This is a genomic window from Pseudomonas sp. B15(2017) (genome assembly GCF_002113215.1).
Taxonomy (GTDB): Bacteria; Pseudomonadota; Gammaproteobacteria; order Pseudomonadales; family Pseudomonadaceae; genus Aquipseudomonas.
Map to the genome: position 1 here is coordinate 172,232 of NZ_NEJZ01000012.1, position 46,253 is coordinate 218,484.

Here is a 46,253-nt window from a genome sequence, read left to right on the forward strand (position 1 = left end):
GCTCAGCCGTCGCACCAGACCGGCGACTTCGCTGGAACGCGACCCATAGGCCACGAAATCCCTTGCGCCGGCACGCATAGCATTGAGCACCAACTGATTGTCCATGCCGTCGCCGAGAGCGACGATCGCCAGCATCGGTTTGGCTTCGAGCACGCCTTCGATCAACGCACTCTGGGCCACCAGATGTTCACGGTCGAGGCCGACGAACACCAGGCTGGCGAAGGTCACGTCGACCAGCGCCAGCAGTTCGTCGAGACTGCCGCCTCCGGCGCTGACCACCTGGCCCAAGGGCGCCAGCGCGCCTTGCAGCCACTCGAGATCAGTGGTGTTGCGGGTGATGGCGAGGAACGTCTGGCTCAGGCTCTGGCTCATTGCGATAACCCGCTGCGTTTATCGAAGTTGCCGTTTTCCAGGAAGTACAGGCGATACCAGTTCGGATCGTAGTTGCGCAGTTTCTCGCCGGGCAACGACGGCAATGGCGCGTTGACGGCCAGCGGTTGCACCAGGTGCGGGGTGACGATCATCAGCAGTTCGCGTTCCTCGCGGTTGATTGACGAGTTGCGGAAAAACGCGCCAAGCACCGGGATGTCGCCCAGCCCCGGAAACTTGTTCACCTCCGAGGCATTGCGGGTGCTGATCAAGCCGCTGATGACGAAGCTTTCGCCGTCGGCCAGGGAGATGCTGGTGTCGGTACGTCGAATGGTGAACGCCGGTACTTTGGTACCGCCGATGGTCACGCCGTTGTTGTAGTCCAGCTCGCTGACTTCCGGGGCGACCTTGATGGCGATCCGGTCGTTGCTGACCACGGTCGGGGTCAGGGTCAGGCGGATGCCGAACTCCTTGTACTCGATGGAATAGCTGTTGCTGTTGGCGCTGGGTACCGGGATCGGAACCTCGCCACCGGCCAGGAAACTTGCACTCTGACCGCTCAGCGCAACCAGACTCGGCCGCGCCAGAGTGTAGGCAAAACCGCTGCCTTCCAGTGCGTTGACGATGCCGAGGAACTTGCTGCTGCCACCGCCCCAGACGATGTTGAACATGTCGTTGGCCAACGGGATGCTTGGCGAGGCAATACGAGGATCAATGTTCAGCAGCGGCACCACACCCGGCGTGACCCCGGTGTTCGGCACGGTGCCCGGCGCACCGAACAGAAAGTTGTTGGAGCCCTTGCCGTAGATCGACGTACCGGCCTCCTTGAGTTTGGTGCGGCTGACTTCGACGAAACGGATGTCGGTCTGCACCTGCGAGGGCAGGTTCGGTTCGCTGCTGGACGGCAGCGCCGCCGCGCTCATCGCCGCGCTGGCCTTGCCCTGCACGAACACCATGCTCTGACGCGGTGTGCTGGCGCAGGCCGTCCAGATCATCAACGTGGTGGCGCCGGGGCCGACGCCGGTGAGCAGCACGCCCTGATCGCCGGTCACGCGCACGTCGGCGATCTTCGGATCGCCCACTGCCACCCGGGTGATCGCCACCGGTGATTGCACGGCCTGTTGCAGGCCTTCGCCGATTTCCAGCACGGCCGGCAGCGGCGCGAGCGCGGCGCAATTGCCGGTGGCGGCGGCCGCGCTGCCGATCGAAGCCACGCTCAGCAAGATAAACCGCAGCCAGTGGAACAGGGGCGTAAAGCGTTTGCGCATGAATGTGCGTCCTTGCTCGATTCAGGGGTTGGGTTCGGCGGATTCGGTGCCGCGAATCACTTCCACGGCCGGCTTTCTAGGGGCCGTCTGACTGGCGATCGCCAGGGGTTTGGGTGGTGGCGTCAATGACAGTTGGCTGAACTCGATCAATTCGCGCCGAGGGCTGTCGAGGCCGGCGGCAACGTTGTTGTCGCCGGCCCAATAGCGGGCCAGTTGCTGCTCGTCGGCACTGCGCACGGCCAGCCGCAAGACGCCGGCGCTGGAGGCCAGCATCAGGCGGTTGAGCAACGGTTCAGGCACCGCGAGCACCACGCTGCGGGCGGCGGCGCGCAGTTGTTCCTGTTTGAGTTTTTCTTCTTCGCTGTGAGCTGGACTCGCGGGCTGGCCGCTGTTGGTCAGGCCCATCTGATTACCCACGCCCAGCACCCGCACGGCAGGCACCACCAGTTGGGCGGTCGGCTGCGGGTTGTTTTCATCCTTGCGCAAGAACAGCAGCACATCGACGTAATCCCCCGGCGCCAGTTGGCCGCCGGCATTGATCACTTCATCCACGGCCACTGCGAGTGCACGTTCGCCGGGACGGATCATCCGCGCCAGCGGGCTGCCGGCCTCAAAGCTTTCCTGGGTCAGCCAGGTTCCGGCGGACAGGGCACGCCATGGCGTGCGGCCGACCACCTGATCGACGCTGGCCAGGCTGCCGGCGGGGGCGGTGCGCAGTTTTTCCACGGCGACATCGGCGGCGGTGATGGTTACGAACGGAGCGATGTCGCGCACTAGCACCACCACCGGTTGGCGAGTCGGATCTTCCACCGGTACCGGGGTGGCGGCGGGGGTATCAGGGGCGGCAACCACGGGTTCGGAGGCCGGGGTCTGACGACTCAATGTGAGCCCCCAGTAACCGGCGATGATGGCACCTAGCAGCAAGATGCTGGCCAAGCCCAGGGTGACGCGACTGTTCATGACGGCTCTCCCTTTCCCGCTGCGCTATGTCTCTTGCAACAACCCGTGACTTTCGACGAGATAAATTCGCAAACAGGCAGCTATGAACCAGTAACTATTTCGCTATTTGACGGTAGCGCAGCCAAAACAAAACGCCATTACGCGGGCCGAAATATCTACCGAAAGTAGGGGTCTAAAGCGCCAAAAATGGTTTTTTGCCGTTATTCGGGCCGTTACTACTTTGGTGTTAATTCGTTCTTACAGTTGTAGGTCCGGGCATTGCCGACAATGCTGATGCTGGCACGGGGGAATCATGTTGCGAACGCCGCAACACCCCATGCCTTCAAGGAGAATCAGTCATGTCCTTTGCAAAAAAAGCGGTGCAGACAATCAAATCCCAGGTCGCCTTCTACAAAGGCTTGGCCAGGGACACCGAAGGGGCATCCGGTATCGAATATGCGATCATCGCCGGGATGGTGGCGGTGGCGCTGGCGGCATTCGTGACTCCCATTTCCGGTGCTATTACCACGATGTTCAACACCATTCAGGCTGCACTCTGAGAGAAGGTTGAAGATCCGTGGACGGCAACTTGCGAATGCGCCCAAGGGGTTCTAACGTCAGCGCTCAGTCCATCGCAAGGTAATGCCTTATGTCTTCCTCCCCGACTCCCCGCCAACAATTGCTTCTGGTCGATGACGAGGAGGACGCGTTGTTGGAGCTGGCGGAGTTGCTGGAGGGAGAGGGCTTTGTCTGTCATACCGCGACGTCGGTGAAGCTGGCCCTGCATCATCTGACCCGGCATCCGGACATTGCGCTGGTGATTACCGATCTGCGCATGCCGGAGGAAAGTGGCATGTCGTTGATCAAGCGGCTACGGGAACATACTTCGCGTCAGCATTTGCCGGTGATTGTGACTTCCGGGCATGCGGACATGGAGGATGTGAGTGACATGTTGCGGTTGCAGGTGCTGGATTTGTTTCGCAAGCCGATTTATCACGTTCGGTTGCTTGAGACTTTGGATAATCTGTTTCCCAAACCTCGGGTGAATGTTTCCTGATTTTTTTGGTGGAGCGCCGCTGCACCTCCTCTCGATGTGTTTGGCTTCGCCAAACGGTCGCTGCGCTCCCACCCCCGGATGAATCCCTCTACTCAGCCTGCCGACGTCTCCCGAAGATCCAAAGCGTTACTCGAGCTAACGCTCATTATTTGATTTGAGGTGGTGGGAGTGCGTGTTTTTATTTGGCGTCAGTGGTTTGACTTTTGGGTGGTGTCGAAATGATGGCTCGTGTAAATTCCGCGCGCCCGGTCAGTTGCTGACGGGTCGGTAGGGAGGCCTGTTTCGAGTGTAGAGCCCTGCTGGAACAATTTTGTGTTTTGGAAGGGACTCTGGTTTGAACATTTCCTGCGTGCGCCGCTCGTTGCTGGCGCTGTCTGTTGCTGCCGCCTCTTTGCAGGCGTCTTCTGTCTTTGCTGCCAATCTGAATTACGACCTGAGTGGCGGGCCGTTGAGCAGTAATCTGCAAACCTGGAATCTGGTCGATTTGAGTGGCAACGGGACATTTGCGCCAGTTACGCCGTCGACGGTGACTTATGGCGTTCAGTTCATGGGGCTGACAGCGGATCAGTTGCGCAACAACGGCACGATCAGGATTGATGGAGCCAGTTCGGGCGTGGGCCTTATGCTCGGTTCCTCAGGTGTGACGCCCAGCAAGATTGCCTATAGCCTGATCAACAAGGGCTCGATCACAGTCAACGGTCTGGCCGGTTCGGGCAGTTCCAGCGGTATTGCCGATATCGGCAGCACGCTGGGCGGTTCGTTGATCAACGAAGGCCTTATTGAGGTCAGCGGGGCGCGGGCTGCCGGCGTGTCGCTGGTGCATACCACGCTGAACGGGGTATCCAACGATGGCACGATCAGTGTCAGTGGGACCGACGCGTTGGGGTTGTTTCTGGATGGTACGACGCTCAAGGGAGTACTGAACAACAACGGCACGATTCGCGTAACCGGGGCAAATGCCGAGGCTTTGACGCTGGAGGGTGTGAAATACAGTGCCTCGGCAGGAGCGGGTACTTTCGCGCTGTTCAACCAGGGTACGATTTCCGGTGAATCCATCGGCGTGCATGTCAGCGATCAGCCGGCCGGTGGCCTGCCGTTTGTGATCTATCAGCAGCAAGGTCTGATCGAGGGTGGTCAGGCGGCGATTCAGGTGGATGACGGAGTCAGCTACTTTCATTTCTATGGCGGCGAGGTCAAAGGTGATCTGCTCGGGTTGTCCGGCGTGATCATCGACGGTGACGCAATCTTCGACGGTTCGACCATCAAGTCCGGTTACGTGACCATCGAGGACGGGACGCTGACGCTGGTGAAACCGCACACCACGATCATCGGTGACTTCGACATGGAAGAGTCCGATTCGGTGCTGGAAATGTACCTGGGCAATGACACCAATCCGGCGTTGCCGGTGTTGAAAGTCACGGGCACTGCCGATATCGCGCCGGGTGCGACGTTGCGGCTGCTGGCGCGCTCCAGTGATTTCCGGGTTACGCCGGGTGGTACGAAATACACCCTGATCAGCTCGGGCAGTCTCGTCGGTGGCAATAACCTCAACGTGACGTCTTCGTCTGCGTTGCTGGATGTGAAGAGCTTCGGGGTCGTGGGCAACGACATTACGTCGGTGGTGACCAACAAATCCGATGAGGTGTTGGCGCAGAACACCCTTGTGGCGGGCGGCAGTCGCAATGCGGCAACGGCGGTGGGCCGTGTGTCGAGTCTGTTGTCGCGGCTCGATGAGCAGGATCCGGTGTTCCAGGCGTTCGCTAACGCCAGCACCGATGCACAACTGGCCAGGTTGTCCGAAACACTCAGTCCGGATGTTAGCCGTGGCGTGATTCACGCGGCCATCAACAGTCAGACGTTGGTGTCGGATGTCATCAATGAGCGCTCCAGTCGCGTCCGTACCGGAGGCGTTGGCGCGGGCAAAGGTGTCTGGCTGCAAGCCTTGAGCAGCGATGCCAGCCAGGATGAGCGTCACGGTGTCAGTGGTTATGACGCCGACAGTCACGGTATCGCGGTAGGTGCCGATGGTCAGTTTAATGCCGATACCGCAATCGGGCTGGCGTACAGCTACCTCGACACCAATGTGAAGTCTGATCGCGGCAGCAAGACTCAGGTCACCGTCCATGCGCTGACCTTTTACGGCAACTGGACCCATGAAAACTGGTTCGTCGATTCGTCGCTGATGTATGGCTGGAACGACAACGAGTCCCGCCGTTACATCGCCGGCACTCGGGCCAAGGGGGATTACGACAGCAACGTGTTCGGCGTCAGCGCGCTGGCTGGTTACACCGCGCACCTGATGACGGATGTGGTGCTTGAGCCGCAGGTCGGGGCGCGTTACGCCAACGTAGGCATGGACAGCTATCGCGAGAAGGGCAGTTCGGCCTCGTTGAATGTCGGCAGCCAACGCTACGAGGTCGGCGAAGTAGGTGTGGGGGCACGTCTGGCCGCCGCGTTCGATGTGGGCACCGGGAGCCTGGAACCTGAAGCGAAGTTGATGGCCTGGCATGACGCCATTGGCGATAAGACCGGTACCACGTCGTCGTTTGTGCTGGGGGGCGATTCGTTCACCAGCCGTGGTACCACACCCGTTCGCGACAGCTATGAGCTGCGCCTGGGTGCCAACTACCGGTTCGGCGCGTGGAGTGTTGGCGGGTCGTACAACTACGTGACCGCCAGCGGTTTTGACGCTGACGGGTTCACGGCAAAAGTCCGCTACGCCTTCTGATTCATCGGCCGGTCGAGCTACAACTGATAGCTGAAACTGATGCTGTAGCGCGGCCGGCGATTGAAGGTGTCCAGCGCTTCATCCGACATCGCCTTGGCCGCTTCCAGGGCAATGTTGTAGTACTTCGCATCGCCGAATCGCAGGCCGACCGCCGCCGATGACAGGTTGTTGGCCTGCACCGGCAATTCGTTGAACCAGCTGCGCGAGCGGTCGAGCACGAAGTACGGTTGCAGGATGCGCACCCAGTTGCCGTCGCGGTTGAAGCTGTAGTTGATCTCGTAAGCCACGCCCCAGCCCTTGTCGCCCGACGCCTGATCGTCGGGATAACCGCGGCCGAAATTCTGCCCGCCGAACACCGCACGTTCGCTGTCGGGCAGGGTGTCGCGGCTCCAGTACAACGCAGCCGACAGCACCCCTTGCCAATTGTCGAAGAACTTGTCGCTCTGCACCCCCGACAGACGCACCCGAAAGAAGTCGAGGTCGATGGCGTTGTTGTTGGTGTGTGCTCCCATGCTGTCGAAGCCCTGGTACACGCCACCACTGAGAATGCGCAGTTGTCGGGCATCGACCTTGCGCCAGTCGCTTTCGAAGGCGAGGGCGCGGATGTCGGTGCGTTCTTCGACGCTCAGGGGGTAGCCGATCACCTTGTAGCGGGTCTTGTCGTTGACGGCGTACAAGCGCGATCCGGCAGTCAGCAGTTCATCCGAAGCGGCAATCAGCGGCAGGGTGAAACCGAGCGAATAACGGTCGTTTTCACGGTGCGGCTTGAGCTCCAGTCCATTGCTCAACTGCACATTGGTGCCGGGATCGGCCCGGTAGCGCGAGGCCGAAAGGTTCAATTGCGCACCTTCGTCATTGATGAACTGGTTGTAGTCCAGCCGGTAGTAATGCTCGTGATCATCTCCCGGCGGAAACAACCCGCTGAGGCTCAGCTGTTCGCCCATCGACGTTTGTGAATTGCTGCTGACGCCGAGCAATGCCTGGGTGCCGTTGCGGTTGTCTTCGGTGGTGCTCAGGGTGCTGGTGAACGGTTTGCGGCTGGCCTGGGCCACCAGCGTCGTTGCACCGTCGGTGGTGCCGGGTGGTGGCACCTGGGCCTGGATCGTCACGCCGGGAATGCGGGTCATCAGCGTGGTGTAGCGCTCGAACGTCTTGCGCGTCAGCGGGCGTTCGGCCTGGAGCTTGGCGGCCAGTCGCTCGAGCAGGGCTTTGACCCGTCCGACGTCGCCCGCGATCTGCACGTCGCGGACGTAGCCTTCCACCAGCACCACGCGCGCCACACCGTCATCGAAAGTCTGCTGTGGCAGGAACGCGTAGGACAGCAGATAACCGTCCTGTTGATAACGACGGGTGATGTTGCGAGTGGCCTCGATCAGGTCGGCGAGACTGCTCTGGCGGCCGATCAGGGGTTTGTAGATTTCGGCCAGTTCGTTCAGCGGATAAAGCGTGCCGCCTTCGATCTGCACGGTCCTGAGGTTGATCCTGGTACTCATCAGCAACGGCTGGGCGGCCGTGGCGCCGGGCTCCGGCACTTGCAGCGGCGCGGCGTTCGGCCGGTAGGCGTCGGCGGGCAGGTTCGGCACCGGCAGATTGCGTATGGTTTCGTTGCTGTTGAGAAAGCTGGGCAGGGTATCGGCGAGGGCTGTGGAACTGAGACTGACAAACAGCAGGGATGCCATAACGCGCATAGGACACTCCATGTTCAACCCCCAGCACCGGGCGGGTTTCTCCTAAGAAAAAAGCGGAAGACTCGTGGGAATCTTCCGCCCTCAACCAAGCGTAGGCGCTGTAGGTTCGGCCGTCGAATCGGCCAGGTGCAAATCAGCGTTTGTTGCCGCCCAGGGCACCGGTCAGGCCGCCGAGGACGCCACCCAGTCCGCCGCCGGTTCCGGTGGTGGTGCCGCCGTTGACCAGCCCGCCCACCGCAGTGACGGTGTTGCCCACTGTGGTGACGGTGTTGCCGACCGCCGCCACTACCGGGTTGCTGTTGGTGCCGGCAATCGTGTTGCCGAGGTTGCCGACGGCACCGCCGACCTGGCCGGTGAGGCCGGCGACCGGGGTACCCAGCCCGGTGGCGGCGCCGACATTCTGGGTCAGGCTGGTGACCGCCGTGGTGACCGGAGCAAGTCCGGCACCCACGTTGTTGCCCAGAGTGGCCAGGGGAGTGGTCGGGCTGGTGATCGGCGTGCCCGAACCGCCGAGCACGGTGTTGAGCGAGGCCACGGTATTACCCGCCGCCGCCAGTACACCACCCGGTGCGGCGAGGCTGCCGTTGCCGCTGCTCAACCCGGCGCCGACATTCACGACCGCGCCACCAACGGTTTGCAGCAAGCCATTGTTGCCCAGACCGCCACCGACGCCGGTTCCCGAACCGGTTCCGTTGTCCACCAGTCCGCCGGCCTTGCCTACAGCGGTGCCGACGTTGCTCAAGGCCCCGCCGACCGTGTTGGTCAGTGCATTGCCGTTGCCGGCGCCAGTGACTTTGTCGCCCACGCCATCGACCGTGGTGCCGACTTTCTGCAGCAGGCCGTTCACGGGAGCACCCAGCCCCGTGGCACTGCCGAGTTTGTCCGTGGTGCTTTCGACCATGGCGATCACCGGCACCAGTTTGCTGCCGACCTCTTTGGTCACCGAGCCGAGTGGGCCGGTGGTGGTGGCGGTGCTGAGGGTGTCGCCGAGCATGGTGACTTTTTCGCCGACGCCATTGAGCACCGGCGCCACACGGGTGACGACGCCGCCGACCACCGGAACGCTGCCCGTGGCCGTCGCCAGTTTGCCGCTCAGGTCGGACACGCCGTTGCCCACATCCTGCACCACGCCGCCGACTGCCGAAGCGGTGACGCCCAGGCCGTTGTCGGTGGTCGCCAGTTTGCCGATGCCGTTGGCTACGCCGTCACCCAGCGTGGTCACTACGTTGCCGGCAGTCCGGGCCGCGCTTTGCACCACGCCGCCAACCACCGGCACGCCGCTCAGGGAATCACCGACCTGACCGACACCATCACCCACTCCGCTGACGGTATTGCCGACGTCCTGCACCAGCGTGGTGGTGACCAAAGGCGTCGGTGTACTCGGATTGGTGGGGTTGGTCGGGTCCGTCGGGTCGGTTGGATTGGTCGGATTGGTAGGATCGGTCGGCGTCGTCGTGCCGCCAGTTCCGCCGGTACCGCCAGTGCCCGCCGTGCCTCCAGAGCCTGCGGTACCGCCCGTGCCGCCGGTGCCCGCCGTCGAACTGTCGGGGGACGAACTGCCGGAGCTGCTGTGATGACCGCCGCCGCCACTGCTGCAACCGGCCAGACCGAGGGAGAGAATGAGGGCGAGTGCTGTTGCCGATTTGCACCAAGACGCTTGAACTTTCATCTGAGTTTTCATGAGCGTTATTCCTTGCACCTGTCACAACGTTCGTTGTCTTCGACGGCTTGCCGGTTCTGTTGCCGGCAATGCCTTCGTCCGTTGTGCTCATATCAGTCGCAAGGCTGGATCGACGCCATTCTCCAGTTGGTATTAACGCCTTTATGCAGGCGGCCGCGAATGCCGCCTAACGACTAATACCGAGGATATAGGCGCGCAAAAAAAAGCCTTGAAAATCAAGGCTGGAAATTCGGCGACGTCGCGTGTGCGGCGCGGGAAAACTTAAGTGATATATACACAATTAATCAGGTTTTCCCGCCCTCGATGTCAGGCAACCGGCTGCCAATTGCCCACCATGTGCTCCAGATCCGTGGCGCCGATCAGACGCAACTCACCGCTGGAACCGGCAGCGCTGGCGAACAGGCTCACCTCGCTCGGCAGGCGCACCGGTTTGCGAAAGTGCACGGTGACTTCAAGGTTGGCCTTGGGCAGATGATCCGCCAGCGCTGCCAGGGTGCGGGCCTTGTTCCACAAACCGTGAGCGATGGCTGTCGGGAACCCGAACAGTTTGGCGCTGGCGGCACTCAGGTGAATCGGGTTGTAGTCGCCGGATACTTTCGCATACTGCCGGCCGATGTCCGCCGGCGCCTTCCACTGCGCCACTTGAGCGAGGGGCAGTGCCGGCTCCCAGCTTTTCTCCACCGGTTCGCCTTCCAGCTTCACGCCGCGACAGAGCATCCGGCTTTCGGCTTCCCACAACGGGCCGAGTTGATCGTCCAGGGTGGTCAGCAGATCGAAGGTCGCGCCTTTGGGATGCGGTTGCAGGTTATGCCCCCGGACACTGACTTGCGCGCGACTGATCCCGCCCATTGGCCGCAATACGCGGATGCGGTTGCTCAGATGAATCAGCCCCAGCAAAGGGAACGGAAACTCTTTGGCCGTCAGCAGTTGCATCTGCAAGGCGAACGCCAGGATATGCGGATAGGTCGGCGGCAGCAGGCCGTCATCGGCGAACCCGCAGACTTTGCGATAGTCTGCCAGACGTTTGCCATCCACCTCGACGGCGCAACGCAAACCTTTGTCAGGCAGGGTGGTGCCGGTGATTTTGCGTCGGGTCGCCGCCCGGGCGTACAGCCCCGGCAGGCTCGGTTCGTGGTGCAGCGTTTGCCATTCGATGGTCATGTTCAGGCCCCCAGAACGCTTTGGCCGCAGACCCGCAACGCTTGCCCGGTGAACGCGCCGGTGCCCGGTTGTGCCAGCCACGCCACGGCTTCGGCGACGTCTTGCGGCAGGCCGCCCTGGCCCAGCGAACTCATGCGCCGCCCGGCTTCGCGCAAGCCGAACGGAATGTGCGCGGTCATCTGGGTCTCGATGAAACCCGGCGCCACGGCATTGATGCTGATGCCGCGTTCCAGCAGGGTCGGCGCCCAGGCCTGAGCCAGCCCGATCAACCCGGCCTTGCTCGCCGCGTAATTGGTCTGCCCGCGATTGCCGGCAATGCCGCTGATCGACGCCAGCAGAATCACCCGCGCGTTGTCGTGCAGGGTGCCGCTGTCGAGCAGGGCCTTGGTCAGCACTTGCGGCGCGTTGAGATTGACGGCCAGCACTGCGTCCCAGAACTCGGGTGTCATGTTGGCCAGGGTCTTGTCGCGGGTGATGCCGGCGTTGTGCACCAGAATGTCGAGGCCGTCCGGCAGCTGTTTGGTCAGTTGCGCGGCGGCGTCTTCGGCGCAGATGTCGAGGGTGATGGCGCGCCCGCCGAGGCGGGCGGCCAGGGCTTCGAGATCGGTTTTTGCGGGCGGCACGTCGAGCAGGATCACCTCGGCACCGTCACGGGCCAGGGTTTCGGCGATGGAGGCACCGATGCCGCGCGCTGCCCCGGTGACCAGCGCCTTGCGCCCGGCCAATGGGCGCGTCCAGTCGGTGACTTGAGTGGCGCAGGCCGTCAGCCGGATCACTTGTCCGGAGACGAACGCGCTTTTCGGCGAGAGGAAAAAACGCAGCGGCCCTTCGAGCTGATCCTCGGCACCTTCGCCGACGTAGATCAGTTGCAAGGTGCCGCCGCTGCGCAGTTCCTTGGCCAGCGAGCGCGAGAAGCCTTCAAGTGCTCGCTGCGCGCTGGCGGCAAACGGTTCACGCAGGGTTTCCGGGGCGCGGCCGAGGATCACCAGGTGCGCGCTGCTGTCGAGGTTCTTCATCAGCGGCTGGAAGAACTCGCGCAGTTGCTTGAGCTGGTCGGTGTGCTGCAAATCGCTGGCGTCGAACACCACGGCCTTGAGTTTCGGGCCATGGCCGGGAATCCATTGGGTGGCGGCCGCAGGCTGGTCGCCGTAGCGGTAGATCGCGTCGGTCAGGCGGTTGGCAAATACACTGACCCGCTCGGCCAGTGGCCCGCCGCCGATCAGCAGTGCACCGTCCACCGGCCGCAGGCGCCCGGCCTGCCAGCGTTCCAGCCGCACCGGCGACGGCAGGCCCAGGGCCCCGACCAGACGGTGGCCGATGGACGAGTTGGCGAAGTCGATATAGCGGTCAGACATGGAACGCTCTCCAGAAGATGGGGTTCAAAGTGTGGACTGCGAAGGGCAATCAATCGTTCGATCCACGCAATAAGGCCTACGCTAGAACAGCAGAGTAGTTTGCCCTCGGCGCTTTTGTGGCCCGACGGGATTTTCAGTGCCCGATTTTCAGACTGGATATTTCACAAGGAGCATTTCATGAGTCAGCTGCGCCGCGTCGCGATCATTGGTGGCAACCGCATTCCGTTCGCCCGCTCCAACGGGCCCTATGCCACCGCGAGCAATCAGGTGATGCTCACCGCCGCCCTCGAAGGCCTGATCGAACGCTACAACCTGCACGGCCAGCGCATCGGCGAAGTGGTCGCAGGCGCGGTGCTGAAATTGTCACGGGATATGAATCTGACCCGCGAATGCGTGCTCGGCTCGCGCCTGTCACCGGCCACCCCGGCCTATGACATCCAGCAGGCCTGCGGCACCGGTCTGGAAGCCGCGCTGCTGGTGGCGAACAAGATCGCCCTCGGCCAGATCGACTGCGGCATTGCCGGCGGCGTCGACACCACGTCGGACGCGCCGATCAGCGTCAGCGAAGGCCTGCGCAAAATCCTTCTGCAAGCCAACCGCGCCAAGACCACCGGCGACAAGCTCAAGACCTTTCTGCAACTGCGTCCGAAACACCTGATCCCCGAATTCCCGCGCAACGGCGAACCGCGCACCGGCCTGTCGATGGGCGAGCACTGCGAGTTGATGGCGCAGACCTGGAACATCCCCCGCGAAGAACAGGATCAACTGGCCTTCGAAAGCCACCACAAACTGGCGGCGTCCTACAGCGAAGGCTGGCATAACGACCTGATGACCCCGTTCCTCGGCCTGACCCGCGACAACAACCTGCGTCCGGACCTGACCCTGGAAAAACTTGCGACCCTGAAACCGGCGTTCGAGAAAAGCGCCAAGGGCACCCTGACCGCCGGCAACTCCACGCCGCTGACCGATGGCGCCTCGGTGGTGTTGCTGGGCAGCGAAGAATGGGCGAAGGAGCGCGGCTTGCCGATCCTTGCGTATCTGCGCGACGGCGAGGCGGCGGCGGTGGATTTCGTCAACGGTGCCGAAGGACTTTTGATGGCGCCGGTGTACGCGGTGCCGCGGCTGTTGGCGCGCAACGGCCTGACCTTGCAGGACTTCGACTACTACGAAATCCACGAAGCATTTGCCGCACAAGTCTTGTGCACGTTGAAGGCCTGGGAAGATCCGGAGTACTGCAAGACGCGGCTGGGGCTGGACGCTCCGCTGGGATCGATTGATCGCAGCCGCTTGAACGTCAAGGGCAGCTCCCTGGCGGCGGGGCATCCGTTTGCCGCGACAGGCGGGCGGATCGTGGCGAACCTGGCGAAGTTGCTGGATGCGGCGGGGCAGGGGCGGGGGTTGATTTCGATTTGTGCGGCCGGGGGGCAAGGTGTGACGGCGATCATCGAACGCTGACAAAACAACAATCCCCTCTCCTGAAGAGAGGGGATTGCAAAGGTTACTCAGGTACGGAACCTGCGCACCAACCCATCCAGCTCATTCGACAACCCCGCCAGACTCTGCGAATCCAGCCGCGCCGAATTCGCCAGCTCCGCCACCAACTGCGCATCACCATGAATCTGGCTGATGTGCCGATTGATGTCCTCCGCCACCTGATGCTGCTCTTCCGCCGCAGTCGCGATCTGAGTGTTCATGTCACGAATCACATCCACCGACTCACGAATCTGCCCAAAGCTCTCCCGCGCCTCACCAATCCGTGCCACCGATTGCTGCGACACATCAAGACTGGCGCGCATCTGCTGGGTCACCGCGCTGGTGCGCTTCGCCAGATTGCCCAGCAGCCCGTCGATCTCAGCCGTCGAATCCGCCGTGCGTTTGGCCAATGCGCGAACCTCATCGGCGACCACCGCAAATCCGCGCCCCTGCTCACCGGCCCGCGCTGCTTCGATAGCCGCGTTGAGCGCCAGCAGGTTGGTCTGTTCGGCGATGGAGCGGATGGTGCCGAGGATCGACTGGATGTCGTTGCTGTCGCGTTCCAGTTGCTGCATCGACTGCGCCGATTGCTCCAGTTCCTGGCTCAGTTGGTCGACGCTGTGCACCGCCGCATCGATCTGCTGCTGACCTTCGCGGGCCTGGCGCTGGCCGCTGTCGGCCGACTCGGCTGCCTGGCTGCACGAGCGGGCGACTTCGTTGGCGGTGGCGACCATTTCATGGAACGCGGTCGAGACCATGTCCACCGCTTCGCGCTGGCGTCCGGCGGCTTCGGCCATATCGCCGGAGACCCGGGTCGAGCTCTGCGAAGTGGCGAGGATTTTTCCGGCCGCGCCGCCGATGTGCTGGATCAGGCTGCGGATTGCGGTGAGGAACTGGTTGAACCAGTTGGCCAGTTGCGCGGTTTCGTCGCTGCCACGGATGTCGAGGCTCTTGGTCAGGTCGCCTTCGCCCTGGGCGATACCTTCCAGACCGCTGGCCACGCTGCGGATCGGCCGCACGATAAGGCTGGCGAAACTGGCGCCGACGACCGCGAAAAATGCTGCCAGCACCGCCGCGATGATCGCGATCAGCCAGGTCAGTTGAGTGGCGGAACTCATCACTTCGTTCTGTTTGATCAGGCCGATGAAGGTCCAGCCCAATTGCTCCGACGGCCAGACGTTGGCCATGTAGCGTTCGCCGTTGAGCTCGACCTCCACCAGGCCTTTGCCGGCCTTGGCCAGTTGCGCGTAACCGTTGCCGAGGCTGTCGAGCTTCTTGAAGTTATGCTCCGGTTGCTTCGGATCGACCAGCACCGTGCCGGTGTTTTCCATCAGCATCAGGTAACCGCTTTCACCGAGCTTGATCTGTTTGACGATCTCGGTCAGTTGCTTGAGCGACACGTCAATGTTGACCACGCCACCCTGGGCGCCCAACTGGTTGGCCACTGCGCGCACGGTGCTGACCAGTACCGCGTCATCGCCGGCCCAGTAATAGGCTTCGGTGCGCAGGGTCTTGCCCGGGTTGGCCATGGCGGTCTTGTACCACGGGCGGGTACGCGGGTCGTAGTTGGCCATTTTCGGGTCGCCCGGCCAGAACGCGTAGCCGCCGCTGCTCAGTCCATAGGAAACGTAGGAGTAGGCCGGGTGGGATTTCGCCAGCCCTTCGAACAGGGCAAACAGCTGCTTGTCGATCTCGCCATCCGAGGTATCGGAGGCATTGGCGCTCATGCGACTGCGCACACTGCCGTCGGCGTTCTTGACCAAAGGCTGCGCCGCCAGGTAATCGACGTTCTGGCTGATGCCGTCGAAAAACAGCTGCATGGCGTTGCTGACCTGACGGATCTCGCGCCCGCTGCTGTCGACAAAATCGTCCCGGGCATCGCTGCGCAGGTTCAGTACCACCAGGGTGGCGACCAGCACCACGGGCAAGCAGGCGATGATTGCAAACGCCCAGGTCAACTTCTGTTTGATGTTCATCCGCGCTCCAGATTTTCTTGTAGGCCCACGCAGTGCAGATGACTCGCGGTTATTGGCAGCCGAAAAACGTATTTCTCACCCGTTTCCTTGAGTGCGACATCGAAGATTTTTTTTGAAACGATTGTCGGACAAATTCCTCTGCCTCAAAGGAATTCGGCCGCGCGCGAGGGAAATTGAGGCTGCAAAAGAAAATTAATGTGAGCGGTGTTCGGCGGGATGTCAGATTCTGTCGCAAATGCCCTCAAGGCCTGTCGCCAACAACTCCGACAGCCTCGGCTATGATTCGCAGCGGTCGATAAAGAGGCGGATCGGCCCGGTTTATCCGGCACAGTGTGTGCATCCACAGGTTCACAGGTCGGCAACCCCTCCCCGTGATGCGAGTATTGCCGTATAACGAGTGACATTCGCGTGTTTGGTAATGAAAGGACCCACAATAAAAGCTGATGAAGACTCCAAAACGCATTGAACCCCTGATCGAGGACGGTCTGGTCGACGAAGTGCTGCGTCCACTCATGAGTGGCAAAGAAGCAGCTGTTTATGTGGTGCGCTGCGGCAATCAGTTACGTTGCGCAAAGGTCTACAAGGAGGCGAACAAACGCAGTTTCCGCCAGGCGGCCGAGTATCAGGAAGGCCGCAAGGTGCGCAACAGCCGACAGGCCAGGGCGATGGCCAAGGGTTCCAAATTCGGGCGCAAGGAAGCCGAGGACGCCTGGCAGAATGCCGAAGTCGCGGCGCTGTTCCGCCTGGCCAACGCCGGGGTGCGAGTGCCCAAGCCGTACGACTTCCTCGAAGGCGTGCTGCTGATGGAGCTGGTGGCCGACGAATACGGCGACGCCGCACCGCGTCTGAATGATGTGGTGCTGGAGCCGGATCAGGCTCGCGAATATCACGCGTTCCTGATTTCGCAGATCGTGCTGATGTTGTGTACCGGTCTGGTGCACGGTGACCTCTCGGAGTTCAACGTGCTGCTGACCCCGACCGGGCCGGTCATCATCGACCTGCCGCAAGCGGTGGACGCCGCCGGCAACAACCACGCGTTCAGCATGCTCGAACGTGACGTCGGCAACATGGCGGCGTACTTCGGCCGCTTCGCTCCGGAGTTGAAGAAGACCCGATACGCCAAGGAAATGTGGGCGTTGTACGAAGCCGGTACGTTGCACCCGGCCAGCGTGCTGACCGGCGAGTTCGACGATCCCGAGGACCTGGCCGATGTCGGCGGGGTGCTGCGCGAGATCGAAGCGGCGCGTCTGGATGAGGAGCGCAAGCGAGCCATCCGCGCGGCGGACGACGAGCCCAAGGGCAAGTCCGACGAACCGCCTCCGCCACCGTGGATGCAGTGAGCATCTGAAATGGGAAACCCGGCTTCGGCCGGGTTTTACACATTCAAGGATTGATTGTGAGCACCACTTCGCGCAATGCCCGGCTGATCATCACCGCGCGGCTGATTTCCGATTTCGGCGCGTTCCTCAACATGGTCGCGCTGGCCACGTATGTCTACCTGCTGAGCAACAGCGCGGTGAGCGTGGGGATCTTTCTCGCCAGTCGGGTGGGCGGGGGAATTTTCGCCAGCCTGATCGGCACCGCGTTTTATCGTCGATGCAGCGGTCGCCGGCCGTTGATTGCCTTCGATCTGCTGCGCGCCGCTGTGCTCGGTTTATTGCTGATCGTGCCGGTCAGTCAACAGGCGTTGTTGCTGCCGCTGATTGCGTTCGGTCTGGGTTTTGGCAATTCGATGTTCGCCATCGGCCTCAACAGCCAGCTTGCGCGATTGATCGAGCCTGCGCAGTTGCTCAAGACCAATGCCTGGATCACGTCCGCCTCCTCCATGGCGATGGTCGTCGGCAGTCTGGTGTCCGGGTTGCTGGTTGCAGGGTTTGGCTTTGAAACGGTGTTTGCGCTGAACGCGCTGACCTATCTGTTGGCGGCGCTGTTGATTGCGCCATTGCGGTTCAGCGCACCGGAGCCGGTGGCCGAATCCAGCGCCAGACAGGGTGAGTGGTCGGCGTTGTTGCAAGGCCTGCGCAGTGCCCCGGTGGTGGCCGCGATGCTGGCGGTGACCATGGCCGACACCCTTGGCAGCGCTGCGCACAACGTCGGTTTTCCGATCATTTCCAGACTGCTGACACCGGACGCGGCGAGCACCACGCTGGGCCTGATGCTCGCGGTGTGGGCCGCCGGCAAACTGCTCGGTGCGCGGATTGCCAGTCGCCTGAACGGCTCGGAAAACATCCATCTGGAGCGTCGCTATTTCGGCGGCGTGTTGTTGATGTCCTGCGGCTTCATCCTGATGTTCCAGCAGCACAGCGTCATCGGTCTGTTGCTGTTTTCGCTGCCGGCCGGATTGGGTGACGGGTTCTCGGAAGTCTGCCTGATGTCACGGCTGCAACGGGAGCCGGAGCCTTTGCGCCTGCCGATCTTCAGTTTCCTGACACTGTTGCAGATGACCGGGTTCGGCGTCGGCATGCTGATCGCCGCACCGTTCTATGAGTGGTGGGCGCCGGGGGCCGTGGTGTTGCTGTTCCACGGCATTCCCCTCGCCACGGTGCTGTCGATGAAAGCCCTGATGCTCAGGCGCGAGCGGGTTGCGCGCAGCAGCCCGACGCGAGTTCCTTGAGGATCGGGCAGTCCGGGCGGTGGTCGCCGTGGCAGTGTTCGACCAGATCCTGCAGGGTGTCGCGCAGTTCGCCGAGTTCGCGGATCTTTTGATTCAGCTCGTCGATGTGCTGGCGGGCCAGAGCCTTCACATCGGCGCTGGCGCGCTGGCGGTCCTGCCAGAGCATCAGCAACTTGCCGACTTCCTCCAGCGAAAATCCCAGGTCCCGCGAGCGCTTGATGAACGCCAGCGTGTGCAGGTCATCGTCGCCGTAGATGCGATAGCCACTGTCGGTGCGATGGGCAGCCTTGAGCAGACCGATCGACTCGTAATACCGGATCATTTTCGCGCTCAGGCCACTGTGGCGGGCCGCTTGGCCGATGTTCATCGGTTGTCCTCCAGATCCTCGGGTTTCCAGGTTTTCAACAGTAGCGCATTGCTCACCACGCTGACGCTCGACAGGGCCATCGCCGCACCGGCCAGCACCGGATTGAGAAAGCCGAACGCCGCCAGCGGAATGCCGATCAGGTTGTAGACAAAGGCCCAGAACAGGTTCTGGCGGATCTTCGCGTAAGTCTTGCGGCTGATTTCCAGCGCCGCCGGCACCAGTCGCGGATCGCCGCGCATCAGGGTGATGCCGGCGGCGTGCATGGCCACGTCGGTGCCGCCGCCCATGGCGATGCCGATATCGGCAGCGGCCAGCGCGGGGGCGTCGTTGATGCCGTCGCCGACCATGGCCACGACCCCGTTTTTTTTCAGCTCGGCGACGGTGGCGGCTTTTTCCGCCGGCAGCACTTCGGCGTGGACGTTTTCGATGCCCAGCGCTTCGGCAACGACGCGAGCGCTGCCACGGTTGTCGCCGGTCAGCAGGTGACTGTGGATGTGCTGGGCCGCCAGTTGTTGCACCGCGTGCAGCGCGCCGGGCTTGAGGGTGTCGCCGAAGGCGAACAGACCGAGCACGCGGGGCTCGGGGCTTTGCTCGATCAGCCAGGACAGTGTGCGGCCTTCGGTTTCCCAGGCCTTCGCGGACTCGCTCAGGTTTCCGGCGTTCAGACCGCTTTCCTCCAGCAAGCGACGGTTGCCCAGCGCCAGGCGTCGGCCGTCGAGGCTGCCGGCGATGCCGCGCCCGGTCAGGGACTGGCTGTCGCTCACGTCCGGTACGTTCAGGCTGCGTTCGGCGCAGGCATCCAGCACCGCTTTGGCCAGCGGATGTTCGCTGCCGCGTTGCAGTGCGCCGGCCGCTGTCAGCAGGGCGTTTTCGTTACCGTCGATTGCACTGAAATGCGCAATGCGCGGCGTGCCGGAGGTCAGAGTTCCAGTCTTGTCGAACACCACGGCGCTGACTTCATGGGCGCGCTCCAGAGCTTCGGCGTCCTTGATCAAAATCCCGTGCCGCGCGGCCACGCCAGTGCCGGCCATGATGGCGGTCGGTGTCGCCAGGCCGAGGGCGCAGGGACAGGCGATAACCAGTACCGCGACGGCGTTGATCAGCGCGGTTTCCAGTGGTGCGCCATACAACCACCAGCCGATCAGCGTGGCCAGGGCCAGCAACAGAACCGTCGGCACAAACACCTGGCTGACTTTATCCACCAGTTTCTGGATCGGTGCTTTCGCGGCCTGGGCGTCCTCCACCAGACGGATGATCCGCGCCAGTACGCTTTCCGCGCCGAGCGCCGTGGTGCTCACCAGCAGGCGGCCTTCGCCGTTGATCGCACCGCCGGTAACCTTGTCGCCCGGTTGCTTGGGCACCGGCAGGCTTTCGCCGCTGATCAGCGCTTCGTCGGCGTGGCTCTGGCCTTCCAGCACTTCGCCGTCCACCGGGAAACGTTTGCCGGGTTTGACCAATACCCGATCGCCAAGGCGTAGAGCGCTGATGGCAACGTCCTGTTCGCGGCCATCGATGATTTGAATCGCCCGTTCTGGCCGCAACGCTTCCAGTGCGCGGATGGCGCTGGCGGTCTGGCGTTTGGCGCGGCTTTCCAGGTATTTGCCGAGCAGTACCAGCGCGATGACCACTGCCGAGGCCTCGAAATACAGATGCGGCATGCGCCCGGCAGCGTTTGCCCATTCATAGAGACTCAGGCCATAACCGGCGCTGGTGCCCAGCGCTACCAGCAAGTCCATGTTGCCGGCTCCGGCGCGCACGGCTTTCCAAGCGGCCACATAGAACCGCGCACCGAAGATGAACTGCACCGGGGTCGCGAGGGCGAACTGCGCCCAGGCCGGCAGCATCCAGTGAATGCCGAACGGTTGCAGCAGCATCGGCAGCACCAGCGGCAAGGCGAGGGCGATGGCGCAGATCAGCGCCCGGCGCTCATGATTCAGGCGTTGCTGGCGATTATCAGATTGAGGGTGTTCAAGTTCGAAGAGGCTGGCCGAATAACCGGCCTTGGTCACGGCGGCGATCAGGGTTTGCGGGTCGACCGCGCCGAACAATTCAAGATGAGCGCGCTCATTGGCGAGGTTGACGCTGACGCTTTTCACCCCCGCAACCTTGTTCAGGGCGCGTTCGACACGACCCACGCAGGACGCGCAGGTCATGCCGTCGATGTTCAATTCCACGGTGTGCTGCGGCACGCTGTAACCGGCGCGTTCGACTGCCTCGACCAGCGCCGGCAGACTGTCGCCGGGGGCCTGCACCCTGGCCTGCTCGGTGGCGAGGTTGACGCTGACGGCACTGGCGCCGCTGACTTTGCTCAGCGCCCGCTCGACACGGCCGGCGCAACTGGCGCAGGTCATGCCGCTGATGGGCAGATCAAACGTGATGGAATCGGACATCGGTCGTACTCCCTGTAGTGGATGCCTACAGGATCAACCTTGCCATGCTGGCAAGGTCAAGCACCAGTTTCCGCTACCGGCTGCTCGCTTGTTCGCCTGATCGTTCCCACGCTCCGCGTGGGAATGCAGCCGGGGACGCTCTGCGTCCCAAAGCGTGACGCAGAGCGTCACAAGAGGCATTCCCACGCAGAGCGTGGGAACGAGCGGCAGGCCTTAGTAGCCGAGGCCGGTCGGCTTGAGGTACATGCCTTCCGCATTCATCGCGATGCGGAATTTCAGGATGTCGCCGGCATGCAGTTTGATCTCCTGCGAACCTGGCGCGAGCATGCCCGGGTTGCAACCCGGCATTTGCCCCGGCAGCAGTTTCAGGCGCAGCGAGACATTGCCCGGCGGCAGGTTGAACGAAGTGCTTTGCTCCTGGAACAGGCGCGCCGACAGTTGATCCTGGATGTACACGCCGATTTCGCACGAGGTCGCGACTTCCAGGCGCTCGCGGGAAATGATCAGCACCCCGTAATCTTCCCCGGCGGCATGCACCGAAGGGATCGCGGCAAAGAGGCTGAGTAAGCCAAACAGGCTGAAAGCTGACCAGCGCATGGCTGAATCTCCTGAATTCATGTCATTGATGCACGCAGCTTGGCCGAGCGCGGCGCCGATTGCCAGCCCGGCAGTTTTTTGCAGAACTTGACCTTGCCATTGTGGCAAGCCCGAGACTGCCGGCAACCTCACTCAAAGGAGTCATTCCATGCAAGTGTTCACTGTTGAAGGCATGTCCTGCGGTCACTGTGTCAAAGCTGTCACCCAGGCGGTGCAGAGCAAGGATCCGGCCGCCAGCGTGCGGGTCGATCTGGCGGCGAAGGAAGTCGGCGTCGAAAGTGCGCTGAGCGCCGAGCAAGTGATCGAGGCGATCAGCGAAGAAGGTTATGCGATCAAACTCGCCTGATCTTTTTAATAGTTAGCGAGCTACCGGAATGTTCAAGGCGTCCTCGCGCGGCTAGACTGTCGGGCTGCATAGTCAGTCCGACTGCCCAACCCAACCGCCGCCCGAACTGGACGCCTGATGAACTTCCGTACCCTTCTGATTCTCGGTGCCCTGACCGCTTTCGGTCCGTTGGCGATCGACTTCTATCTACCCGCCTTTCCAACCATGGCGCTGGCGTTCGGCACGGATGAGAAACACGTCCAGCTGACGCTGTCGGCTTACTTTTTCGGCCTGTCCATCGGCCAACTGGCTTACGGGCCGTTGGCGGATCGCTTCGGTCGGCGGATTCCGCTGCTCATTGGTCTGACGCTGTTCACGCTGGCGTCAGTGGCCTGCGCCTACGCACCGAATCTGGAATGGCTGATCGGCGCGCGGCTCTTGCAGGCGCTGGGCGGCTGTGCGGGGATGGTGATTGCCCGAGCGGTGGTCAGCGACAAATGCGATGCGGTGGGCTCGGCGAAAGTCTTCTCGCAACTGATGCTGGTGATGGGGCTGGCACCGATTCTGGCGCCGATGCTCGGCGGCCTGCTGGTGAACACGTCGGGATGGCAGTCGATCTTCCTGGTGCTGACCGGTTTCAGTGCCTTGGCCGGACTGGCGGTAGCCCTCGGCCTGCCGGAAAGTCTGCCGGCGCATGTTCCGCGTCAGCCGTTGTCTGGCGCCCTGCGTCAGTACGGCCGGTTGCTGACCGATCCGGTCTACATGGGCCATGCCCTGACCGGCGGCATCGCCATCGCCGGGATGTTTGCCTACATCGCCGGTTCCCCGTTCATTTTCATCAAATTGTATGGCGTACCCGCCGAGCACTTCGGCTGGCTGTTCGGTACCAACGCGGCCGGGTTCATTCTGGTGGCGCAGGTCAATGCGCGGCTGCTGGCCAAACGTGGCCCGGCCTTCCTGCTGTCGCGAGCGGTCTGGGTTTACCTGTGTGCCGGGCTGACGCTGCTTGCGGTCGGCGCCTTGCACACCGAAGCGCTGTGGCCATTGCTGATTCCGTTGTTCATCTGCGTGGCCAGCCTTGGTTGCATCAGCCCCAACGCGGCAGCGTGTGCAATGAACGGGCAGGGTGGTCGCGCCGGCAGTGCTTCAGCCTTGCTCGGCAGCCTGCAATTCAGTGTCGCCGCCGGGGCTTCGGCGCTGGTGGGGATCCTGCACGATGGCACCGCCGTGCCGATGGCCACTGTCATCAGCCTGTGTGGTCTGCTGGTGGTGTGTGCAGCGATGCTTACCCGGCGCATACAGAATGCCCGGGCGCTGGCAAAGGCGCAGGCTGAAATCTGAAGTCGAAAGCCTCAGCCGACAGCGCGCTGCTGGTCGGGATCGGGAATCTGATGGGGCGCGCGCAGACGCGCTTCGAGGGTGCGAGTGAAGGCGCGAGCTTCGGCCTCACTGCGGAAGGTCACGGCGTGCTGGTCGAGACGAACTTGCCACTGGGACTTTGCCACTTCTTTTATCAGGATCTTCATTGCTGACCTCCCGTACGTAAAAGATTGCATCGCAGAGGACTCGAGTGTAGTCCTGAATACGATCGCAATTGTGACAAGGGTCAAGCATCTGACTGACGGCAAAAAAACACCGCAGCCCCCGAGCCAGCCACATCAGAGGCTGAAGAAGGCTGCGGTCTTCCGAGTTTTAGAAACCTTCTAAAACAATTTTCCCCTTGGCCTTGCCGCTTTCCAGCAACTCATGGGCGCGGCGCAGGTTGCTCGCGTTGATCGTGCCGAAGTGCTCGCCGACCGTGGTTTTCAAGGTCCCGCTGTCGATCAGCCCGGCCACCCGGTTGAGCAGTTTGTGCTGCTCGATCATGTCCGCGGTTTCGAACAGCGAGCGGGTGTACATGAACTCCCAGTGCAGCGACAGGCTCTTGCGCTTGAGCTTGGTCGCGTCCAGCGCCTTCGGATCATCGATCAGCGCCAGCTTGCCTTGCGGTGCCAGGGCTTCGACCAGTTGGTCCAGGTGCTGGTCGGTCTGGGTGAGGCTGGCGACGTGGGTCACGTGGGCGACACCGGCGCGTTTCAGCTCTTCGCTCAACGGCTGGCTGTGATCGATCACCCGATCAGCGCCCAGTTCGGTCACCCAGTCGCGGGTCTCCGGGCGGGAGGCGGTGCCGATCACCTTGAGCCCGGTCAACTGGCTGGCGAGTTGGGTGAGGATCGAACCGACGCCGCCGGCCGCGCCGACGATCAGCAGGCTCTGGCCTTCATCGGTATTGCCTTCGCGAATCTGCAGGCGTTCAAACAACAACTCCCAAGCCGTGATCGCCGTCAGCGGCAGGGCGGCAGCTTCGGCGAAACCGAGGGTTTTCGGCATATGGCCGACGATCCGCTCATCCACCACGTGCAGTTCGCTGTTGCCACCGGCCCGGGCGATGGAACCGGCGTAGAACACCTTGTCGCCGGCCTTGAACAGGGTCACTTCACTGCCGACGGCCTTGACCACACCGGCCACGTCCCAGCCCAGTACCTTGGCGGCGCCGCCTTCGGGCGCGACGTTCTGGCGAACCTTGGTGTCGACCGGGTTGACCGAAATCGCTTTGACTTCTACCAGCAGGTCGCGGGGGCCCGCTACCGGTTCCGGCAATTCGATGTCTTGCAGGGATTTTTCGTCGCTGATCGGGAGCGAGGCGTAATAGGCGATGGCTTTCATGGAAATCTCCAACAGTGAATATAAGGAAGGCTTCAGGCAATGACGCGCAGGCGCTTGAGTTCGAAGTGTTCGAGGAACGCCTCGGCCTGGCTGCGGAAGTGCTGGATATGGGCGCTGGCATCGTGAGCCTGCAGGGCTTCGTCGCTGGCCCACTGCTCGATCATGTAGAAGGCCAGCGGATTGGCCAGGTCCTGGTGCAGTTCGTATTGACCGCAACCGGCTTCGGCGTGGGTCGGCTCGATCAGAGCGCGCAGGTGCTGTTCGAGGGCCTCCTGCTGGCCAGGTCGGGCGATCAGGGTGGCGATGGCGGTGAAAGGCTGGGACATGTTCGACTCCGGGACGGGATGAATTCGATGGATGGCATGATTGGCTATTTCTGCGGGAGATAAAACCGGCTAAAAGAGCAGTCTCTTTCAATATTTTTTTGATAATCGGGGCTGAGGATGCTGCGTTTCGATGACTTGCAGTTGTTTGTTCGGGCGGCGGATCTGGGCAGCCTGTCGGCGGCGGCGCGGGTGATGGACATGTCCGCCGCCGTGGCTAGTGCTGCGCTCAAACGGATCGAGCAGCAATTGGGCGCGCGGCTGTTGGCGCGCTCCACTCGTAGCCTGCGGCTGACGGCCGAAGGTGAAGGGTTTCTCGAATACGCCCGGGCGGCGCTGAGCAATCTCGATGAAGGCCGCCGCCTGCTGGCCAGCGGGCAGGATCAGGTCAGCGGGATTCTGCAGCTGTCGGCGCCCTCCGACTTCGGGCGCAACCTGCTGTTGCCGTGGCTCGATGATTTTCAGCGTGAACACCCGAAGCTGACGGTGCGCCTGCTGCTGGGCGACCGCATCGCTGACCTGTTTCGCCAGCCGGTGGACATCGCCTTGCGCTATGGCGAGCCGGAGGATTCGAGCCTGGTGGCGTTGCCGATTGCCCCGCACAACCGACGGGTGCTGTGCGCATCGCCCGCCTACCTGGCCCGGCACGGCGAGCCGCTGCATCTGGAACAGCTCGCTCAGCACAACTGCCTGCTTTATATGCTCGGTGGCCGGGTGCACGACCATTGGAGTTTCCACGACGGCAAGCGTGAAGTCGGCCTGACGGTCAGTGGCGACCGCTTCAGTGACGACGCCGATGTGGTACGCCTGTGGGCGGTGGCGGGAGCCGGCATCGCCTACAAGTCGTGGCTCGATGTGGCCGGTGATGTGCTGGCGGGGCGGCTGAAAGTGCTGCTGCCGGAGCTGCTCTGCGAACGCGCTCCGCTGAATCTGCTGTGCGCCCATCGCGCACAATTGAGTAAGCCAGTGAACCTTCTGAGGGAAATGCTCGCCAGCCGTTGCGCCGAATTGGGTAGCCGTTTTCCCGTTTTCCAGAAGTCTGACCATTAGTCGCAGGTAAATAGCGAAATTTCTCTCAGGAACAATCACCAGCCACGGGCACTCCGGCGCAGGACGCCGCGAGCAACCCGCTTATACTAACGGCCGCCTGTTGCCCGCACCAAAAGGCCGATGCGAGAACGATCAGACCGCAACCGGCCGGGTAGGGTCGAGGGTCGCGACAGTGCTGCGGTTTCCTTGCTGCGGCGCGCTGCCTCGCTTCGGCTCAAGGTATTTTGCGCGCCTTGGCCGACGACTGATTACTGGTCAAGATGTCTATGAGCTGTAGACGATACGATTCAACAGGGAGTGAATAGATGGAACATGCACCTTGCATCAGCCAGATCGCCACGTTGCTGGCCGATCCCAAACGCAGCGCAATGATGTGGGCGCTCATGGATGGCTCGGCGCGGCAGACCGAGGAACTGGCGTTGCTGGCGGGGCTTTCGCCGTCATCGGCCAGTGCGCATCTGGGGCGCTTGTCCGCTGGCGGTCTGTTGAAGGTCGAGGCGCGCGGTCGCAAACGCTTCTTCCGCCTGGCGGCTCCCGAAATCGGCGCAGCCATCGAAGCGCTCGCCAGCGCCACGTTGGCCAGCGCTCCGCGAGAAATCCCCGAAGTGTTCAAGCGTGCCTCGCCGGTCGTCAGACCCCAGGCGGCTCCTTCATCACTGCTGCGCGCAAGGTTTTGTGACGACCATCTGGGCGGAACGCTGGCCGCCGACCTGTACCAGCGCCTGCTTGATGCCGGATGGATCGAACAGCTTGAGCATCGAGTGGTAGTCACGCATAAAGGCTCGACACAATTGGCCGGGCGCGGCGTTTATATCCAGGCGCTGGCCCACCGCAATGCCCAGGTGGCGTGCGCCTGTCCGGACTGGAGCGAACGTCGCCCGCACATGGGTGGCTCGCTGGGAGCGGCGTTGCTGCAGTTGTTCATGCAGTCGGGCTGGCTGGTGCTGCCCAACGATTCCCGCGCCTTGCAACTGACGGCGGCGGGCCAGCGGGAAATTCATCGATTTGCCTGTGAAACCGAGCTGGAAATGGCGTTGTAGAGCGCTTTCCTCCACTGATTTGCTAGCAAGCGTCGCCAGCGGCTGCGAGCACGTCGCAACTGGCACAGGCGCGTCACCGCTATCGCGCACACTCGATCCGGGGACTTTTCGGATTGAGGAGGTGGCATGGACACGGGAAACTTCAGCGCGGCAGATCGACTGGAGCGTCTGCCAGTCAGCGGTTATCACCGGATCATCTTCATCATCATCGCCCTGGCGTTTTTCTTCGACTCCATGGATCTGGCGATGATGACCTTCCTGCTCGGCTCGATCAAAGCCGAGTTCGGCCTGAGCAGTGCGCAGGCTGGCCTACTGGCCAGTTCGAGTTTTTTCGGCATGGTGCTGGGGGCGTCGCTGTCCGGACTGCTGGCTGATCGGTTCGGTCGCAAACCGGTGTTCCAATGGAGCATCGTCTTGTGGGGGCTGGCCAGTTACCTGTGTTCCACGGCGCAGACGGTCGAGAGCCTGACGCTGTTTCGCATTCTGCTGGGGATAGGCATGGGCATGGAGTTTCCGATTGCCCAGTCCATGTTGTCGGAGTTGATCCCCGCGCAGCGTCGGGGTCGTTACATTGCCTTGATGGACGGTTTCTGGCCGCTCGGTTTCGTGGCTGCCGGGATACTGTCGTATTTCCTGCTGCCGTTGATTGGCTGGCGCGACATCTTCCTGGTGTTGGCGGTGCCGGCGGTGTTCGTGCTGGCGATCCGCTTTTTCATTCCCGAGTCGCCGCGCTGGCTGGAACAGGCCGGCAAGCATGACGCGGCGGACAAGGTTTTGCGCGGGATCGAAGCGCGGGTACAGGCCTCGCTCGGCGGTGCTGCATTGCCGGAGCCGGTTCGTCTGCCACGAAGCATGACCCCTCCGGGCCATTTCCTTTCGGCGCTCAAGCAGATCTGGTCACCGTTGTATCGCCAGCGCACGACGATGATCTGGAGCCTGTGGTTCTTCGCGTTGCTCGGTTTCTACGGCCTGACCTCGTGGCTCAGTGCGTTGTTGCAACAATCGGGTTTTGCCGTGACCCAGTCGGTGTATTACACGGTGCTGATTTCCCTCGGCGGGATTCCTGGCTTCCTGATGGCCGCCTGGCTGGTGGAGCGTTGGGGTCGCAAGCCGGTGTGCATCGTCACGTTGCTCGGCGGCGGGGTGATGGCGTTTCTGTACGGACAAAGCGCGGTGTTTGGCGGCAACGTGGCGCTGCTGATCGGCACGGGTCTGTTGATGCAGTTTTTCCTGTTCGGCATGTGGGCGGTGCTCTACACCTACACGCCGGAACTCTATCCGACCTCGGCGCGGGCAACGGGCTCGGGGTTTGCTTCGGCCATCGGACGCGTCGGCTCGCTGCTCGGGCCGTTGGTCACCGGGCTGGTGTTCCCGATCACCGGGCAGGGCGGGGTGTTTGCGCTGGGTGCGTTGTGCTTTGCGATCGCGGCGGCAGTGGTGTGGCTGTTCGGGATGGAGACCCGCGGCAAGACGCTGGAAGAGCTGACCGAAGCGGTCGTGCGCTGAGAACTGAAAAGCCGTTCGAACACGGGCATGTTCGAACGGCTTTGTGCCTTTACGGTTTTACCAATCGCGCATCCAGACTGTTCTGCGCCAGGCGTTTGGCCTGATCCTGGGTCATGCCCAGATGGGTGTGCAGCGCATGGAAGTTCTCGGTCACGTAACCACCGAAGTACGCCGGGTCATCGGAATTCACCGTGACCTTCACGCCGCGCTCGAGCATGTCGAGGATGTTGTGCTGCGACATGTGATCGAACACGCAGAGCTTGGTGTTCGACAGCGGGCACACGGTCAGCGGGATCTGCTCGTCGATGATCCGCTGCATCAGGCGCTCGTCTTCGATGGCGCGTACGCCGTGGTCGATGCGCTGGATTTTCAGCAGGTCGATGGCTTCCCAGATGTACTCCGGCGGGCCTTCCTCACCGGCATGGGCGACGGTGAGGAAGCCTTCGTGACGGGCACGGTCGAACACGCGCTGGAACTTGCTCGGCGGGTGACCCATCTCGGAACTGTCCAGACCCACCGCAACGAATGCATCGCGGAACGGCAGCGCCTGGTCGAGGGTTTTCTGTGCTTCGTCTTCGCTCAGGTGGCGCAGGAAACTCAGGATCAAGCCGCTGGTGATGCCCAGTTGCTGCTCGCCATCCTTCAGCGCGGCGGCGATGCCGTTGAGCACCACTTCGAACGGGATGCCACGGTCGGTGTGGGTCTGCGGATCGAAGAACGGCTCGGTGTGAATCACGTTCTGTTCTTTGCAGCGCAGCAGGTAGGCCCAGGTCAGGTCGTAGAAATCCTGGGAGGTGCGCAACACGTCGGCGCCCTGGTAATACAGGTCGAGAAATTCCTGCAGGTTGTTGAAGGCGTAAGCCTTGCGCAGGGTTTCAACGTCGCTCCACGGCAGGGCGATCTTGTTGCGTTCGGCCAGGGCGAACAGCAGCTCGGGCTCCAGCGAGCCTTCGAGGTGCAGGTGCAGTTCGGCTTTGGGCAGGGCGTTGAGCCAGTCGTACATATTCTTTTCTCATCAGGTGCAATGACGGCATTCTACAGATGCGCGCCGAAACAATTGGCAAAACCTGACCAACCGATCCATCACACCGCTTCCTGCTCCCGTCGATAGGCGTAGGTATCGGCGAAGCGCGACAGCAGGAACTCGGCGCAGGTGGTGGTCGGATATTTCGCCGGATGCTGTGCGTCCTGGCAACCGGGCAGGCACTCGATGCGGGTATCCGGATGCGGCTCGGCGAAGAACGGCATCGAGTAGCGATCCACGCCGAGCGGGCTGATGACCCGGTGCGGGGTCGAGCGATAACGGTCGTTGCTCCAGCGCGCCATCATGTCGCCGAGGTTGACCACAAAGGTACCTTCGATGGGCGGTGCGTCGATCCACTGGCCTTGGACGTTTTTCACCTGCAAGCCACCGGCCGCGTCCTGATACAACAAAGTGATGCAGCCGTAATCGGTGTGCGCGCCGGCACCTTGCTGCTCGGCGGAACTGGCGGTGTGGCGCGGCGGGTAGTGGATCATTCGCAGCACGCTGACCGGTTCATTGAAGCGAGTGTCGAAGAAGTCGCGCTCGATGCCCAGCGCCAGAGTCATGGCCCGCAACAGGGTTTGCGCGAGGGCCTGCATGTCGAGATAGTGTTGCTCCATCAGCGCTTCCCAGCCGGGCATCGCTGGATGACGGTTGGGGCCGCGCAAGGGTTTTTCCGCCAGCACCTCGGGATGATCGGCCGGCAGGTGCAGGCCCATGTCGAAGGTTTCCTTGAGGTCGCTGGGTTTGTCCGGGTCGAGTTGTTCGGTGGCAATGGCGCCGTAGCCGCGATGATGGACGGTCCGGGTGATGTCGATCTTGAGTTTTTCTTCTGCCGGTTGCGCAAAGAAGCGCTGCGCGTAATCAAGCAGGGCGGCGATGCGCTGCGCAGAAATCGGATGACCCTTGATGTAGAAAAAGCCCCATTCGCGGCAGGCGTGGTCGATCTGTTCGGCGACGGCGGGCCAGGCGTTCTGGTCGTTGGAGTAAAGCGGCGAGATATCGATGATCGGGAGTTGGTTCATTTCGAATGCTCTTTATTGATCGTTCCGACGCAGAGCGTGGGAACGATCAGGGTCAGGTCGGCGTCAGGTTGGTTACTTCGGCATCTCGGCCTTCATGCCTTCGACGTAGTAATTCATCGACGCCAGTTCGGCGTTGGTCGCGCTCACGCCCGCCGGGATTTTCTCGACCCCGGCCTGATCCTTGATCGGCCCGGTGAATGGTTGCAGGGCACCGCTCTTGATGTCGGCGATGATCTGCTCGGCTTCGGCCTTCACCGGTGCCGGCACCAGATCACTGATCGGCAGTTCGACCGTGCCTTCCTTCAACCCGCCCCAGTAGTCCTGGGATTTCCAGGTGTGGTCGATCACGCTCTGGGTCGCCTGAATGTAGTGCGGCGCCCAGTCGTTGACGATCGAGGTCAGCACCGCTTTCGGCCCGAAGTGCGCCATGTCCGAAGCGTAGCCCACGGCATACACACCGCGCCGTTCGGCGGCCTGGATCGGCGCCGGACTGTCGGTGTGCTGGAACACCACGTCCACGCCCTGATCGATCAGCGCGTTGGCGGCGTCAGCCTCTTTGCCCGGATCGAACCAGGAGTTGACCCACACCACTTTGATCTCCGTGCCGGGGTTGTATTTGTTCAGGGCCAGCTGGATGGCGTTGATGTCGCGGATCACTTCCGGGATCGGGAACGAGGCTACGTAGCCGATCTTTTTGGTCTTGGTCATTTTCGCGGCCAGGAAACCGCCGACATAACGGCCCTCGTAGGTACGAGCGAGGTAGGTGCCGAGGTTTTTGTCCTGCTTGTAGCCGGTGGCGTGTTCGAAGGTCACCTTGGGAAACTGTTTGGCCACTTTCACCGTCGGGTTCATGTAGCCGAAAGAGGTGGTGAAGATCAGGTCGTAGTTGTCCTTGGCCATGTTGCGGATCACCCGCTCGGCATCGGCGCCTTCGGCGACGTTTTCCACGTAGTTGGTGGTGATCTGTGTGCCGAGTTTTTCCGCCAGCGCCTTGCGCCCCTGTTCATGCTGATACGTCCAGCCGTGGTCGCCGATGGGGCCGATGTAGACGAAGCCGACTTTCAGTGGATCGGCGGCACTGGCGCTCAGGCTGAGGCCAAGGCCCATGGCGATGCACAGCAGTGTTTGCAGTGGACGTTTTTGCATGAACGCGAACTCCCTTTTGTTGTGTGTGGGGAGGGCAATGCAAAAGGCTGACCAAGCGGACAACAAATCGATTCGAAATCGCGGCGAGGCCTTTGCGGGCAAGCCCGCTCCCACAAAAAAACGCGATCCCTGTGGGAGCGAGCTTGCTCGCGATGAGGCCGGCCGGGCCGAAAAAAGTGCATGGCCGTACAGGGACGCCATCCACTGGTGCGCTAAGGTGTAACGAAACGTTAGCGCCGCCCCGCAGTCAGTAGCTCATTCGCACTCTTCGGCAAAAAAGGCCCGTCATGTTCACCATCCTCAAGCAAGAAAGCTTTCTGCTGTTGGCCGTCATCGCCGCCTGTGTTGCCTATCCGCTGGAGCACTGGTTGCTGCACAGCGGCCAGATCGTTGCCCTGACGGCCGGGCTGGTGCTGATCGCGTTCATCGTCGCCGCCTCGATGCGCGTCGCCCATCAGGCTGAACTGCTCGCGGAAAAAGTCGGCGACCCGTACGGCACGATGATCCTGACGCTCGCCGCCGTGCTGGTGGAAGTGGTGATCCTGGCGATCATGATGAGCAACGAAGCCTCGCCGACCCTGGTGCGCGACACGATCTATTCGGCGGTGATGCTCGACATCAACGGCATCCTCGGTCTCGCCGCGCTGATGGGCGGGATCAAGCATGGCGAACAGTCCTACAACGATGATTCGGCCCGCAGTTACAGCGTGATGATCCTCACCGCCATGGGCGTGTCGATGGTGGTGCCGGAGTTCATTCCCAAGGCCAACTGGAAACTCTATTCGGCGTTCACCATCGGCGCGATGGTGTTGCTTTATGCGTTGTTCCTGCGCATGCAGGTCGGGCCGCACAGCTACTTTTTCAGCTACAGCTACCCGGACAAACGCCGCAAGAAAGAGCCGGTGGAGCAGGAGCCGAAACCGGTCAGCCTGGCGCTGTCGATAGGCATTCTGGTGTTCGGTGTGGTGGTGATTGGCGCACTGGCGGAAGTGATGTCCAAGACCCTCGATCTGGGCCTGGAAGGGACGGGCGCACCGCCGGTGATCACGGCGATTCTGGTGGCGGCGATTTCGGCAGCGCCGGAGATTCTGACCGCATTGCGCGCAGCGTTGGCCAACCGTATGCAGTCGGTTGTCAACATCGCGATGGGGGCTTCGTTGTCGACGGTGATCCTGACGGTGCCGGTGATGGAAGCAATGGCGCTTTACACGGGGCAGCCGTTTCAGATGGCGATGACGCCGGTGCAGACGGTGATGATCTTCATCACGCTGATCGTCAGCGCGATCAACCTTAATGACGGTGAGACCAATGCCATCGAAGGCATGACCCACTTTGTGCTGTTTGCGACGTTCATCATGTTGTCGCTGCTCGGCCTCTGAGAGCGACCAGCACCGACAGATCGTTCCCACGCTCTGCGTGGGAATGCCGCAAAGGACGCTCCGCGTCCTACGCTGGGACGCAGAGCGTCCCTGTATGCATTCCCACGCGGAGCGTGGGAACGATCAGAGGGGGGGAGATCAGGTGCCGGCGATCAACTGCCGGGCCGCCTGGCTGTGATCGGCAATCAGGCCTTTGAGATCCAGGCCTTCAACCTGCCCGTCAACCACACGCCACTTGCCGCCGACCATCACCCGATCCGCACGATCCGCGCCGCACAACAACAGCGCCGAGATCGGGTCATGGCTGCCGGAGAAGCGCAGTTCATCCAGCTTGAACAACGCCAGATCCGCCTGCTTGCCCACCGCCAGTTCACCGATATCGGTGCGGCCCAGCAGGCTCGCCGAACCCTTGGTTGCCCAGCCCAGCACACGTTCCGGGGTGATCTTCTCGGCGCCATAACGCAGGCGCTGGATGTACAGCGCCTGACGCGCTTCGAGGATCATGTTCGACGCATCGTTGGACGCCGAACCATCCACACCGATACCGAACAACGCGCCGGCATCGGTCAGTTCGATGCTCGGGCAAATGCCGGACGCCAGGCGCATGTTCGAGCTCGGGCAGTGGCAGATACCGGTGCCGGCCGCGCCGAGACGGGCGATTTCGTCGGGGTTGAAATGGATGCCGTGGGCCAGCCAGGTGCGCGGGCCTAGCCAGCCGACGCTGTCCAGATAATCCACGGTGCGCAGGCCGAAGCGTTGCAGGCAGAAATCTTCTTCGTCGAGGGTTTCGGCGAGGTGAGTGTGCAGGCGTACATCAAGCTTGTTCGCCAGTTCGGCGCTGGCGGACATGATTTCCGGGGTCACCGAAAACGGCGAGCACGGCGCCAGAGCGATCTGGATTTGCGCACCGTCGCCACGTTCGTGGTACTCGTGAATCAGCCGCTGACTGTCGTCGAGAATCACCTGGCCTTCCTGCACGGTCTGCTGCGGCGGCAGGCCGCCGTCCTTCTCGCCGAGGCTCATCGAGCCACGGGTGAGCATGGCGCGCATGCCCAGTTCGCGCACGGTTTCGACTTGCACGTCGATGGCGTTTTCCAGGCCATCCGGGAACAGGTAATGGTGGTCGGCAGCGGTGGTGCAACCCGACAACAACAACTCGGCCAGCGCGACTTTGGTGGCGAGCGCGAGTTTTTCAGGCGTCAGGCGCGCCCACACCGGGTAGAGGGTTTTCAGCCACGGGAACAACGGCTGATTGACCACCGGCGCCCAGGCGCGGGTGAGGGTCTGATAGAAGTGGTGGTGGGTGTTGATCAGGCCCGGCAGGATCACGTGTTCACGGGCGTCGAACACTTCATTGCAGGGGGCGGAGGGTTGCTGGCCAGCGCCGAGCACTTCGGTGATCACACCGTCTTGCAGCACCAGGCCGCCACGGGCATCGAGACCGTTGGCCGTGAAAATGGCGAGGGGATTTTTTAACCAGATACGGGTCGCAGGCATTGTGGCCGGCTCCTCTGAAAGTTGGGTTCAGGGTTGCCAGCTCAGTGTTGCCCTGTCTGCTGATCCAGGGTCGCCGCGAAGGACGAGGTGCGGAGTTTCGAACAAAATGTTGCGACGGGCAAGCCCGACCCGACCAGACACCGGGATAACCCTGCGGGAGCAAACCCCCACAGGGTCCAGCGGTTACCAGGGAATGGTTTCACCCTTGTAGTTCACGAAGTGATGGCCGCCCTTTCCGGCAAACGCGCCCACTTGATCCACCAGGCCACGGGTGCTGGTCTCCACGTCGATGTCGGCGCCTTCGCCGCCCATGTCGGTTTTCACCCAGCCCGGATGCAGCGACAACACCGTGAGTTTCTGCTCGCCCAACTGAGTGACGAAGCTGTTGGTCATCGAGTTCAGCGCCGCCTTGCTGGCCTTGTACAGCGCCAGTTCCGGCGCGTCGGGCATGGTCACGCTGCCCAGCACCGAACTCATGAACGCCAGCACGCCGCTGCCGTCGCGAATCTGCCCGACGAAGCGCTGGGCCAGATTGATCGGCGCCACGGCGTTGGTGAAGAACAGCTGACCGACTTCCGCCAGCGTCGCGCCGCCCGGAGTCTGGACTTCAGGCCCCTTGACCCCGGCGTTGACGAACAGCAGGTCGAAGGTCTCGCCCTTGAGCTTCTGGCTCAGGGCGATTACCGCTTGCTGGTCATCCATGTCGAGTTTTTCGATCTGTACGTTACCCAGTGCTTTGAGCGCCTCGGCGTTGGAAGGATTGCGAACCGTGGCGGTGACTTGCCAGCCGTCGGCCAGCAGGGTTTTCACCAGTCCCAGGCCCAGGCCCCGGGAGGCGCCGATGATCAGTGCGTGCTTGGCAGAATTCAATGCGGACATGATGGGCTTTCCTCGAAAGTTGAAAGATCACGGGTTCAATGGACAGCGTTGACCGAGCCGATGCTGCAATTCGTGGCGCAGCTCGCCGAGTTCGGCGATGCGGGTTTCGACCAGCTTGAGTTTGTCTTGCAGCAGTTGCGTGACGGTGGTGTCGGGATTTGGCGATTGCCACAACGCGCCAACGCTGCTGCCGATCTCGCCGAGGGTAAAGCCCAGACGCTGTGCCGTTTTGATGTAGAGCACCAATTGCACCATCTCCGGCGGATAGTCGCGATAACCGTTGGCGCTGCGTTGCGCCGCGATCAATCCGCGCTCCTCGTAAAAACGCAGCGTGTCACGGCTGACATCGCAGGCCTGGGCCAATTCACCGATGCGCATCTTGCAGGTCTCGAAAGTGTTTGACCCTGGAGCATACTCCAGGCTTTACCGTGGTTGCTCCCTGAATTTTCGGAGCAAGGATGATGTGGACTTCAACGCAGTATCGGCAGTTGGTGCGCGGCAGCGCCTGGTATGACTTGATCGTGACGGCGGCGTTTGTCACACCGTGGAGTTTTGCTGTGTTGCATGGGTTGCTGACGGCACTGAGTCAGGCGCTGGAGCTGCCCGGCGAGCTGCCGCCGTTCGAACCGGCGCATCTGCTGATAGCCAATCTGTTTGGTTCGGTAGTGTGCTTGTGGGCGGTGCTGCGGATTCGTGATCCGCAGCCGGTTTATGGGCGCTATGACGCGGTGGCCCGGTTTCTGTTCGCCGCGTGGATGACGTATGCCCTGGCCCACGGCGCCAGTTCTTTGGTGGTGGGTTTCCTGGTGCTCGAACTGGCGTGGGGCATCGCTCAGGCGTTGCCGGTTCGGCCGCTGTCGCGAGCCGTCACGGTTTAATGCCCGGCCTGCCACGGCTGCCCCAGTGACACCGGCGCATACAGCCGCGTACGCACTGCATCCCGCGACAACAACACCAGCACCAGAATGGTCGCGACATACGGCAGCATCGCCAGCAAGCTCGAAGGAATCGCCAGCCCCAACCCCTGCGCCACCAGGTGCAGGATGCTGGCGAGTCCGAACAGATACGCGCCGAGCAACAGTCGCCACACCCGCCAACTGGCGAACACCACCAGCGCCAGCGCAATCCAGCCGCGTCCAGCGGTCATGTTCTCGGCCCACATCGGCGTGTACGCCAGCGACAGATAAGCCCCGGCCAGTCCGGCCATCGCCCCGCCGAACAATACGGCCAGGGTACGCACGGTCAGTACCGGCAAACCCATGGCACTCGCTGCGTCGGGATTCTCGCCGACCGCTTGAATGATCAGCCCGACACGGCTCTTCACGATCACCCAGGCTACCAGCGCAAACAGCGCGAACGACAGGTACACCAGCAGATCCTGGGCAAACAGCATGCGGCCGATCAGCGGGATTTCGCTCAAGTAAGGAATGGCCAGCGGCTCGAAACCGGCCAGCGGTTTGCCGACCCACGCTGCGCCGACAAAGGTCGACAGACCCACGCCAAAAATTGTCAGTGCCAGCCCGGTCGCCACCTGATTGGCGTTGAACACCAGCGCCACCAGGGCAAACAGCGACGACAGCAACATCCCGGCAAGCATCGCCAACACAACGCCCAACCAGAGGTTGCCGCTGTTGAACGCGACGATGAAACCGATCACCGCGCCAAACAGCATCATGCCTTCCTGACCAAGGTTGAGTACGCCGCTCTTCTCGCAGATCAATTCGCCCAATGCCACCAGCAGCAGTGGCGTACCGCAGCGCACCATGGCGTAGAAAATATTGCTCAACAGATCGATATCCATCACAACGCTCCGGCAGTTACGGCGGTGGTAGAAGTGCGCCGCACCCAGCGCAGGTTCAGGCGTGGCCGATAGAGGATCAGCACGTCACAGGCCAGCAGGAAAAACAGCATCATTCCCTGGAACAGCTGGGTGATCGCCTGTGGCAGATTCAACGTCATCTGCGCGCTCTCGCCACCGATGTACAGCAGCGCCATCAACAGGCTGGAAAACAGAATCCCGACCGGATTCAGCCTGCCGAGAAACGCCACAGTGATCGCTGCATAGCCGTAACCCGGCGAGACCTGCGGCACCAGTTGGCCGATCGGTCCGGTGACTTCGCAGACACCGGCAAGCCCCGCCAACCCACCACTGATCAGCAGTGCGAGCCAGATCAGACGTTTCTCGCGAAACCCGACAAATCCTGCTGCACGCTTGTCCAGCCCCAACACCTTGATCTGGAAACCGACGAAACTTTTCTGCAGCAACACCCACACCGTGACCAGCGCGAGCAAGGCGAAATACACGCCGATATGCGCGCGACCGTCCTCCATCAACAGCGGCAGGCGGCTGGCGTCGCTGAACATTGCCGACTCGGGAAAATTGAATCCGGCCGGGTCTTTCAGCGGCCCGTGCACGCAGAACAGCAACAGGTTCAGCGCGATGTAATTGAGCATGATGCTGGTAAGAATTTCGTTGGCGTTGAAGCGAGTGCGCAACCAGGCGGTGAGCCCGGCCCACGCGGCGCCGGCGAGGGTGCCTGTGAGAAGGATCAGCACCAGCGCCCAGCGGCTTTGCATATCAATGATGTTCACCGCCAGCGCACTGCCGGCCAGAGCGCCGAGCAGCAACTGGCCTTCGGCGCCGATGTTCCAGATCCGCGCCTGATAGGCCACTGCGAGGCCGAGTGCGCACAACAGGATCGGCAGGGTTTTGACCAAGAGTTCGGAAACGCCATACAGGTCACTGACCGGAGCGATCAGCAACGTGTGCAGAGTCTTCATTGGATCATGGCCAAGGGCGACGAACAGCAACGACCCGCAGACCAGCGTCAGCGCTGCCGCCAGTACTGGCGAGCACCACAGCATCAGGCGCGATTGCCGGCCACGGGGTTCAAGGGAAAGCAACATGGGAAAGCTCCGTTAAACCGTGGCCGGTTGTGATTGAGGGGTGTCGAATTGGCCGGCCATCCAGCCGCCGACGTCGCTGAGTCGGGTCAGCGCGGTGTCCTGCAACGCCGACAGACGCCCGCCGCACAGCGCGCCGAGGCGATCGCTGATCTGGAACAGTTCGTCGAGGTCTTCGGAAATCACCAGAATCGCCGCCCCGGCATCGCGCAGGGCAATCAGAGCGCGGTGGATGGTGGCCGCCGCGCCGACATCCACGCCCCAGGTCGGATGCGCGGTGATCAGCAGTTTCGGTTGCTGGAGGATTTCCCGGCCAAGGATGAATTTCTGCAGATTGCCGCCGGACAGGCTGCGGGCAGCGGTTTGAGTGTCCGGGGTTTTCACGCCGAAGCGCTGGATGATCGTTTCGGCGAGGGCTTCGACCTTGCCGCGCTCGATCAAGCCGTGGCTGACCAGGCCTTGTTGGAAGGCGGTAAGCAGGGCGTTGTCCGCCAGGCTCATGTCCGGCACCGCGCCATGCCCGAGGCGTTCGGCGGGGACGAACGCCAGACCGAGTTTGCGTCGCGCATCCGGGCGCAGATCGGCGACAGCGTGTTCTCGGAAGCGGATGGTTGACGCTGCGTTGTTGGGCAATGTCTGTTCGCCGCTGAGCAAGGCCAGTAACTCGTCCTGACCGTTGCCTGCCACGCCAGCGATGCCGACGATTTCACCGCTGCGCACCTGCAGGTCGATGTCGCTCAGTGAACAGCCAAACGGATCCGGGTTGTGCCAGTTCAATCCGCTGAGTTGCAAAAACGCCGCGCCGCCGGTGGCTTTCGTGAACTCGCCGATCAATGTCGCGGCGTCGCCCACCATCAATTGCGCCAGTTGCCGATCGCTGCAATCGGCCGGCACGCAATGCCCGGCAACCCGCCCGCCACGCAGCACCGTGGCGCTGTGGCACAAGGCGCGCACCTCACCGAGTTTGTGGCTGATGAACAGAATGCTGCAGCCCTCGGCCGCCAGCCGGCGCAGGGTGATGAACAACTCGTCGGCTTCCTGCGGCGTGAGCACCGAGGTCGGTTCATCGAGAATCAGCAGGCGAATGTCCTGCATCAGGCAGCGAACGATCTCGACCCGTTGCCGCTCGCCGATCGACAGGCTGTGGACAAGTCGCTGGGGCTCCAGCGCCATGCCGTATCGGCGCGACACTTCACGGATTTTCGCTTCAAGCTGTTTCGGCGAACCAGCCGCCGGGCCCATCGCCAGTGCGATGTTTTGCGCAACGCTCAAAGTCTCGAACAGCGAGAAATGCTGAAACACCATGCCGATTCCCAACTGCCGCGCCTGGGCGGGGTTGCGCATGGTCACCGGTTGACCCTGCCACAGCATCTCACCCGAATCGGCGTGGGTGACGCCGTAGATGATTTTCATCAACGTACTTTTACCGGCACCGTTTTCACCGAGCAGCGCGTGGATTTCACCGGGGGCGATGCTCAGGTCGATGGCGTCATTGGCGAGGCAACCGGGATAACGTTTGCTGATGTGGCGCAGTTGCAGGCGCGGTGTGGACGTGGGGTTTGGCATGGCAGGCTCGGGTCGCTTGGAGTTGTGCCTGTGGATAAAGCAATTTCCTGGCCATTGAGTCAGGAACGCAGGCGGCCGCTGTTTGCCAGCCTTTGGCGCAGAGCCTGTGAAGTAAGTTCGACGTCTTGTGCGGCACCACATGAGGGCAAAGCCGTTGATCAGGCTCCAGTTTTGCCCGCGCCTGGCTGATCAAAAAACGAGCAACCCCGTCCAAGCCATACAGAACCGGCGACTGCGCCAGCCATGAACGGCTTATCCACAGGTTGCTCCACAGTATTTGTGCGCAAGACAGAATCCCGGGCATAAGCACTGCCGGGCTTTCTTCTAAAGGCGATAAACAACGCTAAGCGATTGTTTTTACGTGAAATTGTTCGCCGGGTCAGCCGTTTGGACGAAAAGTGAGCAAATCCCGCAAAGCCACGTGACAGAAGGGTTACAGCAGCCTGTGCTCAGGTTATCCACAGCCGGGTGCACAGCGGATGTGGGCAAGTCACGGGCATAAGCAAACGGCTTGTGCCCCAAAACAGGACGAGGGCTCAACGCTGCAGCAGGATTCGTCCACGGCTCAGATCGGCCAACTGTTTCTGCAGCAGCTCGATGTGCGCTTCGCCCATGGCCAGTTGCAACTCGACACCATTGGCGGTGAAGTTTTCTTCCACCACCAATCCGCCCAGATCCGCAATCCGCAGCTTCACCATCGCCAGTTCGCCAAAGGCGCAGGCGCAACGCACGGGCACACGACTGATCAATTCGATCTTCGGCGCTGCTTGCAGGCATTTGTTGGCGCCGCCGCCATAGGCCCGGGCCAGACCGCCGGTGCCCAGTTGAATGCCGCCGTACCAGCGGATCACCAGCACCGCGACCTGATCGCAGTCCTGCGCTTCGATGGCCGCGAGAATCGGTCGACCTGCTGTGCCACCGGGTTCGCCGTCGTCGTTGCTGCGGTACTGATCGCCAAGTTTCCACGCCCAGCAATTGTGCGAGGCATTCAAGTCGCTGTGTTGCTCGATGAAGGCTTGCGCCTCAGTGGGGCTTGCGATCGGCGCGGCGAAGGTGATGAAACGGCTTTTGCGAATCTCTTCGCGAAATTCGCAGAAGCCGCTGAGGGTGAATGGCATAAAACGACTTATATGGAAGAAGTGAGGCCGCAGCCTTTGAGGATGATGCGGATCAGATTGTTGCCGGCGTCTTCCATGTCTTGCTTGGTCAACTTGCTGCGACCGGTCACCCGGCAGATCTGGGTGGCGAAGTCGGCGTAATGCTGGGTGCTGCCCCACAACAGGAAGATCAGGTGCACCGGGTCGACCGGGTCCATTTTGCCCGCGTCGATCCAGGCCTGAAATACACTGGCGCGGCCCTGAAACCAGGCGCGGTAATCCTGGTTGAAGTATTCGGTCAGGCATTCGCCGCCGCTGATCACTTCCATCGCAAAGATTCGCGACGCTTGCGGCTGGCGCCGGGAAAATTCCATTTTCGCGCGGATGTAGCGGGTCAGCGCTTCGGCCGGATCGTCTTCGGCCGTCAGGGTGTTGAAGGTGCTGTCCCACAATTGAAGGATGTTGCTCAGCACCGCCACGTACAGACCCAGCTTGTTGGTGAAGTAGTAATGCAGGTTCGCCTTGGGCAGCCCGGCCTTGGTGGCGATGGTGTTCATGCTCGTGCCTTTGTAACCGTGACGGGCAAACTCGTCTTCGGCGGCTTTGATGATGGTCTCTTCGTTCTTCTGACGAATGCGGCTGGCGGGTTTGCCGCCGTGAGCGGGGACTTCAAAGGTCATAGGCACTTCCGGGTTTGTCTGTGGGGTGCAACCAGTTGCGTTGATAGCGCAACCGTCGGCGCGGAACAAGCCCCGGTCGAATAAAACCCCGGTCATCAGCGGGTGGCGGCCAGGCTTTCGAGAAAGCTTTCCAGTACCAGATGCGGGCGACGGCCCTTGCGGGTGACCGAGGCCAGGCTCAAGTCGTAGAACCGCGTACTGGCCTTGAGCGCGCGCAAGCGACCTTGTTGCACCCAGAGGCTGGCGTAGTGATCCGGCAGGTAGCCGATGTAGCGCCCGGTCAGAATCAGGAACGCCATGCCTTCACGGTCGGAAGCGCTGGCGGTGCAATTGAGGGCCTGATAGTGCGCCTGGATCTCCGCCGGCAAACGGAAGGTCGGGGCAATGGCGTCCTGACTGTTGAGGCGCTTGTCATCCAGCTGTTTATCGTCGACATAAAACAGCGGATGACCCACTGCGCAGTAGAGAAGTGAACGTTCGCTGTACAGCGGCTGATATTCCAGTCCCGACAACGCACTGGCCTGCGGCACCACGCCGACATGCAGGCGTCCGTCGAGCACGCCTTGCTCGACTTCGTTGGGGGCGATCATGCGAATCTGGATCTGCACGTCCGGCCCGCGCTCTTTCAACTGCGCGAGCGCGTGGGTGATGCGCATGTGGGGCAGGGTGACGAGGTTGTCGGTCAGGCCGATGATCAATTCGCCGCGCAAATGCTGGTGCAGGCCGTTGACCTCGGTGCGGAAACTTTCCAGCGCACTTAAAAGCTGCAGCGCCGATTGATAGACCTCGCGACCCTCCTCGGTCAGCGAGAAACCCGCGCGCCCGCGTTGGCACAGACGCAGTCCGAGACGCTGCTCCAGATCGCTCATCTGCTGGCTGATCGCCGAGCGACCGATGCCGAGCACGGTTTCCGCCGCCGAGAAGCCGCCGCACTCCACCACGCTGCGAAAAATCCGCAGCAGACGAATGTCGAAGTCACTGACCTGGGCCAGTGGATCGGGGCGGCGGCTGCTCATGCTGTTGTTCTCATTGTTTAGCAGAGTTCTAACTGAAGGTTAGAAGAGTTGAATTTCACCGACTTTATCCGCGTGGCAATTTAGCTGCAACAACGCTTTTTATCTCTCTGAAGCTTATTGCCCTGCGAGGTTTTGCCCGATGAACATGCCTGAAAACGCGTCGTCGCCACTGGCCAGCCAACTGAAGCTGGACGCGCACTGGATGCCGTACACCGCCAACCGCAACTTCCAGCGCGACCCGCGTTTGATCGTCGGAGCTGAAGGCAGCTGGCTGATCGACGACAAGGGCCGCAAGGTGTACGACTCGCTGTCCGGTCTGTGGACCTGCGGTGCAGGGCATACCCGCAAGGAAATCCAGGAAGCGGTGGCCAAGCAGTTGGGCACTCTCGATTACTCGCCGGGCTTCCAGTACGGCCACCCGCTGTCGTTCCAGTTGGCGGAAAAAATCACCGACCTGACGCCGGGCAACCTGAATCACGTGTTCTTCACCGACTCCGGTTCCGAGTGCGCCGATACCGCGGTGAAAATGGTCCGTGCCTACTGGCGCCTGAAAGGCCAGTCGACCAAAACCAAGATGATCGGCCGTGCCCGTGGCTATCACGGCGTGAACATCGCCGGCACCAGCCTCGGCGGCGTCAACGGCAACCGCAAACTGTTCGGTCAGGCAATGATGGATGTCGATCACCTGCCGCACACTTTGCTGGCGAGCAATGCGTTCTCCCGTGGCATGCCGGAGCAGGGCGGTATCGCGTTGGCCGATGAACTGCTGAAGCTGATCGAACTGCACGATGCGTCTAACATCGCAGCGGTGTTCGTCGAGCCTATGGCCGGTTCCGCTGGCGTACTGGTTCCGCCACAGGGCTACCTCAAGCGTCTGCGTGAAATTTGCGATCAGCACAACATCCTGCTGGTGTTCGACGAAGTGATCACCGGTTTCGGCCGTACCGGCACCATGTTCGGTGCAACGACTTTCGGTGTGACTCCGGACCTGATGTGCATCGCCAAGCAAGTCACCAACGGCGCGATCCCGATGGGCGCGGTGATTGCCAGCTCCGAGATCTACCAGACTTTCATGAACCAGCCGACCCCGGAATACGCTGTGGAATTCCCGCACGGCTACACCTACTCGGCGCACCCGGTGGCTTGCGCCGCGGGCCTGGCGGCACTCGACCTGCTGCAAAAGGAAAACCTGGTGCAGAGCGTGGCCGAAATCGCACCGCATTTCGAAAACGCCCTGCATGGTCTGAAAGGCGCGAAGAACGTCATCGACATTCGTAACTTTGGTCTGGCCGGTGCGATCCAGATCGCGGGTCGTGACGGCGACGCCATCGTGCGTCCGTTCGAAGCCGGTATGGCGTTGTGGAAAGCCGGGTTCTATGTGCGCTTCGGCGGCGACACGCTGCAGTTCGGCCCAACTTTCAACAGCAAGCCGCAAGACCTTGATCGTCTGTTCGACGCGGTCGGCGAAGTGCTGAACAAGCTCGACTGATTTTCCTTCTATATAGCTACGCCAATGGCAGGCGCCTCTTGCGGGCGTCTGTGCACAAGAATTCAGGAGTTCCCCGATGAGCGTTATCCCGCATTTGATCAATGGCGAACTGGTGACCGAGAACGGTCGCGCGGTCGATGTATTCAACCCGTCCACCGGTCAGGCAATCCACAAGCTGCCGCTGGCCAGCCGCGAAACCATCCAGCACGCCATCGATGCCGCCAAGGCTGCATTCCCGGCCTGGCGCAACACGCCACCGGCCAAGCGTGCTCAGGTGATGTTCCGTTTCAAGCAACTGCTGGAGCAGAACGAAGCGCGCATCGCACAGTTGATCAGCGAAGAACACGGCAAGACTCTGGAAGACGCTGCCGGTGAATTGAAACGTGGTATCGAGAACGTCGAGTTCGCCTGCGCAGCGCCGGAAATCCTCAAGGGCGAGTACAGCCGCAACGTCGGCCCGAACATCGATGCCTGGTCCGATTTCCAGCCGCTGGGCGTAGTGGCCGGCATCACCCCGTTCAACTTCCCGGCGATGGTGCCGCTGTGGATGTATCCGTTGGCGATCGTCTGCGGCAACTGCTTCATCCTCAAGCCATCCGAGCGTGATCCAAGCTCGACCCTGCTGATCGCGCAACTGCTGCTGGAAGCCGGTTTGCCGAAGGGTGTGCTGAGTGTCGTGCATGGTGACAAGACTGCGGTGGACGCGCTGATCGAAGCGCCGGAAGTCAAAGCGCTGAGCTTTGTGGGTTCGACGCCGATTGCCGAATACATCTATGCCGAAGGCACCAAACGCGGCAAGCGCGTTCAGGCGCTGGGCGGGGCGAAGAACCACGCGGTGTTGATGCCGGATGCGGATCTGGACAACGCGGTCAGCGCCCTGATGGGCGCGGCTTACGGTTCTTGCGGCGAGCGCTGCATGGCGATTTCTGTAGCCGTGTGTGTGGGCGATCAGGTGGCGGACGCACTGGTGGCCAAACTGGTTCCACAGATCAAGGCGCTGAAAATCGGTGCCGGCACTTCTTGCGGTCTGGACATGGGGCCGCTGGTTACCGGTCAGGCACGCGACAAGGTCAGCGGTTACGTCGAAGATGGCGTGGCGGCGGGCGCGACCCTGGTAGTCGACGGTCGCGGGCTGAGCGTTGCCGGTCATGAAGAAGGTTTCTTCCTGGGTGGCTGCCTGTTCGACAATGTCACTCCTGAGATGCGCATCTATAAAGAAGAGATCTTCGGGCCGGTTCTGTGTGTCGTCCGGGTGAACAGCCTGGAAGAGGCGATGCAACTGATCAACGATCATGAATACGGCAACGGTACTTGCATCTTCACTCGTGATGGTGAAGCAGCGCGTCTGTTCTGCGACGAGATCGAAGTCGGCATGGTCGGCGTCAACGTTCCATTGCCGGTGCCGGTGGCTTACCACAGCTTTGGCGGCTGGAAGCGTTCGCTGTTCGGCGACCTGCATGCTTATGGTCCGGATGGCGTGCGCTTCTATACCCGTCGCAAGGCGATCACCCAGCGCTGGCCGCAGCGTGCGAGCCATGAAGCTTCGCAATTCGCTTTCCCTAGCTTGTAAGTAGAAGGGCAGTGCAAAGAAGGCCGACCTATTAAGGTCGGCCTTCGCGTTTCGGGGCTTTTTTGACCGATATGACAGGTTTGTGAAAATAAGTGTTGACGGCAGATTCTGAGTCTCTATAATTCGCCCCACTTCCGGCGCAGTCGAAGCGGAAAACTCCTTGAGATTCAATGAGTTAAGCAGGTTTCGAAGGCGGGCCGCTTCAGTTCATCGAAGCCTGGAAGGCGTTGGAAATGCCGGTTTGTTGGGGCGCTTTCAACGGTTCGATCTTCTCGGTCGAAAGCGAAGAAAAAGAGGTGTTGACAGCAGCGTGTAACGCTGTAGAATTCGCCTCCCGCTAACGAGAGATCGGAAGCGCAAGTGGTTGA

41 protein-coding genes and 1 pseudogene (1 of these 42 cut by a window edge) are annotated in these 46,253 nt (G+C 61.8%); 15 read left to right on the forward strand and 27 right to left on the reverse strand.

Annotated features, from left to right (window positions below):
- The 3 genes in view from CAF73_RS18745 to cpaB are tightly spaced (at most 21 nt apart) and all read right to left on the reverse strand, a layout consistent with a single transcriptional unit that may run on beyond the window.
- A protein-coding gene (locus CAF73_RS18745; protein WP_085703473.1) for a pilus assembly protein crosses the window boundary here: on the reverse strand, window positions 1-372 show its 5' end (the start). It extends 819 nt beyond the left edge of the window; only the first 372 of its 1,191 coding nucleotides appear in the window; it begins with the start codon at window positions 370-372; the stop codon falls past the left edge of the window.
- Entirely contained in the window at window positions 369-1,637 is a 1,269-nt protein-coding gene (locus tag CAF73_RS18750) for a type II and III secretion system protein family protein (protein WP_085703474.1), read from the reverse strand. Before CAF73_RS18750 ends, CAF73_RS18745 begins: the two co-directional genes overlap by 4 nt.
- Window positions 1,638-1,658: 21 nt before the next feature.
- Complete coding sequence (cpaB, locus tag CAF73_RS18755; protein WP_085703475.1) at window positions 1,659-2,597, reverse strand: Flp pilus assembly protein CpaB; 939 nt, start codon at window positions 2,595-2,597, stop codon at window positions 1,659-1,661.
- A gap of 338 nt (window positions 2,598-2,935) precedes the next feature.
- Here cpaB and CAF73_RS18760 point away from each other — a divergent pair, with 338 nt between their 5' ends.
- From CAF73_RS18760 to CAF73_RS18770, 3 genes are all read left to right on the forward strand, one after another.
- A complete protein-coding gene (locus tag CAF73_RS18760) occupies window positions 2,936-3,136 on the forward strand; it encodes a Flp family type IVb pilin (protein WP_085703476.1) in 201 nt (66 codons plus the stop codon).
- An 89-nt stretch (window positions 3,137-3,225) separates the two neighbouring features.
- Window positions 3,226-3,633, forward strand: a complete 408-nt coding sequence (locus CAF73_RS18765) for a response regulator (RefSeq protein ID WP_085703477.1) — start codon at window positions 3,226-3,228, stop codon at window positions 3,631-3,633.
- 334 nt (window positions 3,634-3,967) lie between these two features.
- Window positions 3,968-6,361 carry an autotransporter outer membrane beta-barrel domain-containing protein gene (locus tag CAF73_RS18770; RefSeq protein WP_085703478.1) on the forward strand — a complete coding sequence of 798 codons (2,394 nt, stop codon included), beginning with the start codon at window positions 3,968-3,970 and terminating at the stop codon, window positions 6,359-6,361.
- Window positions 6,362-6,378: 17 nt separating this feature from the next.
- On the opposite strand, the gene CAF73_RS18775 is transcribed toward CAF73_RS18770, so the two are convergent.
- From CAF73_RS18775 to CAF73_RS18790, 4 genes are all read right to left on the reverse strand, one after another.
- Window positions 6,379-8,049, reverse strand: coding sequence for a ShlB/FhaC/HecB family hemolysin secretion/activation protein (locus CAF73_RS18775; RefSeq protein ID WP_085700957.1), 1,671 nt, complete (start codon window positions 8,047-8,049; stop codon window positions 6,379-6,381).
- Between the two features lie 133 nt (window positions 8,050-8,182).
- The gene (locus CAF73_RS18780) at window positions 8,183-9,730 is read right to left on the reverse strand and encodes a collagen-like triple helix repeat-containing protein (protein WP_170929798.1); all 1,548 of its coding nucleotides are present in this window, start codon (window positions 9,728-9,730) and stop codon (window positions 8,183-8,185) included.
- Window positions 9,731-10,036: 306 nt separating this feature from the next.
- A complete protein-coding gene (locus CAF73_RS18785) occupies window positions 10,037-10,891 on the reverse strand; it encodes a MaoC/PaaZ C-terminal domain-containing protein (RefSeq protein ID WP_085703479.1) in 855 nt (284 codons plus the stop codon).
- Between the two features lie 2 nt (window positions 10,892-10,893).
- Entirely contained in the window at window positions 10,894-12,246 is a 1,353-nt protein-coding gene (locus tag CAF73_RS18790; RefSeq protein ID WP_085703480.1) for a 3-oxoacyl-ACP reductase, read from the reverse strand.
- A gap of 177 nt (window positions 12,247-12,423) precedes the next feature.
- On the opposite strand from CAF73_RS18790, the gene CAF73_RS18795 reads away from it, so the two are divergent.
- The gene (locus CAF73_RS18795) at window positions 12,424-13,701 is read left to right on the forward strand and encodes an acetyl-CoA C-acetyltransferase (RefSeq protein ID WP_064379268.1); all 1,278 of its coding nucleotides are present in this window, start codon (window positions 12,424-12,426) and stop codon (window positions 13,699-13,701) included.
- A gap of 47 nt (window positions 13,702-13,748) precedes the next feature.
- Here the strand turns inward: CAF73_RS18795 and CAF73_RS30810 are convergent, their stop codons facing one another.
- Window positions 13,749-14,516: a methyl-accepting chemotaxis protein gene (locus CAF73_RS30810; protein ID WP_371850984.1), complete on the reverse strand. Its 768-nt coding sequence runs from the start codon at window positions 14,514-14,516 to the stop codon at window positions 13,749-13,751.
- Window positions 14,517-14,606: 90 nt separating this feature from the next.
- Window positions 14,607-15,695: pseudogene (locus CAF73_RS30815) on the reverse strand (cache domain-containing protein); the annotation flags it as partial.
- Between the two features lie 443 nt (window positions 15,696-16,138).
- On the opposite strand from CAF73_RS30815, the gene CAF73_RS18805 reads away from it, so the two are divergent.
- Window positions 16,139-17,035, forward strand: a complete 897-nt coding sequence (locus CAF73_RS18805) for a PA4780 family RIO1-like protein kinase (protein ID WP_085700952.1) — start codon at window positions 16,139-16,141, stop codon at window positions 17,033-17,035.
- 56 nt (window positions 17,036-17,091) lie between these two features.
- A complete protein-coding gene (locus CAF73_RS18810) occupies window positions 17,092-18,309 on the forward strand; it encodes an MFS transporter (protein WP_085703482.1) in 1,218 nt (405 codons plus the stop codon).
- Here the strand turns inward: CAF73_RS18810 and cueR are convergent.
- The 3 genes from cueR to CAF73_RS18825 form a co-directional block, all read right to left on the reverse strand.
- Entirely contained in the window at window positions 18,263-18,676 is a 414-nt protein-coding gene (gene cueR / locus CAF73_RS18815) for a Cu(I)-responsive transcriptional regulator (protein ID WP_085700950.1), read from the reverse strand. The genes CAF73_RS18810 and cueR overlap by 47 nt on opposite strands.
- Window positions 18,673-21,066 (reverse strand): heavy metal translocating P-type ATPase, encoded by a 2,394-nt coding sequence (locus tag CAF73_RS18820; protein WP_085703483.1) that lies wholly within the window; start codon window positions 21,064-21,066, stop codon window positions 18,673-18,675. Before CAF73_RS18820 ends, cueR begins: the two co-directional genes overlap by 4 nt.
- Before the next feature lie 213 nt (window positions 21,067-21,279).
- Entirely contained in the window at window positions 21,280-21,663 is a 384-nt protein-coding gene (locus CAF73_RS18825; protein ID WP_085700948.1) for a hypothetical protein, read from the reverse strand.
- Window positions 21,664-21,811: 148 nt separating this feature from the next.
- Here CAF73_RS18825 and CAF73_RS18830 point away from each other — a divergent pair, with 148 nt between their 5' ends.
- On the forward strand, window positions 21,812-22,009 hold the full coding sequence (locus CAF73_RS18830; RefSeq protein WP_007958490.1) for a heavy-metal-associated domain-containing protein: 198 nt from the start codon (window positions 21,812-21,814) through the stop codon (window positions 22,007-22,009).
- Window positions 22,010-22,126: 117 nt separating this feature from the next.
- The gene (locus tag CAF73_RS18835) at window positions 22,127-23,329 is read left to right on the forward strand and encodes a multidrug effflux MFS transporter (protein ID WP_085703484.1); all 1,203 of its coding nucleotides are present in this window, start codon (window positions 22,127-22,129) and stop codon (window positions 23,327-23,329) included.
- A gap of 11 nt (window positions 23,330-23,340) precedes the next feature.
- Here CAF73_RS18835 and CAF73_RS30225 read toward each other — a convergent pair whose 3' ends face one another.
- The 3 genes from CAF73_RS30225 to CAF73_RS18845 all read right to left on the reverse strand — a co-directional run bounded on the left by CAF73_RS30225 (window position 23,341) and on the right by CAF73_RS18845 (window position 25,020).
- Complete coding sequence (locus CAF73_RS30225) at window positions 23,341-23,514, reverse strand: hypothetical protein (protein WP_170929797.1); 174 nt, start codon at window positions 23,512-23,514, stop codon at window positions 23,341-23,343.
- Between the two features lie 166 nt (window positions 23,515-23,680).
- Entirely contained in the window at window positions 23,681-24,694 is a 1,014-nt protein-coding gene (locus tag CAF73_RS18840; RefSeq protein WP_085703485.1) for a zinc-binding alcohol dehydrogenase family protein, read from the reverse strand.
- A gap of 32 nt (window positions 24,695-24,726) precedes the next feature.
- Window positions 24,727-25,020, reverse strand: coding sequence for a putative quinol monooxygenase (locus tag CAF73_RS18845; protein WP_085703486.1), 294 nt, complete (start codon window positions 25,018-25,020; stop codon window positions 24,727-24,729).
- Window positions 25,021-25,137: 117 nt separating this feature from the next.
- Here CAF73_RS18845 and CAF73_RS18850 point away from each other — a divergent pair, with 117 nt between their 5' ends.
- From CAF73_RS18850 to CAF73_RS18860, 3 genes are all read left to right on the forward strand, one after another.
- A complete protein-coding gene (locus CAF73_RS18850) occupies window positions 25,138-26,067 on the forward strand; it encodes a LysR family transcriptional regulator (protein WP_085700943.1) in 930 nt (309 codons plus the stop codon).
- 305 nt (window positions 26,068-26,372) lie between these two features.
- Complete coding sequence (locus CAF73_RS18855; RefSeq protein ID WP_085700942.1) at window positions 26,373-27,107, forward strand: helix-turn-helix transcriptional regulator; 735 nt, start codon at window positions 26,373-26,375, stop codon at window positions 27,105-27,107.
- A gap of 126 nt (window positions 27,108-27,233) precedes the next feature.
- Complete coding sequence (locus tag CAF73_RS18860; protein ID WP_085703487.1) at window positions 27,234-28,613, forward strand: MFS transporter; 1,380 nt, start codon at window positions 27,234-27,236, stop codon at window positions 28,611-28,613.
- Between the two features lie 49 nt (window positions 28,614-28,662).
- Here the strand turns inward: CAF73_RS18860 and CAF73_RS18865 are convergent, their stop codons facing one another.
- The 3 genes from CAF73_RS18865 to CAF73_RS18875 all read right to left on the reverse strand — a co-directional run bounded on the left by CAF73_RS18865 (window position 28,663) and on the right by CAF73_RS18875 (window position 31,808).
- On the reverse strand, window positions 28,663-29,616 hold the full coding sequence (locus CAF73_RS18865; RefSeq protein ID WP_007958502.1) for an adenosine deaminase: 954 nt from the start codon (window positions 29,614-29,616) through the stop codon (window positions 28,663-28,665).
- Between the two features lie 80 nt (window positions 29,617-29,696).
- Window positions 29,697-30,662 (reverse strand): isopenicillin N synthase family oxygenase, encoded by a 966-nt coding sequence (locus CAF73_RS18870; RefSeq protein WP_085703488.1) that lies wholly within the window; start codon window positions 30,660-30,662, stop codon window positions 29,697-29,699.
- A 72-nt stretch (window positions 30,663-30,734) separates the two neighbouring features.
- Complete coding sequence (locus tag CAF73_RS18875) at window positions 30,735-31,808, reverse strand: BMP family ABC transporter substrate-binding protein (RefSeq protein WP_085703489.1); 1,074 nt, start codon at window positions 31,806-31,808, stop codon at window positions 30,735-30,737.
- 287 nt (window positions 31,809-32,095) lie between these two features.
- Between CAF73_RS18875 and CAF73_RS18885 the strand changes: the two genes are divergently transcribed.
- Entirely contained in the window at window positions 32,096-33,187 is a 1,092-nt protein-coding gene (locus CAF73_RS18885; RefSeq protein ID WP_085700937.1) for a calcium:proton antiporter, read from the forward strand.
- A gap of 138 nt (window positions 33,188-33,325) precedes the next feature.
- Here the strand turns inward: CAF73_RS18885 and CAF73_RS18895 are convergent, their stop codons facing one another.
- The 3 genes from CAF73_RS18895 to CAF73_RS18905 all read right to left on the reverse strand — a co-directional run bounded on the left by CAF73_RS18895 (window position 33,326) and on the right by CAF73_RS18905 (window position 35,941).
- Entirely contained in the window at window positions 33,326-34,684 is a 1,359-nt protein-coding gene (locus CAF73_RS18895) for an 8-oxoguanine deaminase (protein ID WP_085703492.1), read from the reverse strand.
- Window positions 34,685-34,867: 183 nt separating this feature from the next.
- A complete protein-coding gene (locus CAF73_RS18900; RefSeq protein WP_085701019.1) occupies window positions 34,868-35,554 on the reverse strand; it encodes an SDR family oxidoreductase in 687 nt (228 codons plus the stop codon).
- A gap of 36 nt (window positions 35,555-35,590) precedes the next feature.
- Window positions 35,591-35,941 carry a MerR family transcriptional regulator gene (locus CAF73_RS18905; protein ID WP_085700934.1) on the reverse strand — a complete coding sequence of 117 codons (351 nt, stop codon included), beginning with the start codon at window positions 35,939-35,941 and terminating at the stop codon, window positions 35,591-35,593.
- 83 nt (window positions 35,942-36,024) lie between these two features.
- On the opposite strand from CAF73_RS18905, the gene CAF73_RS18910 reads away from it, so the two are divergent.
- Complete coding sequence (locus tag CAF73_RS18910) at window positions 36,025-36,441, forward strand: hypothetical protein (RefSeq protein WP_085700933.1); 417 nt, start codon at window positions 36,025-36,027, stop codon at window positions 36,439-36,441.
- Here CAF73_RS18910 and CAF73_RS18915 read toward each other — a convergent pair.
- From CAF73_RS18915 to CAF73_RS18940, 6 genes are all read right to left on the reverse strand, one after another.
- The gene (locus CAF73_RS18915; RefSeq protein ID WP_085609257.1) at window positions 36,438-37,364 is read right to left on the reverse strand and encodes an ABC transporter permease; all 927 of its coding nucleotides are present in this window, start codon (window positions 37,362-37,364) and stop codon (window positions 36,438-36,440) included. The two genes, CAF73_RS18910 and CAF73_RS18915, sit on opposite strands and share 4 nt — an antisense overlap.
- Window positions 37,364-38,470 carry an ABC transporter permease gene (locus CAF73_RS18920; RefSeq protein WP_085703493.1) on the reverse strand — a complete coding sequence of 369 codons (1,107 nt, stop codon included), beginning with the start codon at window positions 38,468-38,470 and terminating at the stop codon, window positions 37,364-37,366. The genes CAF73_RS18915 and CAF73_RS18920 overlap by 1 nt, the downstream gene beginning before the upstream one ends.
- Before the next feature lie 12 nt (window positions 38,471-38,482).
- The gene (locus CAF73_RS18925; protein ID WP_085703494.1) at window positions 38,483-40,033 is read right to left on the reverse strand and encodes an ABC transporter ATP-binding protein; all 1,551 of its coding nucleotides are present in this window, start codon (window positions 40,031-40,033) and stop codon (window positions 38,483-38,485) included.
- Window positions 40,034-40,569: 536 nt separating this feature from the next.
- Window positions 40,570-41,151, reverse strand: a complete 582-nt coding sequence (locus tag CAF73_RS18930) for a YigZ family protein (protein WP_085703495.1) — start codon at window positions 41,149-41,151, stop codon at window positions 40,570-40,572.
- Between the two features lie 8 nt (window positions 41,152-41,159).
- Window positions 41,160-41,810: a TetR/AcrR family transcriptional regulator gene (locus tag CAF73_RS18935; protein WP_085700929.1), complete on the reverse strand. Its 651-nt coding sequence runs from the start codon at window positions 41,808-41,810 to the stop codon at window positions 41,160-41,162.
- Between the two features lie 95 nt (window positions 41,811-41,905).
- Window positions 41,906-42,826 (reverse strand): LysR family transcriptional regulator, encoded by a 921-nt coding sequence (locus CAF73_RS18940; protein WP_085690635.1) that lies wholly within the window; start codon window positions 42,824-42,826, stop codon window positions 41,906-41,908.
- A gap of 139 nt (window positions 42,827-42,965) precedes the next feature.
- Between CAF73_RS18940 and CAF73_RS18945 the strand changes: the two genes are divergently transcribed.
- Window positions 42,966-44,315: an aspartate aminotransferase family protein gene (locus tag CAF73_RS18945; RefSeq protein ID WP_085700928.1), complete on the forward strand. Its 1,350-nt coding sequence runs from the start codon at window positions 42,966-42,968 to the stop codon at window positions 44,313-44,315.
- 76 nt (window positions 44,316-44,391) lie between these two features.
- The gene (locus tag CAF73_RS18950; RefSeq protein ID WP_011332326.1) at window positions 44,392-45,885 is read left to right on the forward strand and encodes a CoA-acylating methylmalonate-semialdehyde dehydrogenase; all 1,494 of its coding nucleotides are present in this window, start codon (window positions 44,392-44,394) and stop codon (window positions 45,883-45,885) included.
- The last annotated feature ends 368 nt before the right edge of the window (window positions 45,886-46,253 follow it).

Bases quoted from the DNA above. Each gene is read 5' to 3' on its own strand.
- CAF73_RS18750 (WP_085703474.1), bottom strand. From the start codon at position 1,637: ATGCGCAAACGCTTTACGCCCCTGTTCCACTGGCTGCGGTTTATCTTG.
- cpaB (WP_085703475.1), bottom strand. From the start codon at position 2,597: ATGAACAGTCGCGTCACCCTGGGCTTGGCCAGCATCTTGCTGCTAGGT.
- CAF73_RS18760 (WP_085703476.1), top strand. From the start codon at position 2,936: ATGTCCTTTGCAAAAAAAGCGGTGCAGACAATCAAATCCCAGGTCGCC.
- CAF73_RS18765 (WP_085703477.1), top strand. From the start codon at position 3,226: ATGTCTTCCTCCCCGACTCCCCGCCAACAATTGCTTCTGGTCGATGAC.
- CAF73_RS18775 (WP_085700957.1), bottom strand. From the start codon at position 8,049: ATGCGCGTTATGGCATCCCTGCTGTTTGTCAGTCTCAGTTCCACAGCC.
- CAF73_RS18780 (WP_170929798.1), bottom strand. From the start codon at position 9,730: ATGAAAACTCAGATGAAAGTTCAAGCGTCTTGGTGCAAATCGGCAACA.
- CAF73_RS18785 (WP_085703479.1), bottom strand. From the start codon at position 10,891: ATGACCATCGAATGGCAAACGCTGCACCACGAACCGAGCCTGCCGGGG.
- CAF73_RS18790 (WP_085703480.1), bottom strand. From the start codon at position 12,246: ATGTCTGACCGCTATATCGACTTCGCCAACTCGTCCATCGGCCACCGT.
- CAF73_RS18795 (WP_064379268.1), top strand. From the start codon at position 12,424: ATGAGTCAGCTGCGCCGCGTCGCGATCATTGGTGGCAACCGCATTCCG.
- CAF73_RS30810 (WP_371850984.1), bottom strand. From the start codon at position 14,516: ATGGCCGAAGCCGCCGGACGCCAGCGCGAAGCGGTGGACATGGTCTCG.
- CAF73_RS18805 (WP_085700952.1), top strand. From the start codon at position 16,139: ATGAAGACTCCAAAACGCATTGAACCCCTGATCGAGGACGGTCTGGTC.
- cueR (WP_085700950.1), bottom strand. From the start codon at position 18,676: ATGAACATCGGCCAAGCGGCCCGCCACAGTGGCCTGAGCGCGAAAATG.
- CAF73_RS18820 (WP_085703483.1), bottom strand. From the start codon at position 21,066: ATGTCCGATTCCATCACGTTTGATCTGCCCATCAGCGGCATGACCTGC.
- CAF73_RS18825 (WP_085700948.1), bottom strand. From the start codon at position 21,663: ATGCGCTGGTCAGCTTTCAGCCTGTTTGGCTTACTCAGCCTCTTTGCC.
- CAF73_RS18830 (WP_007958490.1), top strand. From the start codon at position 21,812: ATGCAAGTGTTCACTGTTGAAGGCATGTCCTGCGGTCACTGTGTCAAA.
- CAF73_RS18835 (WP_085703484.1), top strand. From the start codon at position 22,127: ATGAACTTCCGTACCCTTCTGATTCTCGGTGCCCTGACCGCTTTCGGT.
- CAF73_RS30225 (WP_170929797.1), bottom strand. From the start codon at position 23,514: ATGAAGATCCTGATAAAAGAAGTGGCAAAGTCCCAGTGGCAAGTTCGT.
- CAF73_RS18840 (WP_085703485.1), bottom strand. From the start codon at position 24,694: ATGAAAGCCATCGCCTATTACGCCTCGCTCCCGATCAGCGACGAAAAA.
- CAF73_RS18845 (WP_085703486.1), bottom strand. From the start codon at position 25,020: ATGTCCCAGCCTTTCACCGCCATCGCCACCCTGATCGCCCGACCTGGC.
- CAF73_RS18850 (WP_085700943.1), top strand. From the start codon at position 25,138: ATGCTGCGTTTCGATGACTTGCAGTTGTTTGTTCGGGCGGCGGATCTG.
- CAF73_RS18855 (WP_085700942.1), top strand. From the start codon at position 26,373: ATGGAACATGCACCTTGCATCAGCCAGATCGCCACGTTGCTGGCCGAT.
- CAF73_RS18860 (WP_085703487.1), top strand. From the start codon at position 27,234: ATGGACACGGGAAACTTCAGCGCGGCAGATCGACTGGAGCGTCTGCCA.
- CAF73_RS18865 (WP_007958502.1), bottom strand. From the start codon at position 29,616: ATGTACGACTGGCTCAACGCCCTGCCCAAAGCCGAACTGCACCTGCAC.
- CAF73_RS18870 (WP_085703488.1), bottom strand. From the start codon at position 30,662: ATGAACCAACTCCCGATCATCGATATCTCGCCGCTTTACTCCAACGAC.
- CAF73_RS18875 (WP_085703489.1), bottom strand. From the start codon at position 31,808: ATGCAAAAACGTCCACTGCAAACACTGCTGTGCATCGCCATGGGCCTT.
- CAF73_RS18885 (WP_085700937.1), top strand. From the start codon at position 32,096: ATGTTCACCATCCTCAAGCAAGAAAGCTTTCTGCTGTTGGCCGTCATC.
- CAF73_RS18895 (WP_085703492.1), bottom strand. From the start codon at position 34,684: ATGCCTGCGACCCGTATCTGGTTAAAAAATCCCCTCGCCATTTTCACG.
- CAF73_RS18905 (WP_085700934.1), bottom strand. From the start codon at position 35,941: ATGCGCATCGGTGAATTGGCCCAGGCCTGCGATGTCAGCCGTGACACG.
- CAF73_RS18910 (WP_085700933.1), top strand. From the start codon at position 36,025: ATGTGGACTTCAACGCAGTATCGGCAGTTGGTGCGCGGCAGCGCCTGG.
- CAF73_RS18915 (WP_085609257.1), bottom strand. From the start codon at position 37,364: ATGGATATCGATCTGTTGAGCAATATTTTCTACGCCATGGTGCGCTGC.
- CAF73_RS18920 (WP_085703493.1), bottom strand. From the start codon at position 38,470: ATGTTGCTTTCCCTTGAACCCCGTGGCCGGCAATCGCGCCTGATGCTG.
- CAF73_RS18925 (WP_085703494.1), bottom strand. From the start codon at position 40,033: ATGCCAAACCCCACGTCCACACCGCGCCTGCAACTGCGCCACATCAGC.
- CAF73_RS18930 (WP_085703495.1), bottom strand. From the start codon at position 41,151: ATGCCATTCACCCTCAGCGGCTTCTGCGAATTTCGCGAAGAGATTCGC.
- CAF73_RS18935 (WP_085700929.1), bottom strand. From the start codon at position 41,810: ATGACCTTTGAAGTCCCCGCTCACGGCGGCAAACCCGCCAGCCGCATT.
- CAF73_RS18940 (WP_085690635.1), bottom strand. From the start codon at position 42,826: ATGAGCAGCCGCCGCCCCGATCCACTGGCCCAGGTCAGTGACTTCGAC.
- CAF73_RS18945 (WP_085700928.1), top strand. From the start codon at position 42,966: ATGAACATGCCTGAAAACGCGTCGTCGCCACTGGCCAGCCAACTGAAG.
- CAF73_RS18950 (WP_011332326.1), top strand. From the start codon at position 44,392: ATGAGCGTTATCCCGCATTTGATCAATGGCGAACTGGTGACCGAGAAC.